Below are 55,941 nucleotides of genomic sequence, written 5' to 3'. Positions count from 1 at the left end.
GCTACCTCGCCGAGGCCCGGCGGATCACCGCCGAGCACGGCGCCCTGCTGGTGCTCGACGAGGTGCAGACCGGGATCGGCCGCACCGGGCACTGGTTCGCCCACCAGGCCGAGGGCATCGAACCGGACGTGGTGACGCTCGCCAAGGGGCTCGGCGGCGGCCTGCCGCTCGGCGCGTGCATCGCCTTCGGCCCCACGGCCGACCTGCTGCGCCCCGGCTCCCACGGCACCACCTTCGGGGGGAACCCGATCAGCTGCGCCGCCGGGTTGGCGGTGCTGTCCACGATCGCCGGCACCGGGCTACTCGACCACGTCGAGCGGGTCGGGGATCAGCTCCGCCGGGGCGTCCAGGCGCTCAACCATCCCCTGGTCGCCGAGGTACGGGGCGCCGGCCTGCTGCTCGGGATCGTGCTGACCGCGCCGGTCGCGGCGGTCGCCGTCGAGGCGCTGCGGGAGGCGGGCTTCCTGGCCAACGCGGTGCAGCCGGGTGTCATCCGGCTCGCCCCACCGCTGATTCTCACCGCCGACCAGGCCGATGCCTTCCTGGCCGCCCTGCCGGCGGCCCTCGACGCTGCCAGCTCGACCCCGGCCGGCCTCGACGCGACCCGCGCCGCCGCCGACTCGACCCCGGCCGCCGGGGGTCGGTCAACGGGACCGGGCAACCCCAGCCCGCCGGCCCAACCGGCCAGAATTCCGACCCCGACCACCCCAAGCACGACGGAGGCCAGGACATGATCCGGCACTTCCTGCGGGACGACGACCTCACTCCCGCCGAACAGGCGACGGTGCTCGACCTGGCCGCCGGCATGAAGGCGGACCGCTTCGGGTATCGCCCCCTGGCCGGCCCGCGAGCGGTGGCGGTGCTCTTCGACAAGCCGAGCCTGCGGACCCGGATGTCCTTCGACGTCGGCATCGCCGAGCTGGGCGGACATCCGCTGGTGGTGGACAGCCAGGTGACCCACCTCGGCCGGGGCGAGACCCTCGCCGACGCCGGACGGGTGCTCTCCCGCTACGTGGCGGCGATCGTGCTGCGGACCCACGGGGACGAGCGGATCGCCGAGATCGCCGCGCACGCGACCGTGCCGGTGGTCAACGCCCTCACCGACACGTACCACCCGTGCCAGCTCCTGGCCGACCTGCTCACCATCCGCGAGCACCTCGGCGGCACCGCCGGGCGGACGCTGACGTACCTGGGCGACACGGCGAACAACATGTGCCACTCGTACCTGCTGTCCGGCGCCGCCGCCGGCATGCACGTCCGGATCGCCGGGCCCGCCGGGTTCAGTCCGGACCCGGCCGTGCTGGCCCGGGCGGAGAAGATCGCCGCCGGCACCGGCGGGTCGGTGCGTACCGGCACCGACCCGGTGGCGGCGGTCCGCGACGCCGACGCCGTCGCCACCGACGCCTGGACCTCGATGGGGCAGGAGTCCGACGGGCTGGACCGGGTCACCCCGTTCCGCCCGTACCAGATCAACACGGCGCTGCTCGCACACGCCGCGCCGCACGCGATCGTGCTGCACTGCCTGCCCGCGCACCGCGGCGAGGAGATCACCGACGAGGTGCTCGACGGCCCGCAGAGCGCCGTCTTCGACCAGGCGGAGAACCGGCTGCACGCCCAGAAGGCGCTGCTGACGTTCCTCCTCGGGACCACCCCGGACGCGCCGGTGTCGGGCGGCACCACCGGGCAGCGCGCATGAGCGCCCCGCTGACCCGCGCCGCCCGGCACGCCCGCATCGTCGAACTGATCCGGGACAAGGCGATCCACTCGCAGACCGAGCTGGGCGACCTGCTGGCGGGGGAGGGTATCCAGGCCACCCAGGCGACCCTCTCCCGGGACCTCAAGGAACTCGGCGCGGTCACCGTGCGCGGTGGCGACGGCCGCGGGGTCTACCTGATCCCGGAGGACGGTCAGCGTCCGTTGCGGGAGGCCGAGACCGCGCCGGCGCGTCTGGTGCGCCTGCTGCGCGAGCTGCTCAACGGGGTGGACGCCAGCGGCAACATCGCCGTGCTCCGTACCCCACCGGGTGCGGCCCAGTACCTGGCCAGCGCGTTGGACCGCGCCGGCCTGCCCGAGGTCGTCGGCACGATCGCCGGCGACGACACCATCCTCGTCGTGGCCCGCGCGGCCGACGGCGGAGCCGCGCTCGGCGACCAACTCGCCGGCTGGGCCCGCCGCGAAGACAACGTTGAAAGGAGCATCACATCATGACTGAGCGGGTCGTTCTGGCGTACTCCGGAGGGTTGGACACCTCCGTCGCGATCCCGTACCTGGCCGAGCAGACCGGCGCCGAAGTGATCGCCGTGGCGGTCGACGTCGGGCAGGGCGGTGAGGACCTGGAGGCGATCCGGCAGCGGGCGCTCGACTGCGGGGCCGTGGAATCCGAGCTGGTCGACGCGCGCGACGAGTTCGCCGCCGAGTACTGCCTGCCCGCCGTCCGGGCCAACGCCCTCTACATGGACCGGTACCCGCTGGTCTCCGCCCTGTCCCGGCCGCTGATCGTCAAGCACCTGGTGGCCGCCGCCCGCAAGCACGGCGGCACCATCGTGTCGCACGGCTGCACCGGCAAGGGCAACGACCAGGTTCGCTTCGAGGTCGGCCTGGGGGCGCTCGCCCCGGATCTGCGGATCGTCGCGCCGGCTCGGGACTACGCCTGGACCCGGGACAAGGCGATCGCGTTCGCCGAGGAGAAGGGGCTGCCGATCGACGTGACGGCGAAGTCGCCCTACTCGATCGACCAGAACCTGTGGGGCCGGGCCGTCGAGACCGGCTTCCTGGAGGACATCTGGAACCCGCCGATCGAGGACCTGTACTCCTACACCGCCGACCCGACCCAGCCGCGGGACGCGGACGAGGTCGTCATCACCTTCGACGCCGGCAACCCGGTCGCGATCGACGGGGAGACGGTCACCCCGTACCAGGCGATCGTGGAGCTGAACCGGCGTGCCGGCGCGCAGGGCATCGGCCGGCTGGACATGGTCGAGGACCGGCTCGTCGGGATCAAGAGCCGCGAGGTGTACGAGGCGCCGGGTGCGATCGCGCTGATCACCGCACACCAGGAGTTGGAGGCGGTCACCGTCGAGCGCGACCTGGCCCGGTTCAAGCGGAGCGTGGACCAGCGCTGGGGCGAGCTGGTCTATGACGGCCTGTGGTTCTCCCCGCTGAAGGACGCGCTGGACGCCTTCGTCGATGACTCGCAGCAGCACGTCACCGGCGAGGTACGGCTCACCCTGCACGGTGGCCGGGTGACCGCCACCGGCCGGCGGTCCGAGGCCAGCCTGTACGACTTCGGCATGGCCACCTACGACACCGGTGACACCTTCGACCAGTCCCTGGCCAAGGGGTTTGTGCAGCTGTGGGGCCTGCCCAGCAAGATGTCGGCGGAGCGGGACGCCCGGCTGGGTGGGGCGCGGTGAGCGCTGCCACAATGGGCGGGGTGGACGACGAGAGCCTGACCGAGAACAGCGCAGCCACCAACCGGACCAGTCTGTGGGGAGCCCGCTTCGCCGGCGGCCCGGCCGAGGCACTCGCCCGGCTGTCGGTGAGCGTGCAGTTCGACTGGCGGCTCGCCCCCTACGACCTCGCGGGGTCCCGGGCACACGCCCGGGTCCTGGCCGGCGCCGGTCTGCTGGACGCCGACGAGCTGGGGCAGATCCTGGCGGCCCTGGACGACCTGGAGGCCGCCTGCGCCGCCGGCACGTTCCGGCCCACCGTGGAAGACGAGGACGTGCACACGGCCCTGGAGCGGGGGCTGCTGGAGCGGCTCGGCCGGCTCGGCGGCAAGCTGCGCGCCGGCCGTTCCCGCAACGACCAGGTCGCCACGGACCTGCGGCTCTACCTGCGTGACCACGCCCGGGGCGTGGCCGCTCGCTTGGTCGAGCTGGCTGAGGCGTTGGTCGAGCAGGCCGGGCGGCACGTGGACACCGCGACGCCGGGCATGACCCACCTGCAGCCCGCCCAGCCGGTCACCTTCGGGCACTGGCTACTCGCCCATGTGCAGCCGCTGCTGCGCGACCTACAGCGGCTGCGCGACTGGGACCACCGCACCGCGATCAGTCCGCTCGGCGCCGGTGCGCTCGCCGGCTCCGGCCTGCCGCTGGACCCGGTGGCGGTCGCCCGGGAGCTGGGCTTCCGCACGTCCTTCGCCAACTCGATGGACGCCGTCGCCGACCGGGACTTCGTCGCCGAGTTCCTCTTCACCACCGCGCTGATCGGCGTGCACCTGTCCCGCCTCGGGGAGGAGGTGGTGCTGTGGACGTCGCCGGAGTTCGGTTGGGTGGAGCTGGATGACGCCTTCGCCACCGGATCGTCGATCATGCCGCAGAAGAAGAACGCGGACATTGCCGAGTTGGCCCGAGGCAAGTCCGGCCGGCTCGTCGGGGGCCTGGTGGGTGTGCTCACCATGCTCAAGGGCCTGCCGATGACCTACGACCGGGACATGCAGGAGGACAAGGAGCCCGCCTTCGACGCGGTGGACACGCTGGAGCTGCTCCTGCCGGCCCTCGCGGGGATGGTCTCCACGATGACGGTACGGGCCGACCGGCTGGTCGCCGCCGCGCCGGAGGGCTTCTCGCTCGCCACCGAGGTGGCCGACTGGCTGGTCCGCCGCGGGGTACCGTTCCGCGAGGCGCACGAGATCACCGGCCGGCTGGTGGCGCTCTGCGTGGCCCGGGACTGCGCGCTCGACGAGGTCTCCGACGACGACCTCGCCGCGGTCAGCGAGCACCTTGACCCGTCGGTGCGGGACGTGCTGTCGGTCCGGAGCGCGCTCGCCGCCCGCACCACCCCGGGCTCCACCGGCCCGGGTCCGGTCGCCGAGCAGCTCGCCGCCGCCGCCGACCAGCTCGCCGGCTGGCGGGAGTGGGCCGCCGAGCAGGTCGTTCCCCGCTGACCGGTTCACCTGACCAGTTCATCGACGGGCGGGGCGTCCGCGAAGCGGACCGCCCCGCCCGTCGAGCAGCGTCAGCGCAGCCGGGCCGGACGGCGGGCGGTAGCCCAACGCCAGACGCGGCCGACCAGCGCGGCATACGCGATGCCGAGCGCGAGCGACGCGGTGAGGGCGACCAACGGCAGCTCCCGCAGGTGCGGGTAGACCTGCCAGTGGGTCACGTAGATGTAGAGCGAGCTACCGGCGAGCACCCCGGCCACCTTGTTCAGCACGCCCAGGCTGGGCACGGTCGGCAGCCAGGTCAGTAACGCGAAGCCGGCTACGATCAGGGCCTCGCGGGCCGGCTCCCCGAAGAAGCCCGGCACGGTGGCCACCGCGACGAGCGTGACCAACAGCCGCTGCCGTACCCCGTCGGCTCGGGCCGTCGCCCAGCCGAGCGTGAACAGCCAGCCGGCCACGAGCGCCGCCGGCAGGTCGTGGGCCGCGTCGAGGCCGAAGACGTCGTACCGGCCGAGCAGCGCGACCGCGGTCAGCCCCAGCGGAAGCGCGAACGGGTACCGCCGCTCCCAGCGGTCGACCCGGCGCAGGCCGAGGAGCGCGGCCAGCGCCACCAGGAGGTAGACCACCGCCTCGATAAACCAGAAGTGCCAGCCGTGTGTGGCGTCATCGGGCCGCAGAATGCTGTTGACCAGCAGTAGGGTGCTCAGTCGGTACTGGTCGTCGACCAGCATCACCGCACCGATCCACGCCATCGTGGGCAGCACGATGCGCAGCAGGCTGACGCCGATCTGCCGCAGTCGCTCTCCTCGCCCGGCGGTGGTGAGCTGGAACCGGGCGAAGTTGAAGCCGGCCACCGCGAGCAGGAGGTGTGCCCCACCGGTGATGGTGAACATCGGGATGTGGGAGCCGACGATCAGCACGATCGCCGCCGCCCGCAGCGCCACACTGGTCTCCAGCGAACGCCGCCGGCGTGGCCGGGGAGCGTGTCCGGGAGCTGCGGTGGATCGGCGCAGGTCCGCGATCGGCAGGGTGTGCCAGTTCGCCGGCAGGTCACCCAGTTCCCGCTCCAACCGCACCGACATCTCGACGTATGACAGGGAGTCCCCGCCGAGGTCGACGAAGCTGCGATCCGGCGTGACGTCGGTGCGGTCGAGCACCTCCGCATACAGCGTGCAGAGGTCGCCGGCCGGCGCCGCCAGTGGTGGCGAGCTCTCGGCGGCGAGCCCACGCAGCGTCGCCAGGTCGGGTTTGCCGGAGGCGAGCCGGGGCAACTCGGCCAGGGGGAGCACCCGCACGGCCCGAGGCGGCAGCCCCACCTCCCCGGCGACCAGGCGGCGCACCCGGCGTGGGTCTTCGGCGCCGGCGGTCGCCACGATCAGTTCGTCGTCACCGCCGACGCAGCTGGCGGTGACATCGTGCGCGGACAGCAGCGCCTCGATCTGCTGCGGGTCAACCCGTAGCCCGAGAATCTTGGCGAACTGGCTGCGACGGCCGACGATCTCCCACACTCCGGCTGCGGTACGCCGAGCCAGGTCGCCGGTGTGCAGCTCGTCGACGGTGCGACCCAGCGCCAGATCGGCGGGAGAGTGGGCGTAGCCGAGCATGACGTTCGGGCCGGCGTAGACCAGCTCGCCGACCTCCGGGTCCGGATGGTCGGCGACCGGGGCGAGCCGGAAGTCGCCGCCGGGCACCGGCACCCCGATCGCCGCCGGGTGGTCCAGGGCGAGGTCCGGCGGGAGGTACGCCATCCGCGCGGTCGCCTCGGTCTGCCCGTACATGACGAAGAAGTCCCAGCCCGCGCCCCGACCCAGCTCGGCGTAGTGACGTACCCGCTCCGGTGCGAGTCGACCACCGGCCTGGGTGACGTAACGCAGGTGTGGCAGGTCCATGGCGGCGAAGCCGACCCGGTCCAGCAGGTCGAAGGTGTACGGCACTCCGGCGAGGGTGGTGGCCCGGGCCTCCCGGAACAGCTCCCAGAAGCAGGTGTCGGCGACCGACAGGTCGGTCAACACCAGCGCGGCGCCTCGGGCCAGGTGGCTGTTGACCACCGACAGGCCGTAGCAGTAATGCAGTGGCAGGCTGGTGGCCGCCCGATCGGTGTCGCGGATACCCAGGTACTCGCCGATCGCCTCCGCGTTGGCCTGCAGGTTGGTGTGGGAGAGCCGGACCAGCTTCGGGGAGCCGGTCGACCCGGAGGTGGAGAGCAGCAGGGCCAGGTCGGGGTGCAGATCGTGCCGGGAGTTGGCGCGGCGGTGCTCGATCCGCCAGCCCTCTTCGGCGCCGCCGACCAGCACGTCCGGGTCGTACGCCTCGATCAGGCCGGCGAGCGCCGAGGCCCGGTCCTCGGGCACCAACAGGACGGGGTGCCCGGCGTGCATCGCGGCCAGGTACGCCACCAGCGAGTCGACCGTGTTCGCGCCGACGACCAGCACGAGCCGTCGCCCCACGCCGAGTTGCTCGGCGGTTCGCGCGACCCGGGCGGCGAGGTCGGTGTACGAGATCTCCCCGTCCCGGGTAACGATCGCGGTGCGCTCGCCATGCGTTGCCAGGTCGCGGACGAACGGCACCTGCACGGCCGGGAACAGGGCGGATGCGGAAGTCACGAGCAACGACTCTAAGGTAAGGCTGACCTAATCCATAACTCTGGCGACCCGCATCACCCCGGGATAGGGTCGCAGCCGTGGATGATCTCGCGCGACTAGCCGTCCTGCTCGGCGGACCGGTCGTACCGGCGGCGCGCGGCCTGCTCGGCGCCCGCCTTTCCGCAGGCGGGGTCACCCTCCGCATCACCGAGGTCGAGGCGTACGCGGGCACCGCCCAGGACCCGGCCTCGCACGCCCACCGGGGGCGTACTCCGCGCAACGCGGCGATGTTCGGCCCATCCGGGCACGTCTACGTCTACTTCACGTATGGGATGCACTGGGCCTTGAACGTGGTGACCGGGCCGGAGGGGGAGGCCGCGGCGGTGCTGGTGCGGGCGGGGGAAGTGGTCGCCGGCCACGCCCCGGCCCGGTCCCGCCGTCAGACGGCGCAATCCGACCGCGACCTCGCCCGGGGCCCGGCCCGGCTCTGCGTCGCACTGGACGTCGACCGGTCGGCGTACGGGCAGTACCTGCTCGGCGACGGCCCGATCCGGCTGCGTCCACCCCGCGAACCAGTGCCGGAAGCGGCGGTAGCGGCCGGACCGAGGGTCGGCGTCACCGGGGCGCACGACGTGCCGTGGCGGTTCTGGATCGCCGACAACCCGACCGTCAGCACCTACCGCCGCCACGTACCCCGACGCCGGCCCGCTCGCCCCGGCGCCCGATAGCGCGAAGGCCCGCCTCGCGGGGGAGTCGGGCCTTCGCGCTGAAGGTGGGTCAGTGCTGCTCGGGGAGCTGCGCGACGAACGCCCGCCACGCTGCCGGCCCGAACACCAACGCCGGTCCGGTCGGGTCCTTGCTGTCCCGGACGCCGACGATGCCGGAAAGGTTGTCGGCGACCTCGACACAGGCCCCGCCATTGGAGCTGCTACGGGTGCTCTTGCGCCACTGGGCGCTGCTCAGGTCAGCCATGATCGCGCTTTCAGGAAGTCGATGGTTTGGCTACGCGGAAGCGCAACCGACCTCAGGGTATCCCAGACCGCCCACAGCATCGCAACGTCTTTGGTGATGCGGCCCGCGGCCTGGTCGTCCACGTAGCCGACATCATCACCGTCCGGTGAGGTGGCGATGACAAACGGTCCGGCTTGCCCTGGGTGTAGGCCGGCGTCAAGCGGTAGTACGTGCACCATGACGTTGGGTTGTTGAGCCATCATGATGAGGTGATCAAGCTGAGGCTCCATGATGTCTCGTGTGCCACGGCGGAGTGCGGCCTCGTCGATCACGAAGACGGACAGCGGCCGTCGGGGACGATCGAACACGGCTGCCTGCCGCTGTAGTCGGGTGCCGATGTGATTCTCCACATCGTTGACCAGGGGGCCGCTGCTGAGGACAGCGCGGCCGTACTCCTCGGTTTGTAGCAGCCCAGGCAGTACCGCCGACTCAAACCACCGTAGTCCTACGGCGTCTCGTTCGACTTCGGTCCACGGGCGGAACCAGGCGGGCTCCTTGCGTCTCTGGGCGTCCGGCCAGAGATCGAATACGTCCCGCTTGAGGATCTCGGCTACCTGGGCACGGTGTCGCGTCTGTGGTATCCGTCCCTGGGTCACCCACCGGGCAACGGTCTTCGGGTCAACGCCAACCTGAGCAGCGATGCTGTCGGCGGTTTCGCCCGCCTCGGCCATTGCAATCTGTACGACACGGTTCATTCCAGACCCCATTGTGTTCGTCCCAGATGTTCTGAGCACATACTGCTACGCGGTGTTGCTGCGCCACAACCCTCCGGCATGGTGCTTTGTAGATGGCGTAGGCCGGTGGAGGTGTTTGAGCCCGCCGGAGGCGCTGTCGGACCGTCCCCCGTGCCAGGGATGTGGGGGACGGTCCATCAACATCCGCTCACGTCCAGGAGTCCGCAATGCCCGCCAACGCCGAACGGCTACCACTCGGGAAGACCGGAATCGCGCACACCTACTCGATCAACCACGATGGGCATCGAGCCGCGGTGCCAGGAAGGGATCAAGAGCGCCTGCTGAGAGTGGGAACTGGCGGTCGTGCCATTGGTCGTGCGCGGGTGTACTACACGTCGTACCCGGGCGTCGATGTTCTTGCGGCGGTGCTCACCGGGCTGAGGAGGCTGTGATGGCCGACGACAACCCGCCCGTCGACCGGCGCGCCCACCCCGACCCGTACGGCACGCCGCCGTTGCCCGACGGCGACCGGGTGCGGCCGTGCAGGCCGAGCCCGCCCCCGCCACCCGCCACCACCCGGCACCAACTGGTCGCGGCGCTCATCCTGCTGATCATCGTGGCGGCCATCGTGCTCCGGGTGCTGCGATGACGACCAGGCCGAGACTCCCACACCCGAATCCGGGCGACCCGGCTGCCGACCGGCCGCACCTACCCATGCGTCCCCTGTGGGGTTGCGACACCTGCCGGGCCGAGTGGCCGTGCCCGTCGGCCCGGGCCGCCCTCCTGATCGAATACCGCGACAACACGGTCGCGCTGCGCGTGTACCTGAGCGCACTGATGGCCGAGGCGGATGCACAACTTTCGCAGGTCAACAGAGCATCCGACCTCTATCGCCGCTTCATGTCGTGGGCCTGAAGGGCCAACCAGGGGCGAAACTTGGTCAGCGCCCTCGGCCGTACGCATGGGCCACGAGCACCGGGCAGTGGGCGTGCTGCACCAGGGACTGGCTGACCGAGCCGAGCACCATCCCGGTGAATCCGCCCCGCCCGCGGGTCCCCACGACGATCAGGGCAGCGTCCCGGCTGGCGTCGATCAGTGCCTGGTCCGGCTTCTCCGCCCGTAGCTGGCGGGCGGTCACGGCCAGCCCCGGATGGCTGCCGCGCACCGACGCCACGGCAGTGTCCAGCACCTCCGTGGCGTCGGTCGCACCCGGGGTGTGCACGTGCACCAGCACCAGCTCGGTCTGCTGCCGGGTGGCCTCGTCGGCGGACTGCCCGACCGCCACCTCCGCCGACTCCGACCCGTCCACCGCGACCAGCACCGGTCCGCCCGCCTCAATTGGCCTATCGGTGGGCCGGACCACCAGTACCGGGCTGTGCGCGTGCGCCGCGACCTGCGAACCCACCGCGCCGAGTAGCAGCCCGGCGAAGCCGCCGTGCCCCCGGCTACCCACCACGACCAGCTCCGCCCGGCGGGACTCCTCAATCAGCGTGGCTCCCGGCCCGCCGGCGACCTGCCGCGCGTGGATGGTCAGCCCGGGCCAGCGGTCGGCCAGTTCGGTCGCGGCCCGGTCCAGCATCGACTGCGCTTCGTCGTTCGGGGCCGGAACTCCGAACTCGTACGGGTTGATGGGAACCCCGTACCCGGACGGGTGCAGGTAGCCGTGCACCAGGTGCAGCGGTCGCGACCGCCGCACCGCGGCGCGGGCGGCGTGCTCCGCCGCCACCAGGCTCGACGGTGAGCCATCCACCCCTACCACCACGGCTCGGTTCATCAGCACCCCTTTCAGAGTCGATCGGCACAATTGTCCCCCGGGCCGGCGTGGCTGACCCGGTTACCGGCAACGACGTCAGCGGGAACCACGGCGGCGACCAGGGCGCAGTCCACACCCGTGCGGAGCCGCTCACCGCGCCGGTGCGGCTATCCGGCGGGGTGCCGGACGATGGCCAGTGGGCTGTGCCCGTGGTGCAGGACGGCGTGGCTGACCGAGCCGAGCAGCAGCCCGCCGAGGGCGCCGCGCCCGTGTGCGCCGACGACCACCAGCTGCGCGCTCTTCGACGCCTCCACCAGCACCCGGGCCGGCGAGCCACGGACGACCCGGTGCCGCACCTGCACCTGCGGATACCGTTCGGCGAAGCCGGCGAGCGACTCGGCGAGGGTCCGCTCCTCCTCGCCCTCGACGGCGTCCAGGTCGTAGACCAGGGGCAGGATGTCCCCCGGTCCGACCGGGGTGGGGAAGAGCCAGGCGTGCAGGGCGAGCAGCGGTGCGTCCCGGCGGGCCGCTTCCTCGAAGGCGAAGGCGACCGCCGCGGTGGACAGCGGCGAACCGTCCACACCCACCACGACCGGACCGTCCGCGCGCGGTTCACCTCGGACGACCAGCACCGGGCTCTTCGCGCGGGCGGAGACCTGCACGGTGACCGAGCCGAGTAGCAGCCCGGCGAAGCCGCCCAGACCCCGGTGGCCGAGCACCGTCAGCACCGCTTCCTGCGCCTCCTCGACCAGCACCGGGGTCGGCGCGCCGTCCACCACGACACCGGTGATTCGCAGGTCGGGGGAGATCTTGCGGGCCTGTTCCACCGCTTCCCGCACGTACTCTTCGGCCTGGTTGCGCAGCCCGGCGGTGACCGGGGCGCCGGGAACCGGGGTCAACGGGGCCCCGGTCAACGGCCAGATGAAGGCGTGCACCACCCGGAGCGGGCGCTGCCGGTACTCCGCCTCGCGTACCGCTACCCGGACGGCGTCCAACGCGGCGGCGGAACCGTCCACACCCACCACGACCGGGGCTCCGGCGCTTCTCGTCATGATGTCTGCCCTCCTTCGGCTCGCTTCACCTTCAGCCTGCCGGTCTGGCAACCGCCCAATCAGGGGCGGTCGGCCCAAGCCCGGGGCCATTGGTCCCCTCGCCCCGGCAGCCTCGAACGGAGCTACCATCGCGCGATGCCCACCGATCTGCGCCTGCGTCCCGTACTCGATAGTGATCTTCCGCTTTTCTTCACCCACCAGCAGGATGCCGAGGCCAACTGGATGGCGGCGTTCGGCCCGGCCGACCCCGCCGACCGCACCGCGTTCGACGCGCACTGGGCGCGGATCCGCGCCGACCCGACGGTGGTGCCGCGGACGGTGGTTGTCGGTGATGAGGTGGTAGGCCACGTGGTCGCCTTCCCCGCCGACGGACGCACCGAGGTCAGCTACTGGATCGACCCGGGTCGCTGGGGCCAGGGGTATGCGACCGGTGCGCTCGTCGTCCTCCTGGCTGAGCTGCCCCGCCGGCCCGTGCACGCCCGGGTGGCCAAGGACAACCGCGCCTCCCTCGCCGTGCTACGCAAGTGCGGCTTCGTCGTCACCGGCGAGGACCAGGGGTATGCCCCAGGGCGGGGCGTCGAGGTCCAGGAGTGGATCCTGGAGCTCGCCGACCCCGCCCCCGCACCCGCGCGGAGCTGAGGTACTACCCTCGCCGAGGTGAACTGGCTGGAACTGATCGGCTGGGCCGGCTCCGCGGTGCTGGTCTGGTCGCTACTGCAGACCGCTATTCTCCGGCTGCGTGCCCTGAACCTGGTCGGGTGCGTCGTGTTGATCGGCTACAACGCGGCGATCCCGGTATGGCCGATGGTTGGCCTGAACGTCGTGCTGGCCGTCATCAATGTGTGGTACCTGCGCGGCATGCTGACGACCCGCCACGACGCCGCGACCTACCAGGTGGTCGAGGTGGGCGTTGACGACCAGTTCCTAGCCCACACGCTGCGGGTACACGCCGCCGACATCGCCCGGTTCAACCCCGGTTTCACCTGGCACCGAGGCGGAGAGCGGTTCGCGTTCCTGGTCGTCAGGGCCGATGAGGTGGTCGGGGTGGTGCTGGCACACGCGGAGCCGGGCGGGGTGGCCCAGGTCGACCTCGACTATGTCACCCAGCGCTTCCGGGACTTCACCCCAGGCGAGTTCGTATACCGGCGTAGCCGCCTCTTCACCGACAAGGGGTTCCGGCAGGTCGTCACCCCGCCCGGCATGGTCGCCCCCTACTATCACCGGCTCGGCTTCCACCGGCAGGGCGACGCGTACGTGCTGGACCTCCCCGCCGCCGCCTAGCGCGCGGCCACCGGCTGCGGTTATCCGGTCGTGGACAGGTTCTGGAGTCGGACCTGGCCGCGTGCCACCAGCCGGTCATCGCTGTCGGTGATCTCCACCTGCCACAGCTGCTGACTGCGGCCGCGGTGGACCGGGGTACCCACGGCGGTCAACTCACCCGACCGGACCGCGCGCAGAAAATCGGTCTGGTTCGACACGCCGACGACCTGCCCCCGGTCGCCCAGCCAGGTGGCCCCGCCGACACTCGCCGCCGTCTCGACCACCGAGCAGTAGACGCCGCCGTGCTGGATGCCGTACGGCTGGTGTAGCTCGGGGCGGACCTGCCAGCGGAGGACCACCCGGTCGGCGCTGACCTCCGCGTAGCGCAGCCCCAGCAGGCCCACGAAGCCGCCGGTCAGATCTGGCTCGTCCACGGCATAGCCCTTCGTCATTGCGGGGGCGGCCAGCATAGCGGGCCAGTAATCCCGATCGCCGGGCCGGCTGGCCATGGGGGAGAATCGGAGACTGTGACCGACACCAGCCCCCCGCCGGCAGAGCGGGACACACTCTTCGACGACCTGCGGTGGCGTGGCCTGATCCAGGACTCCACCGGCCTCGACGAGCTGCGCGCGCTGCTCGACGGCCCGGGCTCGGCCTTCTACGTAGGCTTTGACCCGACCGCGTCGAGCCTGCACGTCGGTCACCTCATGCAGGTCATCACCGCCCGGCGGCTCCAACTCGCCGGCCACCGGCCGCTGCTGCTGGTAGGTGGGGCGACCGGGCAGATCGGTGACCCGAAGGAGAGCGCCGAGCGGGTTCTCAACCCGCCCGAGGTGGTGGCCGGATGGGTGGCCCGGATTCGGGACCAGCTGGCCCCCTTCGTGTCGTACCAGGGTGTGAACGCGGCGCAGCTGGTCAACAACCTGGACTGGACCGGCGAGATGTCGGTGGTGGAGTTCCTACGGGATGTCGGCAAACACTTCCCGGTGAACCGGATGCTGGCGCGCGAGGTGGTGCGGGCCCGGCTGGAGAGCGGGGTCAGCTTCACCGAGTTCAGCTACCAGCTGCTCCAGGCCAACGACTTCTTCGAACTGCACCGACGCCACGGGTGTCAGCTGCAGTTCGGCGGCTCCGACCAGTGGGGCAACATCACCGCCGGCGTCGACTTCATCCGTCGCCGGGGCGCGGGTCCGGTGGAGGCGTTCACCACGCCGTTGGTCACCAAGTCAGACGGTACGAAGTTCGGCAAGACCGAGGGTGAGGCGATCTGGCTCGACTCGGAGCTGACCAGTCCGTACGCGTTCTACCAGTTCTGGGTCAATGCGGACGATCGCGACGTCGCCCACTACCTGCGCTACTTCAGCTTCCGGTCCCGGGCCGAGCTGGAGGCCCTGGAGAAGGAGGCAGCGGAGCGACCGGCCGCACGCGTCGCCCAGCGGGCGCTCGCCGAGGAGCTGACCACCCTGGTACACGGCGAGCGGGAGATGGCCCAGGTGGTCGCCGCGAGTCAGGCGTTGTTTGGGCGGGGGTCGCTGGCGGAACTCGCACCCGCGACGCTGCGTGCTGCCCTGACCGAGGCGGGCCTGGTCCACCTCGACGAGCTACCCGACGTGGTCGGGCTACTCAGGGAGTCTGGTCTGGTGCCGAGCAACAAGGAGGCCCGTCGCGTGATCGCTGAGGGGGGTGCCTACCTGAACAACAACCGGGTGTCCTCGACGGACGCGGTCGTCACCCCGGCGGACCTGTTACACGGCCGCTACCTGGTCCTGCGTCGGGGGAAGCGTTCCTTTGCCGGTGTTGAGCTGCGAAAATAGCTGGATCCTGATGATGTGACCGGGGACGCGTCCGGCGGATTTGACGGCAACTCCCTCGGACGCGTAACTTTCTCTCTGCCAGCGCGGAACGGACGAAACGGGGCGGTCGCCCCGAGCGGCCGGAGCGCAGGAAGCGACCTCTCGGACTGACCGAGCCCCACGGCCCGGATTGTTCGCTTGGGCGGTGCCCCAGACTCGCCGAAAGGCGGATTTGGTGAGGCGAAACCGACCGGGTAAGGTTGGCCGCCGGCAGGAGCCGGGCGCGCTAGCGGGAAACTGCAAGCGGCCGGTCTGCCGAAATCACGACGAAGGCGACGGACAGTCGGTGACGTTGTGGTGCCCAAAAGTGGATGAAGTCGACAGATCGCAGCAAAGCGGTTTGACACGGCAGAAACCACCGGGTAAAGTAGTAAAAGTGCCTGGCGCGAGAGTGGCGGGCTGGAGCGGTTGCCTCTTGAGGGGCCCTGGTTTGGGGTTCTGATGGTGTGTGGTTGTTCTTTGAGAACTCAACAGGGTGTTTGGAAAGCCAGTGCCGTTTTGGTCTGGGTTGGCCTGCTGTTTGGTGGGTTGGCTTGGGCTTGAATTTGGCAGCAGATTGTTTTTTGTTGCTGGGGTTTTCTTCAAGTTTTTGTTGGAGAGTTTGATCCTGGCTCAGGACGAACGCTGGCGGCGTGCTTAACACATGCAAGTCGAGCGGAAAGGCCCTTCGGGGTACTCGAGCGGCGAACGGGTGAGTAACACGTGAGTAACCTGCCCTAGGCTTTGGGATAACCCCGGGAAACCGGGGCTAATACCGGATATGACTGGCTGCCGCATGGTGGTTGGTGGAAAGATTTTTCGGCTTGGGATGGACTCGCGGCCTATCAGCTTGTTGGTGGGGTAATGGCCTACCAAGGCGGCGACGGGTAGCCGGCCTGAGAGGGCGACCGGCCACACTGGGACTGAGACACGGCCCAGACTCCTACGGGAGGCAGCAGTGGGGAATCTTGCACAATGGGCGGAAGCCTGATGCAGCGACGCCGCGTGAGGGATGACGGCCTTCGGGTTGTAAACCTCTTTCAGCAGGGACGAAGCGTTTGTGACGGTACCTGCAGAAGAAGCGCCGGCCAACTACGTGCCAGCAGCCGCGGTAAGACGTAGGGCGCGAGCGTTGTCCGGATTTATTGGGCGTAAAGAGCTCGTAGGCGGCTTGTCGCGTCGACTGTGAAAACCCGTGGCTCAACTGCGGGCTTGCAGTCGATACGGGCAGGCTAGAGTTCGGTAGGGGAGACTGGAATTCCTGGTGTAGCGGTGAAATGCGCAGATATCAGGAGGAACACCGGTGGCGAAGGCGGGTCTCTGGGCCGATACTGACGCTGAGGAGCGAAAGCGTGGGGAGCGAACAGGATTAGATACCCTGGTAGTCCACGCTGTAAACGTTGGGCGCTAGGTGTGGGGGGCCTCTCCGGTTCTCTGTGCCGCAGCTAACGCATTAAGCGCCCCGCCTGGGGAGTACGGCCGCAAGGCTAAAACTCAAAGGAATTGACGGGGGCCCGCACAAGCGGCGGAGCATGCGGATTAATTCGATGCAACGCGAAGAACCTTACCTGGGTTTGACATCGCCGGAAATCCTTCAGAGATGGGGGGTCCTTCGGGGCCGGTGACAGGTGGTGCATGGCTGTCGTCAGCTCGTGTCGTGAGATGTTGGGTTAAGTCCCGCAACGAGCGCAACCCTTGTTCGATGTTGCCAGCGCGTTATGGCGGGGACTCATCGAAGACTGCCGGGGTCAACTCGGAGGAAGGTGGGGATGACGTCAAGTCATCATGCCCCTTATGTCCAGGGCTTCACGCATGCTACAATGGCCGGTACAATGGGCTGCGATACCGTGAGGTGGAGCGAATCCCAAAAAGCCGGTCTCAGTTCGGATCGGGGTCTGCAACTCGACCCCGTGAAGTCGGAGTCGCTAGTAATCGCAGATCAGCAACGCTGCGGTGAATACGTTCCCGGGCCTTGTACACACCGCCCGTCACGTCACGAAAGTCGGCAACACCCGAAGCCGGTGGCCTAACCCTTGTGGGGGGAGCCGTCGAAGGTGGGGCTGGCGATTGGGACGAAGTCGTAACAAGGTAGCCGTACCGGAAGGTGCGGCTGGATCACCTCCTTTCTAAGGAGCGCCATCCGTCGAAGGGCGGTATGGAGCCTCGGTTGCCTGTGTTGGGTGATGGGGTGCTCATTGGTCGGAGACACTGGCTAGTTGGTTTTGGCAGCGGTTTGATGCTCTTGTACACGCTCTCTTCGGGGGGTGGTTGGAAGGGGTTGATGATGCGGCTGGGGCTGGCGTTGGACACCCTGTTGGGTCCTGAAGGAATGACCGTGTGGTTGTTTCTTGGGCCGTGTGGTCTGTGATGTCGCCGGTTGGTGGTGTTGCGGGTTGGCGGTTTGCCTGGCGTGGCTTGCTTCGTATACCGGATGCTGGCTTTTGCCTCCTGTGAGGGGGTGGGGTTGGTGTTGCTGGTGCGGGGTGGTGGTTGCGGGTTGGTTGTTTGTTGAGAATTACACAGTGGACGCGAGCATCTTTGTGGTCAAGTTGTCAAGGGCGAACGGTGGATGCCTTGGCACCAGGAGCCGATGAAGGACGTGGGAGGCCGCGATAGGCCTGGGGGAGCTGTCAACCGAGCTGTGATCCCAGGGTGTCCGAATGGGGGAACCCGGCATCAGTCATGTGATGTCACCTGCACCTGAACTCATAGGGTGTGTGGAGGGAACGCGGGGAAGTGAAACATCTCAGTACCCGTAGGAAGAGAAAACAATTGTGATTCCGTGAGTAGTGGCGAGCGAAAGCGGATTGAGGCTAAACCGGCTGCGTGTGATACCTGTCAGGGGTTGCGTGGTTGGGGTTGTGGGACCCTGCGGCACGGGCTGACACTCGTGTGGGGAGTTATAAAGCTGGTGGTTAGTTGAACAGTCTGGAATGGCTGACCGTAGACGGTGAAAGTCCGGTAGGTGAAAGCTGCCAGTCTCCTGTGGGTGTTCCCGAGTAGCGGCGGACTCCTGTAATCTGCCGTGAATCTGCCAGGACCATCTGGTAAGCCTAAATACTTCCTGGTGACCGATAGCGGATAGTACCGTGAGGGAATGGTGAAAAGTACCCCGGGAGGGGAGTGAAATAGTACCTGAAACCGTTCGCCTACAATCCGTCGGAGCCTTTAGGGGTGACGGCGTGCCTTTTGAAGAATGAGCCTGCGAGTTAGTGGCATGTGGCGAGGTTAACCCGGGTGGGGGAGCCGTAGCGAAAGCGAGTCTGAATAGGGCGTCAGAGTCGCGTGTCCTAGACCCGAAGCGGAGTGATCTAGCCATGGGCAGGCTGAAGCGTGGGTAAGACTGCGTGGAGGGCCGAACCCACCAACGTTGAAAAGTTGGGGGATGACCTGTGGTTAGGGGTGAAAGGCCAATCAAACTCCGTGATAGCTGGTTCTCCCCGAAATGCATTTAGGTGCAGCGTCGTGTGTTTCTTGCCGGAGGTAGAGCACTGGATGGTCTAGGGGGCCTACAAGCTTACCGAAATCAGCCAAACTCCGAATGCCGGTAAGTGAGAGCGCGGCAGTGAGACTGCGGGGGATAAGCTTCGTAGTCGAGAGGGAAACAGCCCAGATCACCAGCTAAGGCCCCTAAGCGTGTGCTAAGTGGAAAAGGATGTGGGGTCGCATAGACAACCAGGAGGTTGGCTTAGAAGCAGCCATCCTTGAAAGAGTGCGTAATAGCTCACTGGTCAAGTGGTTCCGCGCCGACAATGTAGCGGGGCTCAAGCACACCGCCGAAGCTGTGGCATTCACGCGTGTACTTCGCATGGCCTTTGGGTTGTGTGTAGGTGTGTGGATGGGTAGGGGAGCGTCGTGCCGGGGGTGAAGCAGCCGAGTGATCGAGTTGTGGACGCGGTGCGAGTGAGAATGCAGGCATGAGTAGCGAATGAAGGGTGAGAAACCCTTCCGCCGGATGACCAAGGGTTCCAGGGCCAGGTTAATCCGCCCTGGGTGAGTCGGGGCCTAAGGCGAGGCCGAGAGGCGTAGTCGATGGATAACGGGTTGATATTCCCGTACCCGCGAAGGAGCGTCCCTGATGAACTTCGTTGTGCTAACCATCCGATCTTGGTGTGGTCTTTGGACTGTGCTGGGGGAGCGTGGGAACCTGGCGGGTAGTAGTCAAGCGATGGGGTGACGCAGGAAGGTAGCTGAGCCCGGCCGGTGGTTGTGCCGGGGTAAGCGTGTAGGCTGTGTCGTAGGTAAATCCGCGGCGCGTGTGGCTGAGACGTGATGCCGAGCCGATTCAGGTGAAGTCAGTGATCCTATGCTGTCGAGAAAAGCCTCTAGCGAGTTCCGAGCGGCCCGTACCCTAAACCGACACAGGTGGTCAGGTAGAGAATACCAAGGCGATCGGGTGAACTGTGGTTAAGGAACTCGGCAAATTGCCCCCGTAACTTTGGGAGAAGGGGGGCCGGAGACGTGAAGGCACGTGCTGCTGGAGCGTTGTATGGCCGCAGAGAGCAGGGGGAAGCGACTGTTTACTAAAAACACAGGTCCATGCGAAGAAGTAATTCGATGTATATGGACTGACGCCTGCCCGGTGCTGGAACGTTAAGGGGACCTGTTAGTCTTTCGGGGCGAAGCGGAGAACTTAAGCGCCAGTAAACGGCGGTGGTAACTATAACCATCCTAAGGTAGCGAAATTCCTTGTCGGGTAAGTTCCGACCTGCACGAATGGCGTAACGACTTCCCCACTGTCTCAACCACAGGCCCGGCGAAATTGCATTACGAGTAAAGATGCTCGTTACGCGCGGCAGGACGGAAAGACCCCGGGACCTTTACTATAGCTTGACATTGGTATCTGAATTAGCTTGTGTAGGATAGGTGGGAGCCGGTGAAGTGTGCACGCCAGTGCATGTGGAGGCAATCTTGAAATACCACTCTGGTTGGTTTGGGTATCTAACTTCGGACCGTTATCCGGTTCAGGGACAGTGTCTGGTGGGTAGTTTAACTGGGGCGGTTGCCTCCTAAAGGGTAACGGAGGCGCCCAAAGGTTCCCTCAGCCTGGTTGGCAATCAGGTGTTGAGTGTAAGTGCACAAGGGAGCTTGACTGTGAGACTGACGGGTCGAGCAGGGACGAAAGTCGGGACTAGTGATCCGGCACTGGCGAATGGAAGCGGTGTCGCTCAACGGATAAAAGGTACCCCGGGGATAACAGGCTGATCTTCCCCAAGAGTCCATATCGACGGGATGGTTTGGCACCTCGATGTCGGCTCGTCGCATCCTGGGGCTGTAGCAGGTCCCAAGGGTTGGGCTGTTCGCCCATTAAAGCGGTACGCGAGCTGGGTTTAGAACGTCGTGAGACAGTTCGGTCCCTATCCGCCGTGCGCGTAGGATACTTGAGAAGGGCTGTCCCTAGTACGAGAGGACCGGGACGGACGAACCTCTGGTGTGCCAGTTGTCCCGCCAGGGGCACGGCTGGTTGGCTACGTTCGGAAGGGATAACCGCTGAAAGCATCTAAGCGGGAAGCCTGCTTCAAGATGAGGTATCCCATCCACCTTTGGTGGGGTAAGGCCCCCAGCTAGACGACTGGGTTGATAGGCCGGAAATGTAAGCTCGGTAACGGGTTCAGTTGACCGGTACTAATAGGCCGAGGACTTGACTACTAAGTTGCTACGCGTCCACTGTGTATCTCTTGGCAAGCAAACATTGCCTGTGGTGTTGGGTGTGTTTGATATGTCGATAAGTGTTACGGCGGTCATGGCGGAGGGGAAACGCCCGGTTACATTCCGAACCCGGAAGCTAAGCCCTCCAGCGCCGATGGTACTGCACTCGGGAGGGTGTGGGAGAGTAGGACACCGCCGGGCAAAACTTTTGTTGAGGGCCGACCCTACCCGGGTCGGCCCTCACTGCGTGCCGCCACCACCGGCCTAATCAGGAAGGATGAACCTGTGAACTCAGGACCGCACGGCGGCGACCGCACCCGTCGACACGAAGACCGACCAGCTGGTCGTGACGGCGCGTCACGTCGTGACGGCCGTCCCTCCTACCGGGATGACCGAACCGCTGAAGGTAGCGGTGAACGTGGCGGCTACCGCGGTGGTGACCGTCGTGAGGGCAGCTACCGCGATGGTGAGCGCCGCGGTGGTGACCGCCGTGAGGGCGGTTACCGCGGTGGTGACCGTGATGGCTTCCGCGGTGGTGACCGTCGTGAGGGCGGTTACCGGGGTGGTGACCGTGATGGCTTCCGTGGTGGTGAGCGTCGCGAGGGTGGCTTCCGCGGTGGTGACCGTCGTGAGGGTGGTTACCGCGGTGGTGACCGTGATGGTGAGCGCCGCGGTGGTGAGCGTCGTGAGGGCGGCTTCCGCGGTGGTGACCGTGATGGCTTCCGTGGCGGTGACCGTCGTGAGGGCGGTTACCGGGGTGGTGACCGTGATGGCTTCCGTGGCGGTGAGCGCCGTGAGGGCGGCTTCCGTGGCGGTGAGCGTCGTGAGGGCGGTTACCGGGGTGGTGACCGTGATGGTGAGCGCCGCGGCGGTGAGCGTCGCGAGGGCGGCTTCCGTGGCGGTGAGCGTCGTGAGGGCGGTTACCGGGGTGGTGACCGTGATGGCTTCCGCGGTGGTGAGCGTCGTGAGGGCGGTTACCGGGGTGGTGACCGTGATGGTGAGCGCCGCGGCGGTGACCGTCGCGACGGCGGTTACCGCGGCGGTGACCGTGATGGCTTCCGTGGCGGTGACCGCCGTGAGGGCGGTTACCGCGGCGGTGACCGTGATGGCTTCCGCGGTGGTGAGCGTCGTGAGGGCGGTTACCGGGGTGGTGACCGTGATGGCTTCCGCGGTGGTGACCGTCGTGAGGGCGGTTACCGTGATGGTGAGCGCCGTGGTGGTGACCGTGATGGCTTCCGCGGCGGTGAGCGTCGTGAGGGTGACTACCGGGGCCGCGACCGCCGTGCGGAGCGTGGGCCTGAGCCTGACGCCCCGGTAGGACCTGAGCTCCCTGAGGAGATCGTCGCCACGGACCTGGACAAAGACGTCCGTGCCGAACTGCTCGCCCTAGCAAAGCCGACCGCCGAGAAGGTGGCCCGACACCTGGTTGCGGTCGGTCAGCTGATCGACGAGGACCCAGCTGAGGCACTGGCGCATGCCCTTGCAGCCCGGCGGCTCGCCGCCCGTATCGCTGCTGTCCGTGAGGCGGTTGGCCTGGCCGCGTACCACGCCGGTGAATGGCAGACGGCGGTCGCCGAACTGCGGACGTACCACCGGATGACCGGCCTGCAGAGTCACCTTGCGGTGCTCGCTGATTGTGAGCGGGCGCTCGGCCGCCCGGAGCGGGCGGTCGACCTGTACCGGGGGGCAGACCGGAAGGAGTTGGACCGCGCGGTCGCTGGGGAACTGCTGATCGTTGCTGCTGGCGCACGGGGCGACCTGGGCCAGAAGGACGCGGCGGTGGCGATGCTCCAGGTGCCGGAACTGACCGGGGAGGCGGCGGAGCCGTGGACGGTGCGGCTGCGGTACGCCTACGCGGATGCGCTGCTCGCGGTTGGCCGGCGTGAGGAGGCCCGAGAGTGGTTCTCCCGTGCTGCGGAGGTCGACACTGACGGAGCGACCGACGCGGCTGAGCGCCTGTTGGAGCTCGACGGGGTGATGATCGAAGGCGACGAGGAGGACGACGTCGAGGACGTCGCCGCTGGCCCGGGTGCCCTCGGCGCGGAGTCGGAACAGCCAGATGCTGAATCCGTTGACGGGGACGCGCCCGATGCTGAGTCCACCGGGGCCCGTGACGGTGCTGACGACGCCTCGGAAGAGGGTGCTGACGACACCCCGGAGTCCGGTACAGGTGACCCGAGCGGTCTCAGTACGCAACGGCCCGGTGGCGACTCGGAAAGCCCGGTTGACGGAGATGAGGCGGGTACCGGGAAGTGACGCGGACCGGCGGAAGGCGGCTGGTTGACGGGTACGCCCTGGTCATCTTCGACCTGGACGGGGTGATCTACCTGGTCGACCAGCCGATCCCCGGGGCGATCGAGGCGGTGCGTAAGCTGCATGCCGAAGACCGAGCGGTCGCGTACGCCACGAACAACGCCTCTCGCCGGTCCAGTGAGGTGGCCGACCTGCTTACCGGTATGGGCATCGCCGCCCGCCCGGAGGAGGTGCTGACCTCCGCGGCGGCCACCGCTCAGTTGCTCCGAGAACGGCATCCGGCGGGGACGCGGATCCTGGTTGTGGGGGCGGAGGCGTTGCGTGCCGAGATCCGCGCTGCCGGGCTTACCCCGGTCGCGCGGGCCGAGGATGATCCGGCCGCGGTGGTTCAGGGGTACGGCCCGCAGGTCGGCTGGGCTGACCTGGCTGAGGCAACGGCGGCGATTCGGGGCGGGGCGACCTGGGTTGCTACCAACACCGACCGCACGCTGCCCAGCAAGCGGGGCCCACTACCTGGCAACGGTGCCTTGGTCGCCGCGGTGCGGATCGCGCTCGGTCGAGACCCAGACCTGGTCGTGGGTAAGCCAGCGCCGGAGCTTTTCGTCGCCGCCTCCCGGCGGGCCGGCGGGGGGCGTGCCCTGGTCGTCGGCGACCGCCTGGACACCGACATCGAGGGCGCGGTCCGAGCGGGGCTGGACAGCTTGTTTGTGCTGACTGGGGTTAGCGACGTGGCCGAGTTGCTGGCGACCGGACCAGAGCATCGACCGACCTTTGTGTCAGCGGACCTGGCGGGGCTTTTCGAGCCGGCCGCGGTGGTGCGGGTGCCGGGTCCGGCGGAGACCGATGGGTGGTCCGCGGTGGTTCGTGACGGCCAGCTGGAGCTGTCTGGTGCGGGACGCCCGCTGGATGCGCTACCGGCGCTCTGCGCGGCGGCGTGGTCCACCGGGCGGTCATCCCCGGTGCGGGCGGCCTCCTCGGCGGCTGAGCGGGTGCTGGCGACGTTCGACCTCTCGTCCGGCTGAACAGCTCCAGTACCGAGGCGCGGTGAAGTGGGCCGGTTTCAGCTCGTTCCAAGCAGTTTGCGAAGTTTTATCAGGTCGAACGGGCTGGCCTTGACCGATACCCGTCTGGATGCCACCGCGCGGGTGATGTCCAGCTCCCCGCGGACCAGGGCGAGGAGGTCCTCGCTGGTGGTGCTCAGGGCGATCTTGGCCTTCGGGTCGTCACCGTCGGCGAGGTCGATCAGCTGGCCGTCGGTGAGGCGGCCGTGGAATGCGGTGTCCAGGTCGGTTATGCGGCAGGCCAGCGTCCGGTCCAAGCCGACGTGCTCGCGCACCGTCTCGGCGTTGCCGTTCAGCCGTGCGGTGAGGTCCCGCAACGCCTGCCGGCACTCGTCAACGCTAGCCACATCGCCTCCACGACTCGCCACACCCATTCTCCGGCACCGTACCGCACGGGTGGCCTGGCCACGCCGGTAGCGTGAGGACCGCACATCCCCTCTCGCGGAAGGACTCAGGCATGCAGGACGCGTGGCGTTCCTACCTTGCGTTGGCCATGGGCCTGACGGAGGCGCCTCGGCAGAAGGCCCAGGAGACGGCGCGGCGGCTGGTCGGCGCTGGCGGCGCTACCGCGGTCCAGCTTCAGGCGTTTGCCGAGGAACTGGTCTCCACCAGCGCGGCCAACCGGGAAGCGCTGGCCAAGCTGGTCCGGTTCGAGTTCGAACGGGGGCTCGGCGCTGTCGGCCTCGCCACCGCCGACGAGGTGACCGAGCTGACCCGGCGGGTGCGCGAGCTGGAGCGGCAGCTCCGGGAGGCATCAACCGGATCGGCGACGACGCTCCCCGCCAGCGACACCGTGGCGGACGTGAACGCAGATCACCCGACGGACCTGGATGCAGCTCATCCGATCGCGTCGGGTGGTGCTGCGGAACCGGCGGTGTCGCCGCTGACTGCTCCGGCTGGCGCGGCAGCGGACCCTTCGTCCGGACGCACCATGACCGCCGCCAGCCCGGCGAAGAAGACAGTCGCGAAGAAAGCGGTCGTGAAGAAAACGGGCGCGAAGCAGACAGTCGCCAAGCAGACGGTCGCGAAGCGGGCAGTGGCGCAGAAGGCGCCGGGTAAGCAGCAGCCGGGCGGCCCGGAGTGAGCGCCGTCCACCGCTGGTCGCGCTCCGCTGCAGGGCGGCCGTGACCGCCCTGCCCCGCCCCGGTCCGGCGCCGGGCGTTTCGCCAGGTGCGGGACCGGGGGCACCGCGACCAGCGCCCCCGGCCGAGCTCACCGCCGAGGAAGCCGAGAGCCAGGCGGTGGCGCCGAACCAGGCGGTTGACGCCGCCGTGCAGGCGATGGTCAACGCCGCCGGACTACCCCTGGCGGAGCAGATCGCGCAGTACGAGGCGGCATACGAAACGCTGCGGGAAACCCTCGCCAGCATTGACCAGTCCTAAGAGCCGGAGAAACAGGTATGGCACGTCGTACCCGGTTGGACGCCGAACTCGTCCGCCGCGGCCTGGCCCGCTCGCGTGAGCAGGCCGCCGCCCTGGTGGAGGCTGGCCGCGTTCAGCTACGCGGGGTCCCCGCCCGTAAGGTTGCCGCGCTGGTCAACCCCGCCGATCCGCTGCTGGTCACCGGAGCGGATCCGGTTTCGGAGTACGTCTCGCGGGGCGGGCACAAGTTGGCCGGCGCCCTGGCCTCCTTCGGCCCGGGTGGGATGACCGCCGCCGGGCGGCGCTGCCTCGACGCCGGTGCTTCCACGGGTGGGTTCACCGACGTGCTGCTGCGCGCCGGCGCGGCCGAGGTGGTGGCGGTTGATGTCGGGTACGGGCAACTTGCCTGGCCACTGCGCAACGACGAGCGGGTACGCGTCTTCGAGCGGACCAACGTGCGCACCCTCACGCCAACGGCCATCGATGGGCCGGTCGACCTCACCGTCGCCGACCTGTCGTTCATCTCCCTGCGGCTGGTGTTGCCGGCCCTAGCAGCCTGTACCCGACCGGACGGTGATCTGGCGTTGATGGTGAAACCGCAGTTCGAGGTGGGGCGCGATCGGGTCGGCGCCGGGGGCGTGGTGCGTGATCCAGCGTTGCGGGCCGAGGCGGTGCTGGAAGTGGCGGTTGCGGCGGCCCAGCTCGGGTGGGGTCTCGCCGATGTTTGTGCCAGTCCGTTGCCGGGGCCCAGCGGGAACGTCGAGTTCTTCGTATGGTTACGCCGGGACGCGCCTGCGGCTGATCCGGAGCGGGTGCGGGCGGTGGTGACGGCCGGGGCCACCGGCGGTCGGTCCGGCACGGCGACGGAGGAGGTAGCGGGGTGAGCGGTCGGGTGAGCCGGGTGGCGTGCGGGGCCGACAACGGGCCTCGGACGGTATGGCGGGCGTGGTGAGCCGGACCGCGCTGCTGGTGACGCACACCGGGCGGCGGCGCAGCACCGAACACGCACGGGCGGTGGCCGGGGATTTGATCGCGGCCGGCTTCGTTATTCGCGTTCTCGCCGAGGAGGCCGAGGATCTTGACCTTCCCGGGGCGGTTCCGGTGACTGGTCCGGAAGCCGCGGAGGGTGCTGAGATCGTCTTCGCGTTGGGTGGGGACGGTACGTTTCTGCGGGCCGCCGAGCTGGCCCGGCCGGCGAAGGTGCCACTACTCGGGATCAACCTCGGTAAGGTCGGCTTTCTCGCCGAGGCTGAGATCGACCACCTGGACTCGGTGGTCCGGGACGTGGTGCGTCGTAGCTACACGGTGGATGAACGGCTCACCCTGGACGTGACCGCCGAGTTCGAAGGTGGACCGACGATCGAGTCCTGGGCGTTGAACGAGATCAGTGTCGAGAAGGGGGAGCGGGCCCAGATGCTCGAGCTCCTCGTTGACGTGGACGGGCGGCCGCTGTCCCGCTATGGCTGCGACGGAGTCGTCTGCGCCACGCCCACCGGCTCCACGGCCTACGCGTTCTCCGGCGGTGGCCCGGTCGTGTGGCCCGAGGTGGAGGCGCTGTTGTTGGTGCCGATCAGCGCGCACGCGCTCTTCAGCCGGCCGTTGGTCACCGCGCCCACGTCCACCCTCGTCATCACCGTAGACCCCTTTACCAGCCTCGCGGTGCTCTGCTGTGACGGACGGCGGGTGTACGACCTTCCGCCGGGCGCACGGGTGACGGTGCGGCGCGGGGCCCTGCCGGTGCGGATCGTGCAGCTGACGGCCCGGCCGTTCACCGACCGGCTGGTGGCCAAGTTCGATCTGCCGGTGCAGGGCTGGCGGGGCAGCCGACACTGAGCTGGCCACGGCCGGTGCCCGCGGCTGTCGACTGGTCAAGCGTCGGGCACCGCGTCTACTGTCGGGTGCTGTGCTGGAAGAGCTACGCATCACCGGACTGGGTGTCATCGAGGACACGACGCTGCCGTTGACCGGCGGAATGAACGTGATCACTGGTGAGACCGGTGCGGGTAAGACCATGGTGGTGACCGGTCTCGGTCTGCTCTTTGGCGGGCGTGCCGACGCCGGGCGGGTGCGGGCCGAGCCGGGCCGCGCGGTGGTCGAGGGTCGACTGCGGCTGGCCGGAAGGGTGGCCGAGACGGTATCTGCTCGGATCATTGACGCGGGCGGTGACCCGGATGAGGACGGTTCGGTGTTGCTCAGCCGCACTGTCACCACAGAGGGCCGTTCTCGTGCCCATCTCGGCGGCCGGAGCATGCCGGTGTCGATGCTCGCCGAGGTGGGTGAACAGGCGCTCGCGGTGCACGGTCAGTCCGACCAACTGCGGTTGTTGCGCCCGGCCGAGCAGCGCGCCGCGCTCGATCGGTTCGCCGGTCCGGAGCACGAGAAGCTGCTCGACGCGCTGCGCGAGGTGTATACCCGGTGGCGGTCGGTGGTGGACGACCTGGCCAGCCGGCGTCGAAACGCGCGGGAGCGGAATCGGGAGGCCGACCTGCTGCGCCTCGGTCTCGACGAGATCACCCGGGTTGATCCGCAGCCGGGGGAGGACGACGAGCTCAAGGCGGAGGCGCAGCGGTTGGAGCACGCCGAGGGGCTGCGGACGGCGGCGCGGCTGGCCCAGCAGTGCGTGGCCGGGGGGATGGAGGCCGCCGAGGACACCCCGGATGTCACGACGCTCCTCGGCACCGCCCGCCGTACCTTGGACGGGCAGTCCGGCACCGACCCCGCGCTGGGGGAACTGGCGACGCGCTTGGAGGAGGCGGCGACCCTGATCGCGGATGTCTCCGCGGAGTTGTCGACGTACCTTGCGGGGCTCGACGCTGATCCGGCGCGGCTGCAGGCGGTCTACGAGCGGCGGGTCGCGTTGCGGGCGCTGACCCGCAAGTACGCCGACGACACCGACGGGGTGATCGCCTGGGCTGAGCGGGCGCGGGCCCAACTGTCCGATCTGGATTCCTCGGACGAGCTGCTCGACGAGTTGGACCGGGAGGTGTCCCGGCTGGCTGGCGAGGTGGCCGAGTTGGCGGGTCGGGTGTCGGTGGCGCGACAGGAGGCAGCGACCCGGTTTGCAGCGCAGGTCACCACAGAGCTGGCGGGGTTGGCCATGCCGCACTCTCGGGTCGAGGTGGGGGTGCTGCCCCGCCCGGTGGGGAAGTCCGAACCAGGCCTTTCGGTCAACGGTGCCGAGGTCGGGATCGGGCCAGACGGCGGCGATGAGGTGGAGCTGCGCCTGTTGGCCCATCCGGGCGCGCCAGCCCTGCCGCTGCAGCGGGGCGCCTCCGGTGGTGAGCTGTCCCGGGTGATGCTCGCCATCGAGGTGGTCTTCGCCGGTTCGGGCGGTCCGCCCACGCTGGTCTTCGACGAGGTTGACGCCGGGGTTGGTGGCCAGGCCGCGGTGGAGATCGGCCGTCGGCTGGCCCGGCTGGCTCGCAGCCACCAGGTGCTCGTCGTCACCCATCTGCCCCAGGTCGCTGCGTTCGCCGACCGGCATCTGGTGGTGGCGAAGGACACCGGCGGTGCGGTGACGACCAGCGGGGTGCGGGTGGTTGAGGACACGGAACGGGCGCGGGAACTCGCCCGTATGCTTGCTGGGTTGCCGGATTCGGATCTGGGAATCGCGCACGCTGAGGAGTTGCTGGCTGTTGCCGCGCGGGAGCGGCGGGCGTAACCGCGGGTCGGTAGCACCACCGGCACGCCGCTCCACGCCGTAGTGTGCTTGTCTGGACTGGCGGCCCGCGCAGGCATGTCGCGTGAAGGTCGCCCGCCTCACATGCCAGGATGGTCACGATGCGTCTACCCATGTTGCGCTGGACCCGACCCGCTGAGCCGGGCCGGGCCAGCGGTACTGCCCGCCTGGACCGTCGGACCAAGCGGCTGGTTGGCCGGCTTCGTCCCGGTGACGTCGCGGTGATCGATCACGTTGACCTGGACCGCGTCGCCGCCGATTCGCTGGTCGCGGTTGGCGTCGGTGCGGTCCTCAACGCCAAGCCGTCGGTTTCGGGCCGCTATCCCAATCTCGGCCCGGAAGTGCTGATCGAGGCCGGTATTCCGCTCCTGGACGACCTGGGCGAGGGCGTCTTTGAACGGATCCAGGAGGGCGACACCGTCCGCATCGATGGCAATACGGTCTATCTGGGCGAAGAGCCGGTGGCCCACGGTGATCTGCAGGATGCGGAGACCATCGGGAAGGCGATGGCCGATGCTCGGGAAGGGCTTTCGGTCCAGCTGGAGGCGTTCGCGGCGAACACCATGGTCTACCTGAAGCAGGAGCGGGATCTGCTGCTGTACGGGGTGGGCGTTCCGGACATCCGCACCGAAATTCAGGGCCGGCACTGCCTGATCGTGGTGCGCGGCTACGACTACAAGGCCGACCTGGATGTGCTGCGCCCGTATATCCGGGAGTTCAAGCCGGTGCTCATCGGCGTGGACGGCGGGGCGGACGCCCTGGTCGAGGCCGGCTATCCACCCGATTTGATCATTGGTGACATGGATTCGGTGACCGATGACGTGCTGCGGTGCGGCGCTGAGGTCGTGGTGCACGCCTACCCGGACGGGCGGGCGCCCGGGCTGGCCCGGGTCAATGGCCTCGGCGTCCCGGCGGTCACCTTTCCCGCCGCAGCCACCAGCGAGGACCTGGCGATGCTGCTCGCCGACGAGAAGGGCGCCTCACTCCTGGTGGCGGTCGGCACGCACGCCACGCTCGTCGAGTTCCTGGACAAGGGGCGGGGCGGGATGGCGTCGACCTTCCTCACCCGGCTCAAGGTTGGTGGCAAGCTGGTTGACGCCAAAGGCGTGAGTCGGCTCTACCGGCAGAGCATCTCCGGGTCCTCGCTGCTGCTGCTGGTGCTGTCCGCGATTGCCGCGATGGCCTCGGCCGTGGCGGTCTCCACCGTCGGTAAGGCGTACCTGGGTGTGGTCTCCGAGTGGTGGAACAATTTTGTGTTCCAGCTGGAACGGCTTTTCTGACGCCGGTCCACCCGACAAAGAGGCTGCAGGTGTGATCAACTTCCGGTACCACGTGGTGTCCCTGACCGCGGTTTTCCTGGCGCTGGCGATCGGCCTGGTGGTTGGTACCACCGCGCTCAACGGGCCGGTGGCGGACGCTCTCAATGACAACGTCAATGAGCTGCGGAAAGACAACCAGGTGTGGCGTCAGGCGGTCAACAACCTCGAGGAGGAGTTGACCCGTGAGGATGACTTCGCCGCCGAGTTGGCCGGGGTGGTCCTGCCAGGCCGGCTCACCGGCAAGCGGGTGCTGGTGCTCAGTCTGCCGACGGGGCGTAAGCACACCGACGGCGTGGTCAACATGCTTCAGCTCGGCAACGCCGACGTGGTCGGCCGGGTTGACCTGCAGGACAAGTTCATCAATCCGGAGAACAACAACGACCTGCTGGAACTGGCTGTCACCGCCGCCCGCCCTACCAACGCGCCGACCACCAACCTGCCCGGCAATGGGCATGGTGTGGAGACCTCCAGCGCACTGCTGGCCACGGTGCTGCTGGACGGGGTGCCGGAGGCGACGCCGATCAGTGAGGCCGACCGGCGGGCCGTGCTGGCGGCGTACACCAACGCCAACTACCTCACCACCTCCGAGCGGCTCACCCAGTCGGCAGAGGCGGTCGTGGTGGTCAGTGGCCCGCCGTACACGGACAAGGACTCCTCGAAGAAGGACGAGTCGGTAGTCAAGATCACTGAGCAGTTTGATCGGACCGGCACGACCGTGGTCGGCGGCACCGGCTCGGAAGGCGGGAACCTGGTGGCCTTCGTCCGGGGCGACGCGGTGCTGGCCGGGAAGATCTCCACAGTCGACAACGCCAACACGGTCCAGGGGCAACTGGTCACCGCGCTCGCCCTGGCGCAGCAGGTCAACGAGGACAGGGCGGGTCACTACGGTGTCGGTGACAACGCCGGGTCGTTGGTTCCCACCCTGCCCCAGGGATCGTGACGATCAACATCGGGTTCTGCCCCGCCAAACTGGAAGGAGTCGGCGTGAGTGAGCGTGCCGAGCAACACGTCGCGGGCAACAGCCAAGCGGATCGTCCGCTCGCCGCGGGGCACGAGGTGACGGCGTGAGGTGGTTCGGTCGTCTCGTCGTCGCCGGCGCCGGCGCCGCCGTCGCCCGCTACGCGTTGCGTGCGGTACGGACCTCACCGGCGGGACCAGCGTTGGAACGGACGAACTTTCGGGGCCGGCCGGTGACCCTGGCAGCCGGCCCCGCGCTCGCTACCAGTGCCGCGGTCGCCGGCGCCGCCGGCGCACCGGGTCCCGCTGCCAGCGGAGCCGCCCTGGTCGCCGGCCTCGGCGCCGGGGCGGTGGGGCTCTACGACGACGTGGTCGGCGCGCGGCCGGAGCAGAGGTCCGCCAAGGGCTTCACCGGGCACCTCGCTGGGCTGCGCGAGGGTCGGATCACCGCCGGCCTGGTCAAGGTCGTCGGCGTGGGCGCGGCGGGGCTCGCCGCCGCCGCGCTGCTCGCCGGTGACCCGGCTGTCGCCCGACACCCGCGCCGGCAGCGGCAGGGCGCGGTCGGCCGGGGCATGGACGTTCTCCTCGGTGCGGGCGTGATCGCCGGCACGGCCAACCTGGTCAACCTGCTCGACCTGCGGCCCGGCCGGGCGGTGAAATCCGGGCTGCTGCTCGGCGCGCCGTTGGCAGCAGGCCCGCACGGCGGGATCGTCGCCGGTGCTGCCGGCGCCGCCGTTGGGCTGCTCCCCGCTGACCTCGACGAGGAGGTGATGCTCGGCGACAGTGGCGCCAACGCGCTCGGTGCGCTGCTCGGCGTCACGCTTGCGGCGCGCACCGGCCCGGCCGGCCGGGCCGGTCTGCTCGCTGTCCTGGCCGGGCTCACCGCCGCCAGCGAGCGGATCAGCTTCACCCAGGTCATCCAGCAGACCCCGGGGCTGCGCGAGCTGGACGCGCTGGGCCGCCGCGCCGACTGACTGACGTGACGAACCCGGCTCCGTACGCCGCCGCCGGCCGAGTAGCCGGGGCCGCCGCGCTGATCGCCGTACTCACCGTGGTCAGTCGGCTCGCCGGCCTCGGTCGTACTGCCGTGTTCGCCTGGACGCTCGCGCCCACCGATCTTGGTGGCACGTATGTGGTGGCGAACGCCGCCCCGAACGTGATCTTCGAGATGGTCGCCGGTGGTGCCCTCGCCAGCCTGGTGGTGCCACTGCTGGCCGCTCCGGTAGCGGCGGCGGACCGGGAGGCGGTTGCCCGGACCACGGGAGCGCTGCTCACCTGGGTTCTCACCCTGCTGGTGCCACTCGCGTTGGCGGTGGCGCTGCTGGCCGGCCCGATCGTGGGGCTGCTGGGCGGTGGACTCGACCCGGCCCAGCAGGCCAGCGGTGAGCGGATGCTGCGGGTGTTCGCCCCGCAACTGCCGCTGTACGGGGTCGGCATCGTGCTCACCGGGGTGCTCCAGGCGCACCGCCGGTTCGCCTGGCCGGTGATCGCCCCACTGCTGTCCAGCCTTACCGTCATCGCGGTCTACCTGGGCTTCACCGCCGCCGAGGGGCGGTTGGCCAGCGTGGCGGGGGTCAGTCGTGGCGGGGAACTGCTGCTGTCGTTGGGCACGACCGCCGGAGTGGCGGTGCTGTCCCTGTCGCTGCTGATCCCGTTCCGCCGGCTGGGATACGCCCCGGTGCTGGGCTTCCGTTTCCCCACCGACGCCCGTACCCGGGTCGGTGGACTCGCGGTGGCTGGTGCGGTGACGGTGACCGCGCAGCAGGTGGCGCTCGTGGTGAGCCTGAACCAGGTCTCCTACGGTGCGGTCAGCAACCTCGGTGCGTTCCAACTCGCCCAGACGGTCTACCTGCTGCCGTGGGCGGTGCTGGCGGTGCCGCTGGCGGTGGCCGCCTATCCGAGCCTGGCCGCCGCCGGGTCCGTCGGCGACGAGGCGGCCTACCGGGCGACGCTGGCCCCGACCGCCCGCGGAGTGCTGCTGTTGAGCTGCCTCGGTGCGGCCGTCCTGGTCGGTACGGCCGTGCCGGTTGGGTACTTCTTCTTCGTCGGTGAGGCGGCCGCGACCGCCGCTGCCGGGATCGCCGGCTTCGCGCCCGGCCTGATTGGCTACGGGCTCTTTGCCGTGCTGAGCCGTGCCCTCTACGCGCGGGGGCAGACGCGGGCGGCCGCCAGCGCGATCGCCGTTGGTTTTCTCGTGGTGCCCGGCGCGGCGCTACTACTCAGTGCCGTGCTGCCGCTGCGGGACCGGGTTCCGGCGGTCACCCTGGCAAATTCGGTGGGGATGGCCGTGCTCGGTGCCCTGCTGGTGCTCGCCGTCCGACTCACCGCCGGCGCCACCGCGCTCGCCGGAATCCGCCGCGCCGGGGCAGCCGGCCTGGTCGGCGGAGGGCTGGCGGCGTTGGTGGGTTGGGCGGTGGCGCGGTGGCTGCTGGCGGCCACCGACGGCACCCCGAACGCGCCGGTGGCCCTCGTACAGGGCATGCTGTCCGGTGTCGCGGTCGGTGTCGTGTTCCTCGCGGTGGTCTGGGTACTGGACCGGCCGGACGTACGACCACTGCTCGCCGGAGCGCTGCGAAAACTCGGGCTGACCCGCGGGAGGCGGTCGGCCACCCCGGCCGGCGGGCAGCGGAAGGATGGTGTCCCCCCGGAGCGGGGCGACGGGAAGGAGACGGTGTCCCGGTGACGGAACCGACCCCGCGGACCGGCCGGGGCGGCACGGTCGCCCTGCTGCTCGCCTCCAGCACCGGCGGTGTGGGACAGCACGTCCGGTCGTTGACCACCGGGCTGGTCAGCGCGGGCATCGCGGTGCTGGTCTGTGGCCCGGCCGCGACCGAAGAGCAGTTCAATTTCACCGACGCCGGTGCCCGCTTCCGGGCGGTGGAGATCCCAGCCAGCCCGACCCCCACCGACCTGCGGGCGGTGACCGCGTTTCGCCGGGCCCTGGCCGCCGAACCGGTCGCGGTGGTGCACGCGCACGGGCTGCGTGCCGGACTGGTCGCCGTCGTCGCCCGCCCGACTGTCCCGCTGGTGGTCACCTGGCACAACGCCGTGCTCAGCGGCGGCCTGCGCGGCCGCGTGTCACGTCTGGTCGAGCGGCTTGTTGCCCGTGGCGCTCAGGTGACCCTCGGTGCGTCCGCCGACCTGGTCGCACGAGCCACCGCGTTGGGTGCGCCGGACGCCCGGTTCGCCCCGGTGGCCGCGCCGCCGCTGCCCGCGCCGCACCGCCGCCGCGACGCGGTCCGCGCCGAGTTCGGCGTCGGTGGCGACCAGCCGCTGATCCTGTCGGTTGGCCGACTGCATCCCCAGAAACGGTACGACGTACTGGTTGACGCCGCTGCCCGGTGGCGGACCCGCGATCCCGTGCCGGCGGTGGTGATCGCCGGCAGCGGACCCGCGTACCTGCAACTGGCCGCCCGGATCTCTGCTGCTCGCGCGCCGGTGACCCTGCTCGGTCACCGTACTGATGTGGCCGACCTGCTAGCCGGCGCCGACATCGCCGTGGTCACCAGTGACTGGGAGGCCCGGCAGCTGTTCGCGCAGGAGGCGATGCGGGTCGGCGTGCCGCTGGTGGCGACCGCGGTCGGCGGGTTGCCGGAGTTGGTCGATGACGCGGCCATTCTGGTGCCGCCGGGTGATGTCGACGCGGTTGACACCGCCGTCGGTGCTCTCCTGGGTGACCCGGCCCGCCGGGCCGAACTGGGCCAGCGGGCCCGCGGGCAGGCGGACACCTGGCCGACCGAGGCGGAGACCCGCGCCCAACTCGGCGCCCTCTACGCCGAACTGTCCCCGGGCATAGCCGGCCCCACCCGCCCGGACCCCGACGCACCGCCGACAGGACAGCGGTAATGCTGCGCCGACTCACCCCCGCCCTGCTGACGCTACTCGTCGTGGCGCTCGGTGTCGCCGCGCTGGCCGCCCGGCCGGCGGCCCGTCCCCCGGAGCGGACCGCCGATTTCGTGGTCCTGGCCGGGGTCGCCGGGCTGCGGTGGGAAGACGTGGACGCGCAGACGACACCGACGCTGTGGCGGTTGGCGCAGGAGGGCTCGATCGGGTCGTTGGCGGTGCGCTCCGCCCAGCGGCCCACCTGCCCGGTGGACGGCTGGCTCACCCTTGGGGCGGGCAGCTTCGCCGCCTGGCCCGGCGAGCGGCCGGAGGGAACCTGCCCGCCCACCGACGTCGTCGTGGAGCGACCGGACGGAATCGGTGCGAACCTGCCAGACCAGGAGGGTGCCGTCCTACCGAACCAGGAACGGCTCTCCTGGGGGGCCGTGCCGGGCTCGCTGTCGGAGTCGGTGCGTTGTTCGGTTGCGGTGGGCCCGGGTGCGGCGGTGGCCGCTGCCCGGCCGTTTGGCCGGGTGGACCGGTACGCGCCGGAACTGCCGGCGGACCCGACCGACCTCCTGCGCTCGTGCGTGCTCAGTATCGTCGATCTTGGTGCCGTCGATGGTACGGATCCGGCGGACCGGGCCGCTGCGGCCCGCGCGGCCGACGCGCGGCTGGCCCGGGTGCTGGCTGCCCGCCCGCCCCGCTCCCTGGTCATCGTCGCCGGAGTGGCGGACACCGAGGAGCCGTCCCGACTGCACGTCGCCGTCGCCGATGGCGACGGCTGGGAACGCGGCTGGCTGACCTCCCCGACCACGGACCGCCCGGGCTACCTGCAACTGGTTGACCTCGCACCGACCGCGCTGACCGCCCTGGGTCGCCCCCTGCCAGAGCATTCGTTTCTGGGGCGGCCCGCCGAATCCGTCGCTGGTCGGCCCGCCGACCTCGCCACCGCGATCGCCGAGCCGGTGGACGCCGACCGGGAGGCAGCAGCCCAGCGCCGTGTCGCCGGCTGGTTCTTCGGGCTACTCGCCGCCGTGCAGGTGCTCCTCGGGGTGGCCGTGCTACCGCTGCTGCGCCGGGCCCGACGACACGCCGGCCCCTACGGTCCCCAGCCGGTGTCCCGGCGGATCGTCGCCGTGATGGAGTTGCTGCTCGTCGCGGCTGCGCTTGCCCTGCCGGCCGCACTCCTGACAGACCTGGTCCCGTGGTGGCGGGTCGGGCACCCCGGGTGGTGCTTCGCCGGGGTCACCGTCGCGCTGATCGTCGCCGCGACGGCGCTTGTCCGGTTCCTGCCCGGCTATGGGAGCACCCTCGGGCCGCTGGGCGCAGTGGCGTTTCTGGCTACGCTGACGGTCGGCGCCGACGTGTTGACCGGCGCTCACCTGCAGCTCAACGGTGTCGTGGGCTACTCCGCGGTGGATGGGGGCCGCTTCGTCGGCCTGGGCACGGTGGGACTTGGGGTGCTGCTGGCCGGGGTGCTGCTCCTGGCCGGCTGGCTCGCCCAGCGAGTTCGTCGCTCCCGGCGACCGGTGGTGATCGTGGTCGTCGGTGGGGCCGCCGTCGTGCTGGTCGGCAGCCCCTACCTCGGTGCCGACTCCACCGGCGCGGTCGCGTTGACCGCCGGGGTGAGCCTCGCCGCGGCGATCAGCGCCAGTGGTTGGTTGACGCTTACCCGCCTGGCCTGGGCGACGATGGCCGGGCTGGCGGTGACGGTGGGCTTCGCCCTGGTCGACCTCGACCGCCCGACCGGCGAGCGAGGCGATCTGGGTCGGTTCCTGGCCGCGGTCGGCGACGGGACCGGGGGGCTGGTTGTGCACCGGGTCAGCTCCGCCAACCTGAAGATGTTCTTTGACAGCCCGTTGACGGTGCTGACCCTGGCCGGTGCGCTCCTGGTGTGGTTCGCCCTGCTGCAGCCGTGGGGCGGCCTGAGGCGGCTGTTCGGCATCTACCCGGCGGTTCGGGGAGCGATGACCGGCACCGCGGTCGCGGCGGTGCTCGGCGGACTGCTGGGCGGGGTGGCGCTGGACGTCGCCGGCGCGGCGGTCGCGGTGGTGGTGCCGATGGCGGCCCTCGCCGCGCTGCGGGTACTGGACCACTCCACCGACCGGACCAGTCCGACGGCCGGCGGGGACGGCGGCCCCGCGGGCGCGATCGGCGCCGGCGGTGGGCCAGCTGGAGGCCGGCGCTCTGATGACATCGGTGCCGAAGCCGGCCCGGCTGGCTCGCCACCGAATGACGTCGCTTCGGCCGACCATCCGGGACCGTCGGCGGACGGCGACGCCGGTGCGGCGGCGGTGGACCGAAGGGCGGCCGGCCCGACCGCCGGCAAGATCCCGACGGCTCGTGCATCAGACGAGGTCACGTCGGTCTGATCCGGTACCGGTAGGCGATGCCACCGGCGGGTGCGCCGGGCGGCGGGACCAGGTGGGGTGTTAGCGTGGAATCCCGTGGATCGCGTGATCACTCTGCTGATCGGCACGGCGGTCTGCACGACCGCGACAGACGACACGGGAGCAGGCCTTGGCCCCTTCAGTACAGACGACCAGGCACATTTTCGTCACCGGGGGCGTGGCCTCCTCGTTGGGCAAGGGCCTGACCGCCTCCAGCCTCGGCAGCCTGCTCACCGCGCGTGGCATGCGTGTGGTGATGCAGAAGCTCGACCCCTACCTCAACGTGGATCCGGGGACGATGAATCCGTTCCAGCACGGTGAGGTCTTCATCACCGAGGACGGCGCCGAGACCGATCTCGATGTTGGGCACTACGAGCGGTTCCTCGACCGGGACCTGTCCGGGAAGGCCAACGTCACCACCGGGCAGATTTACTCGGACGTGATCGCCAAGGAGCGGCGCGGCGAGTACCTGGGGGACACCGTCCAGGTCATCCCGCACATCACCAACGAGATCAAGTCACGGGTGCTCGGGATGGCCGAACCAGACGGCGAGGGCCAGGTGCCAGACGTCGTCATCACCGAGGTCGGCGGAACCGTCGGCGACATCGAGTCGCTGCCGTTCCTGGAGGCGATCCGGCAGATCCGCCACGATCTGGGCCGGGACAACTGTTTCTACCTGCACGTCTCGCTGGTGCCCTACCTGGCGCCGTCGGGCGAGCTGAAGACCAAGCCCACCCAGCACTCGGTCGCGCAGCTGCGCAGCATCGGCATCCAGCCGGACGCACTGGTACTGCGCTGCGACCGGGAGATCCCGGACAAGGTCAAGCAGAAGCTGGCCCTCTACTGCGACGTTGACCTGGAGGCGGTCACCGCCGCCGCGGACGCACCCAGCATCTACGACATCCCGAAGGTGCTGCACCGGGAGGGCCTTGACGCGTACGTGGTGCGTCGGCTCGGCCTCTCCTTCCGGGACGTGGCCTGGGCGCGCTGGGACGACCTGCTGGAGCGGGTGCACCAGCCCCGGCACACGATCACCGTCGCGCTCGTGGGCAAGTACGTTGACCTGCCCGACGCGTACCTGTCGGTGAGTGAGGCGATCCGTGCCGCCGGCTTCGGGCACCGGGCCCGGGTACGGCTGAAGTGGGTGCCCAGCGACGAGTGTGTCACCTCGGCCGGTGCCGCGGCCGCCCTGGCCGGCGTTGACGGCGTCGTCATCCCGGGCGGGTTCGGCGTCCGCGGTATCGAGGGCAAGGTCGGTGCCGCCCGGCACGCCCGGGAGAACGGCGTTCCGCTGCTCGGCCTCTGCCTCGGCCTCCAGTGCATGACCATTGAGGTGGCCCGCCACCTCGCCGGGCTGGACGGTGCGAACTCGCTGGAGTTCGACGGGGAAGCCACCCACCCGGTCATCGCCACCATGGCCGACCAGGAGGACATCGTCGCGGGCCGGGGCGACCTCGGTGGCACCATGCGGCTCGGGGCCTGGCCAGCGGTGCTCACCGAGGGGTCGATCGTCGCCGAGGCGTACGGCAGCACCGAGGTCAGCGAGCGGCACCGGCACCGGTACGAGGTGAACAACGCCTACCGTGACCTGCTCACCAAGGCGGGCCTGCACATCTCGGGGACCTCGCCGGACGGCCGGCTGGTCGAGTTCGTCGAACTCGCCCGCGAACTGCACCCGTTCTTCGTGGCCACCCAGGCACACCCGGAACTGAAGAGCCGTCCGACCCGCCCGCACCCGCTGTTCGCCTCCTTCGTGGCGGCGGCGCTCGCGTACTCGCAGGCTGATCAGCTCCCGGTCGACCTGGACGGTACGGCGACGACGGCAGCCAGCAACGGCGGGGCCTCCACGGCGCGGGCGACTTCGACCCCGTGAGCACGGTAGGTCACCGTTACCAGGTGCGTTCGCGCGTCGAGCGGTACCGGGGTCGGATCTTCGACGTGGTCACCGACGAGGTGACCATGCCCGGTGGCGGCACCGCCCAGCGGGACTGTGCCCGACACCCCGGCGCGGTATCGGTGGTGGCCCTGGACGAGGCCGGTCGGGTGGTGCTGATCCGGCAGTATCGGCACCCGGTCGGCCGGCATCTGTGGGAGCTGCCGGCCGGCCTGCTGGACATCGCGGGCGAGGACCCGGCCGCCGCCGCCGGCCGGGAACTGGCCGAGGAGGCTGACCTGAACGCCGGTCGGCTCGACGTCCTGGTCGATGTGCACAGCTCACCCGGGTTCACCAATGAACTGGTCCGGGTGTTCCTGGCCCGCGACCTCACCGAGGTGCCGGTCGGCCGGCGACACGGCCGGTCCGAGGAAGAAGCCGATCTTCAGATCGTCCGGGTCGCCCTGGACGAGGCGGTGGAGAAGGTTTTGGCTGGGGGGATCACCAACGCCGCGACGGTGGCCGGGCTGCTCGCCGCCGCCCGCGCCCGGGACGCGGGCTGGACGACGCTGCGCCCGGCCGGGACACCGCTGCCGAGCTGAACACCATTCAGGTGAAGGGGGGCCGCTCACGGCCCCCCTTCACATACGGTGAAACCGGGTCAGTCGCGCAGCGGTCGGCCCTGGCCGTCAACGCCACCCTTGACCAGGATCAGGACGCCGTCAACGATGCCCCAGATGCCGCCCAGGCCGCACGTCACCAGGGTGACGACGAGCTGGAGTACGCCGATCTTGGTGTGGCCCATGTAGAACCGGCCGATGCCGAGGCCTGCGAGCAGGATCTGCAGAATGCCCGCGACGATCTTACTTTTGTCGGACACCCCCATCGGGTGGCCGGGCTGGTTAAGAGGAGTAGTCATGAGGCGACACAGTAGTGATCCACAGTCAGCCGTCTGAACGGGGGATCAACAAGTCTGGCGAGAAAGCGGCGAATCTGGTCTCAACGGCGGAGTAGGCCGCCGAGCGCCGGGCGGGGACGACCAAGACCCGCTTGACACATCGTCAGCGGGAGTGCTGACCACATGTCACAGTGCTGGCTCCCGGACGGTCGACTCCGGCCTAGACTGCCGCCGGCGGGGCCTGAGCACTGCGGCAACGGAGCCGCTGTGGCGCCGAGTAGCCGGGGCGAGCAGCCCCGGAGAAGGGGGTCTGCATCGTGAAGGTCGGCATCCCACGTGAGGTCAAGAATCACGAGTACCGAGTGGCGATCACACCCGCGGGCGTCAACGAGTTCGTCCGCGCCGGCCATCAGGTCCTCGTCGAGTCCGGCGCCGGCGTCGGCTCCAGCACCAGCGACGAGGACTTCGCCGCCGCCGGCGCCACGATCCTCCCCACCGCGGACGCGGTGTGGGAGACCGCCGAGCTGGTACTGAAGGTCAAGGAGCCGGTCGCGGAGGAGTACCACCGGATGCAGCCGGGCCAGGTCCTCTTCACCTACCTGCACCTGGCCGCCTCCAAGGAGTGCACCGACGCGCTGCTGGACCGCGGAGTCACCGCCATCGCGTACGAGACCGTCGAACTCCCCGACCAGTCGCTGCCCCTGCTCGCCCCGATGTCCGAGGTAGCCGGGCGGCTCGCCCCGCAGGTCGGCGCCTACCACCTACAGGCCCAGGGCGGTGGACGTGGCGTACTGATGGGCGGCGTCTCCGGTGTGTACGCGGCGAAGACCGTGGTGATCGGTGCCGGCGTCTCCGGGATGAACGCCGCCGCCATCGCGCTCGGCCTCCAGGCCGAGGTGCTGCTGCTGGACAAGAACGTGGCCCGGCTGCGTCAGGCCGACGCGATCTACCGAGGGCACCTGCAGACGGTCGCCTCCAACGCGTACGAGATCGAACGGGCGGTGGTGGACGCGGACCTGGTCATCGGCGCGGTGCTGGTGCCCGGCGCCAAGGCACCGACCCTGATCCCCAACGAGCTGATCGCCCGGATGAAACCGGGCAGCCTCCTGGTCGACATCTCCATCGATCAGGGGGGCTGCTTCGAGGACTCGCATCCCACCACCCACGCCGAACCGACGTACCCGGTGCACAACTCCGTCTTCTACTGCGTGGCGAACATGCCCGGGGCGGTGCCACACACCAGCACCTACGCGCTGACCAACGTGACCCTGCCGTACGCCCTGGAACTGGCCAACTTCGGTTGGCGGGAGGCACTGCGTCGGGATCCCGCCCTCGCGCTGGGCCTGAACACCCACGATGGTCAGGTTGTCTACGGCCCGGTCGCCGACGCGCACGGTATGGCCACCCTGCCGTTGGTCGAGGTGCTGGCCTGACCGGCGGCGAGGCAACCATGGCGGCCGAGGCCGGACCAACTCCCGCGCCGGCCCTACGCCGCGCCGTCCGCGGCTACCTGGACCACCTCGCCGTTGAGCGGGGACTCGCGGCGAACACCCTCGCCTCATACCGGCGGGACCTGGCCCGCTACCTCGACACCCTCGCGTCGAGCGGGGTGACCGACCTGGCGTCGGTCGCCCCGGGCCAGGTGGAAGCCCACCTGGCCCGGCTGCGCGTCGGGGACGAGGAACGCCCGCCCCTCGCGGCGTCCTCCGCGGCCCGGGCCGTCAGCGCCGTACGCGGTCTGCACCGCTTCGCGCTGCGCGAGGGCCTGACCGGGGCCGACCCGAGCCGTGCGGTCCGCCCACCCGCACCGCCCCGCCGGTTGCCCCGGGCGCTGCCGGTTGACGACGTGATCCGGCTGCTGGACGCCGCCGCCGGTCCGGTCTCCGCCGCCGGTCCAGAGGCGCCTCTCGGGCTGCGTGACCGGGCACTGCTGGAGTTCCTGTACGGCACCGGCGCGCGGATCTCCGAGGCGGTCGGCGCCGCCGTTGACGACCTCGACACCGACACCGGCGCGGTACTGCTGCGGGGCAAGGGCGGGCGGAACCGACTGGTCCCGATCGGCGGGTACGCCGTGGCCGCGCTAAACGCCTACCTGGTGCGCGCCCGCCCCGGCCTCGCCGCCGCCGGCCGAGGCACCCCGGCGGTCTTCCTCAACTCCCGCGGCGGCCCGTTGTCCCGGCAGGGCGCCTGGGCCATCCTGCGCGGTGCCGCCCGGCGCGCCGGCCTGCCGGACATCGGGCCGCAGGCGGTCTCCCCGCACACACTGCGGCACTCCTACGCCACCCACCTGCTCGACGGTGGCGCCGACGTGCGCGTGGTGCAGGAACTTCTCGGCCACGCCTCGGTCACCACCACCCAGGTCTACACGCTGGTTACCGTCGAACGACTACGGGAGGTGTACGCGACCGCCCACCCGCGGGCGCTCGGTTGACGGGTGTGACACGCCGGACCGGTGCTGAGCGGCCTGCTCGCCGGTGGCGTACAGTCGGGTTCGGCGCGGACCTGGCGGAAGTGACGCGGCCAGGATTCGCGACGGCGTCGCGAAGGACGTCGGTCGGCTCCGACGCCGGTGTGGTCGTCGGGAGGGGGCAACGAAGACATGGTTGGCGACGGTGGCCGTGCCGAGACCTGGACGTCGGAGCTCCGCGAGCAGCAGTCCACACTCGGCAATGACCTGGGCCCGGCAGATCCGGCCGCGTACACCACGCGGAAGCCGATCCCCGAACCGATGCCGACCGATCGGCACGGCCCCGCCCGCATCATCGCGATGGCGAACCAGAAGGGCGGTGTCGGCAAGACCACCACGACCATCAACCTGGGCGCCGCGCTGGCCGAGTACGGCCGCCGGGTGCTGCTGGTCGACTTCGACCCGCAGGGCGCCCTCTCGGTCGGTCTGGGAGTCAACCCGCACAACCTCGACCTGTCGGTCTACAACCTCCTCATGCAGGACGACGTTACCTGCGACGATGTGCTGATCAAGACCGACGTGGCGGGCCTGCACCTGCTTCCGGCCAATATTGACCTCTCCGCTGCCGAGATCCAACTGGTCAACGAGGTCGCCCGGGAGATGGCGCTGGCGCGGGTGCTGAAGAGCATCCGCAAGGAATACGACTTCATCCTGATTGACTGCCAGCCCTCCCTGGGGCTACTGGCGATCAACGCGCTGACCGTTTCCCACGGCGTGCTCATCCCGTTGGAGTGCGAGTTCTTCAGCCTCCGCGGCGTGGCCCTGCTGCTGGACACAATCGACAAGGTGCGCGAGCGACTCAACTTCGACCTGGAGCTCGAAGGCATCCTCGCCACCATGTACGACAGCCGCACCACCCACTGTCGCCAGGTGCTGCAGCGGGTGGTCGAGGCCTTCGGCGACAAGGTCTACCAGACGGTGATCACCAAGACCGTGAAGTTCCCCGAATCCACCGTCGCCGGGGCACCGATCACCACCCTCGACCCGGCCTCCTCCGGCGCGCGTAACTATCGGCAACTCGCCCGTGAGGTGATCGCCGCCCAGGCGGAGCGGTAGACCGGGAGTGGGGCGCCCAGGTGGTGGACTACGGTTTGCCGGTGACCGCACCGCCCCTCGACCAGCCCACAACCCCCTCCGGGGCCAGCACCACCGCCAGCGGCGGGGAGGAGACCAGCGGCTTCACCGTCCGGCTCGCCAACTTCACCGGCCCGTTCGACCTGCTGCTGCAACTGATCAGCAAACACAAGCTGGACGTCACCGAGGTGGCGTTACACCAGGTCACCGACGAGTTCATCGCCTACCTGCGGGCAATGGGTGAGCACTGGGACCTGGATGAGACCAGCGAGTTCCTACTCGTCGCCGCCACCCTGCTCGACCTCAAAGCGGCCCGGTTGCTACCCGCTGCCGAGGTCGAGGACGAGGCGGACCTGGCCCTGCTGGAAGCCCGAGATCTGCTCTTCGCGCGGCTGCTGCAGTACAAGGCGTACAAGGAGGCGGCGGCGCACATCGCGGCGCTCGAGGAGATCGGCGGACGGCGGTACCCACGGGCGGTGACGCTGGAGCCACGGTATGCGCATGCCCTGCCCGACCTGGTGTTCGGCATCGGCCCGAAGCGGCTACGGGACCTGGCTGTCCGGGTGTTCACCCCGAAACCGCCACCCGAGGTGTCCATCGCGCACGTGCACCAGGTCCGGGTCAGCGTCCGGGAGCACGCCGAGATCATCGCCGAGCGGTTACGACGGGCCGGTACGGCCACGTTCACCGGGCTCTGTGCGGACTGCGAGGCACTCCTGGAGGTGGTGGCCCGCTTCCTCGCCCTGCTGGAACTCTACCGGGAAGGGCTGGTCGCCTTCGCCCAGGAAGAGGCCCTGGAAGAGCTGACCGTACGCTGGACCGGCCCCGTCGACGGCGGAGGTGACCTGGATATCGACGAGTATGCGGGGACGCTCCCCACCGCCGGGTCCGACGGGGCTGGGCGGGCCGACTCCACGCTGGTCGATTCGGGACCGGCCGACTCCGGGCCGGTCGATTCGGGGGCAGCCAACTCCGGGCCGGTCGACTCCGGGCCCGGGGAGGCAACGCCACACCCGGCGACCAGGTCGTACCCGACAGGGTCGGTGCCACCCGGCGGAAGGCCGGCTATGACAGAGGACGAGCGAGATGGGTGACGAGGAACACGGGGACTCCCTGGCCGACCAGGCCGCCGCGTGGATCCCGCCATGGGAACGCCACCGCGAGACACCGGCCAAACCGGTCGAGGAGGCACAAGCCGCCACCGCGTCGAGCGGGGGAGAACCCAACGCCGAACCACTCGGTGTCGCCGAGAGTGGCCACACCCTCGCCGTACCCGGAGAATCGGCTGGTGCTGGTGCTGGTGCTGGTGCTGGTGCTGGTGCTGGTGCTGGTGCTGGTGCTGGTGCTGGTGCTGGTGCTGGTGCTGGTGCTGGCCGGGAATCTGCACCCGACCGGGAACGGTCCCATCAACGGGAGCCGGCGCCACCCCCCGCGTCGGCGCTCGACGACGCCGAGCTACACGGCGCCCTGGAAGCGATCCTCCTGGTCGTGGACGAGCCGGTCGCCGAGACGACCCTCGCCGACGTGCTGGAGCAGCCACTCGAACGGATCCGGACGATGCTGCACGCCATCTCCACCGACTACACCACCCGCGGGCACGGCTTCGAACTGCGCCGAGCGGCCGGCGGGTGGCGGCTGTACACCCGGCCGGAGTACGCCGGGTACGTGGAGCGCTTCGTCCTCGACGGCCAGACCGTACGGCTGACCCAGGCCGCGCTGGAGACCCTGGCCGTGGTCTCCTACAAACAGCCGGTGACCCGATCCCGGATCTCCGCCATCCGCGGTGTGAACTGCGACGGGGTGATCCGTACCCTGGTCTCCCGCGGGCTGGTGGAGGAGTGCGGCACCGAACCGGAAACCGGTGCCCACCTCTACCGGACCACCTCCCTGTTCCTGGAGAAGCTCGGCTTGGACAGCATCACCGACCTGCCGCCGCTCGCTCCGTTCCTCCCCGACGATGTGGAAGACCTCGCCGATGCCTCGCGATAACCGCGCCCCGAAGCCCGACGCGCCCGTCTACACCGGCCCGGAACGCCTCCAAAAGGTGCTCGCCGCCGCCGGTGTCGGATCTCGACGTGCCTGCGAAGACCTGATCTTCCGCCGGCGGGTGACCGTGAACGGCCGAGTCGCCCAACTCGGTGACCGGGCGGATCCGACCTCCGACACCATCCACGTAGACGGTGAGCGCCTCCAGGCCGACACCCGTCTGGTCTACCTCGCCATGAACAAGCCCCGGGGGGTCGTCTCCACCATGGCGGACGAGAAGGGCCGTACCGCCATCGCCGACTTCCTCGGCAACCGGGTGGAACAGCGGGTCTACCACGTCGGACGGCTCGATGCGGACAGCGAGGGCCTGCTGCTGCTCACCAACGACGGCACACTCGCGCATCGGCTCATGCACCCCTCCTACGGGGTGCCCAAGACCTACCTGTGTGAGGTGTCCGGCCCGATTCCGCGGTCGCTGGGCCGGCGCCTCGCCGCCGGAGTCGAGCTGACCGACGGTCCGGCGACGGTGGACGCGTTCCGCCTCGTGGACACCCTGGGTAAAACCGCCCAGATAGAGGTCACCCTGCACGAAGGACGCAAACACATCGTGCGGCGCCTGCTCGATGCCGTCGGCCACCCGGTATCCCGGCTGGTGCGGACCTCGATCGGGCCGATCCGGCTCGGGGACCTCCGCGCCGGGCGCACCCGTCGGCTCACCAACGCGGAGGTCGCCGCGTTGTTCAAGGCGGTCGGCGACTGACGCCGGCGGTGGCGGGTACCGCAGCCGGTAAGCTCCGTGCGGCCCGCCGCGCGGGGGGCGGTCGCTGCCGGAGGTCCGGCACGAGGGGACCGCACCGTGCCAGGCATCATTGTCGGCGGGCAAACCGCTCGCGGGTATCGCGAGGTACGGACTGAGGAGGATTGCGGTGGAGGAAAACGTACGGACCGGGCGCTGCGTGGTCGCTGTGGATGGGCCGTCCGGTTCGGGTAAGTCCACCGTTTCCCGGCGACTCGCGATCGCCCTGGGGGCCCGATACCTCGATACCGGCGCGATGTACCGGGCGGTCACCTGGGCGGTACTGCGCTCCGGAGTTGACCTGGCTGACCCGTCGGCCGTGGCCAAGGTCGCCGGAGAAACCGAGCTCGGCATCGGCACCGATCCCGAGGGATACGGTGTGACCGCTGACGGCGTACCCGTCGAGGAGGAGATCCGCGGACCCGAGGTGACCGGAGCGGTCTCGGCCGTGGCCGCCGTACCGGCGGTCCGCTCGTTGCTTGTCGCCCGACAGCGGGACCTCGCCGCCGCCGCCGGTCGGATCGTGATGGAGGGGCGCGATATCGGCGCGGTAGTAGCCCCCGACGCTGATCTGAAGGTCTACCTGACCGCGTCCGCGGCGGCCCGGGCAGCCCGACGCAGCGCCGAGGACGCCACCGATGCGGGTCGCACCGCCGCCGACCTGGCCCGCCGGGACCAGTTGGACTCAACTCGCAAGGCCGACCCGATGACGCAAGCCCCGGACGCCGTGGTGCTGGACACCACGGAACTCGGCATTGACGAGGTCGTCGCGCGCCTGCAGGAGATGCTGGCCGAGCGGGGCGTGGACCGATGAACGAGCCAACCGGTTGGGTGGGGTGGGACGGCCCTGAACCCGATGCCGAGGAGGCCACCGCCCCGCAGCCGGTGGTGGCCGTGGTTGGCCGGCCCAACGTGGGAAAATCGACGTTGGTAAACCGATTGATCGGGCGTCGGCAGGCGGTCGTCGAGGACGTACCCGGGGTGACCCGGGACCGGGTTCCATACGACGCGCAGTGGAACGGCCGACAGTTCGCTGTCGTCGACACCGGCGGCTGGGAGCCTGATGCGAAGGACCGTGCCGCCGCCATCGCCGCCCAAGCGGAGTCGGCCATCACCACCGCCGACGTGGTGCTGTTCGTGGTCGACGCGGTGGTGGGCGCCACCGACGTGGACGAGGCGGCAGTGAAGATGCTGCGCCGCAGCGCCAAGCCCGTGATCCTGGTGGCGAACAAGGCCGACAACAGCTCCATCGAGATGGAGGCATCCGCGCTCTGGTCGCTCGGACTGGGGGAGCCGTATCCGGTTTCGGCCCTGCACGGCCGGGGCGCCGGCGAGCTGCTCGACCTCATCCTGGACCGGCTACCGGAAGCACCCAAGATCGTCGAGGACCGCCCGCGGGGCCCCCGTCGAGTCGCCCTCGTCGGCCGGCCCAACGTCGGCAAATCCAGCCTCCTCAACCGCTTCTCCGGGGAGATCCGGGCAGTCGTTGACGCGGTCGCCGGCACCACCGTCGACCCGGTGGACAGCCTGGTGGAGATCGGCGGCGAGGCCTGGCAGCTGGTCGACACCGCCGGCCTGCGCAAGCGGGTCGGCCAGGCCAGCGGCACCGAATACTACGCGAGCCTGCGTACCGCCTCGGCGATCGAGGCCGCCGAGGTCGCGGTGGTCCTGCTCGACGCCAGCGAGGTCATCAGTGAACAGGACCAGAGAATCCTGTCGATGGTTACCGATGCCGGCCGGGCCCTGGTGATCGCCTTCAACAAGTGGGACCTGGTGGACGCCGACCGTCGGTACTACCTGGACCGGGAGATCGAACGGGAACTACGCCGTATTCCCTGGGCGATCCGGCTGAACCTCTCCGCCCGGACCGGACGCGCGGTGGACAAGCTCGCCCCAGCGCTCCGGCGGGCACTGGCCAGCTGGGAGACGCGGGTACCGACAGCACAGCTCAACGCGTGGCTCACCGCGCTGGTGCAGGCGACCCCGCACCCGGTGCGTGGGGGGCGGGCACCGAAGATCCTCTTCGCGACCCAGGCAGGAGCGGCGCCGCCACGGTTCGTACTGTTCACCACGGGCCCACTGGACGCGGGCTACCAGCGGTTCGTGGAGCGCAAACTCCGGGAGGAGTTCGGCTTCGAGGGTAGCCCGATCGAGATTTCGGTACGCCCCCGCAAGAAGGTCGGTCCCGGCGGTCGCGGCAAGGCCCACGGCTAGCCTCAGCCCACCCCACCCTCCCGGCCCGCCCGGGAGGGTGGGCGTTGACACCGAGGGGTGGATACGGGCAACGGAAAGATCGTGCGGTAGGCTGTACCGGCTGTCGCGGGGAAGCCGGCGGGAGCATCGGGACGTGGCGCAGCTTGGTAGCGCACTTGACTGGGGGTCAAGGGGTCGTCGGTTCGAATCCGGCCGTCCCGACAGAATTGAAGCCCTGACCAGCGAAGATGCTGGTCAGGGCTTCGACTTTCTTCGATGAGATTGTGAACCGTCCCCCGGAAACCCCCCGATTACTGGGGGCGGCAACCAGGTTTGTCATCCATGTTCATCGTCGTGCGTCGTGCGTCGTGCGTCGTGCGTCGTGCGTCGTGCGGTGTGGGGACGTCCGCCCGTGGTCAGCGCCGAGCCGCTCTAGGACGTCGGAGACGTCCGGTGCTTGGAGGGGTTTGGCGATGTAGTACGTGTCGGTGACGTCTTCGCTGGAGTGCCCAAGCTGTGCTGTGGCGCTTTTGGTGTCTGCTTCTTCCTTGATGAGGGTGGCCACGGTCTTGCGGAAGGTGTGGGGGGTGACCCAGGCGAGGTCGGTGTCTGCGCGGGCTTGGCGCCATTGCCGGCGAACGTTGTTGGGTGATAGCCAGGTGCCGCGTCGAGAGGCGAAGATCGCGTTGTGAGGGTTGTCAGCGGCGATGACCTTGCGGGCTAGGAGCATGCCGACGGCGAATCGGGGCAGGGTGATCATTCGGTAGCCGGCGTCGCTTTTGGTCCAGGGCTGTCGGAAGAAGCCTTTGCCTTTGACGAAGACCAGTGTGCCGCAGATCGTCAGTGTGGGACGTTCGGCGGCCAGGTTCAGGTCTTCCCAGCGTAGGGCGAGTATCTCCCCGATGCGGGCCCCGGTGGCGAGCATGAGGTCGACGATGTCGGCTAGGTCGCCGCTGTGCCGCGGTCCGGGTTTGCCGGGTACTGGTTGCTGCCATTGGCGAATTGCTGCCCGGACGGTTTGGAGGTTTTGGTCGGTGAGGGTGACGACCTTACGGCGAGGCTTGCGTATCCGGCTGGTGTCGCGGACGGGGTTGGTTGGGATTGCGCCGTGATGTACGGCCAGAGCGAACATCTGGCCTAGGGCAACCTTGACGCCTTTGGCTGCTGAGGGACGGTCTCTTGCGATGTCGCGCAGGAACCGATCGAGACGCCCGACGCTGGCTTCACGGATGCGGAGGTCGCCGAGGGCGGGCAGGATGGCTGTTCGTGTGCTGGTTTCGTATCGCTGGACGGTCTGTGGTGCAATCCGTTCCTCACTGGTGATTTCTTCGATCCAAAGTTCGACAAGTCTGCTGATGCGAGTCTCCCGGGTGATTTCGTCGTCGTTGGGTGCGATGCGGTCACGTAGCTTGGCCTGCAATGCTCGGGTGGCGGCGGGGCCGGTGGCACCGGTGGCCTCGACGTCGCGGGTGCTGCCGTCGTAGTCGCGGAATCGGGCTCGGGCGCAGTACCGGTTGGGGCCGAGTTTCTCGGTGCGGATGTTGCCCCAGGTGCCGATGGGTAGCGGTGGTCGGGCCATGGCTCAGCGCTCCGGGTCGGTGTGGGCGTCGAGCCAGTGTTCGATTTCGGTGCGTCGGTAGCGCAGGGTGTTGCCGACGCGGATGGCGCGTGGTCCATTGCCTCGGCTGTGCCAGGCGTAGAGGGTGTTTTTGGGTTTGCCGAGCCAGGCCGCGACGTCGTCGATGGTCAGCAGTGGGTCGGGCTGCCACCGGGCGGTGGTCGAGGCGTTCATCGCCGGCCTGCCGTGTCGGGCCCATCGGTCGGTGGGCGTGGGCGGTCGTGGGCGGTGGGTTGCCGGTCGGTGGTGGTGTCGGGCTGTTCGCTGCCCGGTGTGGGGTGTGCGTAGGGCGGGCACGGGTGGGGTGTCCTTTCGGTGTCCCGGCCCGGGTGGGGCCGGGTGTGGGTGGCGCTGCCGTCGCCGGTGTTGGCGGTGGCGGGGTGCGCCGGGTGTGCCCGTCGATCCATCCGGGCTGGGGTGGAGGGATCAAGCCTGTGATCGGGGTGGATGGTGGTGGGGGCGTGCCTGCTGTGTGTGGAGTCGCGCCGGGTGTTCCGTGGCAGTCCGACATCACTTGGGTTCCGGTAGCGGTCCGATTGCGCAGCCTTCTGGGTAAGCGTGATCTGGGTGATTTTGGTCGTGGCGGGTGTGATGACGTCACTGGGCCGAAGCACAGCAACCTGATCTTTCGTAATCCGACCGCCCGGGTCAGAGGGCCACGCGCCGAGGACGCCATCTGGCAGCCACTGCGTCCCGACGAGCTGAACCAGGCCGTCACAGCCGCGACAACCCCGCAGCCCTGGCTCTTCCTCGTACTGGCCGCGGTCCACGCGGCGCGCCCCGGCCAGATCCGCGCGATGCACCTTGACGACGTCGACCTGCCCGGCCGGCGCATCACCATCGCCGGCCACGACCGCCCACTCGACGAGCTGACCCACCGCGCACTGCTCGACTGGCTCGACTACCGGCACCGCCGCTGGCCGAACATCGCCAACCCGCACCTGCTCGTCAGCACCGAAAGCGCGCTGCGGCACGCCCCGGTCAGCCACACCTGGATCCTGAACATGCGCGGACTGGCCGCCACTATCGAACGGCTGCGCATAGACCGCCAGCTTGAGGAGGCCCTCGCCGCCGGCGGCGACCCGCTGCACCTGGCCGCGGTCTTCGGTGTCAGCGAGGACACGGCCATTCGGTACGCCACCAACGCCCGGATCCTCCTGCAGACCCCACCCCGGCCGCCGCACTGAGCAGCCCGTGAGGGCAGAACAACCTTCCCGGCACGGTTGGACTACGGTGCGCCGGTGACCAGATATCGCCGCACCTACCGCAACGTGGACGGCCAACGGATCGAAGGCACCTGGCGGCACATCTTCACCCAAAACATGGATACGTACTTCCTGACCGACCTGGTCATCTACGCCGACGGCGCGATCGACTGCGGCACCGGCGGGCTCACCGACCTCGATGGGCTGGCCGAACAACTCCGCCGTGGCCGAGTCACGACCACCCTCGAAGACGGCGCGCAAGCATCGGCGCACCACCTGGCGCGGTGGCGGTTCACCGAGCCCCGCCCCGCCATTAACGCCGAGATGCTTCTCGGCGAGGTCGCCGACGAAATCGACCGGCTCAACGACCGGCCCGACTCCACCGGTCGATGCCTGCAAGCAGTCACGACTTACCTGGCCGACTCCACCGAAGACAACCGACGCACGGTTCGCGAGCGCTACCTGGCAATCCCCGAACACCTGCGCGTCTACGCCCTCGGCGATATGGACCGCAAAGACGCTCCCCTGCGGATCCTGATCACAGAGCTGAATGAACCACTGCACGGCTGGCCAAACGGCCCGGTCGTCACCGAGCAAAAGCGGGCCGAGGCAGTCGCATACTTCCGCGAGATCGCGATCGAGACATGGGACGCGCGGGTCCCGGCCGATGGCCCCGAACACCCGACGCAGCCCACGCTGACGATCCCGAAAGCGGTCTACCCACGCGGCTGGCCGGATTCCCCCGGCGTCGAAGTCCTGCAGAACGACTACCCGGCAGCCATCACCGTCGGCGCCAACAGCTACCCCAGCGTCACACACGCCTATTGGGCGCTGTCGACTCCCGATCCGCACTGGCACGACCAGATCGCTGCGGCACCGCGCGGATACGATGCCGGCAAACTCGCCGAGCAGGCACCCCGCCGCGCCGACTGGGCCTCGGCACGTCTGGCCGTCATGACCATCCTGCTGCGTGCCAAGTACACCCAGCACCCGCAGATGGCACAGACACTGCTCGGCAGCGGCGACGCCCGCGTCATCTACGTCGACTTCGACTCCGCCTACTGGTCCGTCGGTAGCGAACGAGCCACCAACTGGATCGGCCGTCTGCTGGAAGTGATCCGCTCCGAACTCGCAGCCGCCGAGGCTGGGATCCCCCTTCCGGCGATTCATGGCAACGCCTCCTCAGCTTCGCCAGGAACACAAGGGCCGACATGCGAGGATGGGGCACCAGGGCCCTCCGGTTCCCCGTGAGAACACTTGGGTTCGCGGGAACTTCCGGAACTCTGGCCGACCCGAAAGATGATCACGTCTTCGTGCTGTACGAGCCACTGTGGGTCGCCGTGGGGCTGTCTCGCCAGCGGCCCTGTCTCACTTTTGGTGGTGACGGAGGGTGGCGGGTGTCGTTGTTCCTATGTGGCGGATGTCAACAGGCTCATACAGTCGGTGTTCTCGGGGCTGTCCCCGCTGGTCATCGAGGATGTGGCCGACGAGGGTGAGCGGATTGTGGTGCTGGCCCGCACGCCGCGGGACGCTGCGGTCTGCCCGAGGTGCGGGGCCTCGTCGGGACGGGTGCACGGCTATCACTGGCGGACAGTGTGGCCGACGTTCCGGGCGACGGGCGACGGGCGACGGGCGGCGGGTGGTGGTCCGGGTGCGGGTGAGACGTCTGGTGTGTCCCACGCGCGGCTGCCGTCACACCTTCCGGGAACAGGTTCCCGGGGTGCTGGAGCGATACCAGCGCCGCACGGCTCGTTTGGACAGGCAGGTCAAAGCCGTCGTCAAGGAGTTGGCGGGCCGGGCAGGGTCGCGTCTGCTGGCGATCTTGGCCATGGGCTTGTCCCGTCACACGGCCCTGCGCGCCGTGCTGTGCATCCCGTTGCCCACCGGGCGGACGCCTCGGGTGATCGGCGTTGACGATTTCGCTCTGCGCCGGCGGCACCGCTATGCCACCGTGGTGATCGACGCCGAGACCCATGAGCGGATCGAGGTGCTACCCGACCGCACCGCCGACACGCTGCAAGCGTGGTTGCGCGCGCATCCCGGCGTCGAGGTCGTATGCCGCGACGGCTCGGTGACCTACGCCGAGGCCATCCGGCGCACCCTGCCCGACGCGGTGCAGGTCGCGGACAGGTGGCACCTGTGGCACAACCTGTGCGAAGCCGCTCTGAGCGAGGTGAAGGCGCACAGCGCCTGCTGGGCAGGTGTGCTGGACGCACCCATCTACGACGGCCCCCGCGCGCAGACGACCCAGCAACGCTGGCACCAGGTCCATGACCTGCTCGACCAAGGCGCGGGCCTGCTGGAATGCGCCCGCCGCCTGCAGCTATCCCTGAACACCGTCAACGCTACGCGCGAGCCGACCGGCCCGAACGGATGCTCCGCGTACCTAAATACCGTGCCAGCCTCGTCGACCCCTACCGCGAACACCCAATACTCCATGGCCGTGCGGTTGACATCACCGCTGAGTTCGTAGGTCGGATGGGTCACCATGAGGTAGCTGCCTGACGGCAGAGCCCCCATCCCCCGGCGCACAATCCGCTGTGCCTAGGCATCGTCGAGGACGAAGTTCAGAATGCCGAGCATCAGGACCCCGACCGGCCTATGGAAGTCGAGCGTAGCCGCGGCGGCGTGCAGAATTCGGTCCGGGTCCCGAATGTCGGCCTCGACGTAGCCGACCGGCTCCCCGGGGCCCGCCGGTCAGCAGCGCACGGGCGTGCACGAGGACGAGCGGGTCGTTGTCCACGTACACGACCCGGGACTCGGGTACGCGCTCCTGCGCCACGCTGTGGGTGTTGTTCGCGGTCGGGAGACCGGTGCCGATGTTAAGGAACTGGTGGACGCCGGCGTCAACGAGGAACCGCGCCACCCGGGCGAGGAACTCCCGGTCCGCCCGGGCTACCGCGACGATGCCTGGGAACATGTCCCGCACCCGCGTTCCCACGACACAGTCAGCCTCGAAGTTGTCCTTGCCGCCGAGCCACCGCAGCCCTCATGCCTCCGTGCTGCTTGATTTGTTGGACGACCTCGCTGGGGCCCTCAAATTCGGCTGGATCCCTGTACCTCCGTGTCAGTACCCCGACGTCCGAGCACCCACGGAGCACTCCCCGAGATCATCGGCTTGGCCGAATCGTGGGGCTGTGACGGTGTGTCGGCTCCGAGTTGTCGTGTTAGGCCGCGGACGTCGATTGGCGGCTTGTTGTCTACGGCGGTGCCCTGAGCGCCTTCCACCACCCACCGATGGGGGCTGACCAGACTGTGCTTCCCGGCGTCGGGTACCACCAGCGGTACGCGCAGCGGGCCTGGCTCGACATCGTGGCCCGGCTGGCGGAGTGCCTTCACGCACCGGAGGACGTCGACCTGCGTCACTAGCGCTACCAGGGCCTGTGTCGAAGTCGGCGGTGGTGCCTTAGCGGACGTCGTGGCGGTTGCCGCCGGTCAGGGCCGGCTGGACCGACCGTCGCCGTGTCATTTCGGCGGTGTGCCGGCATCGCCGATGTCCACCAGGCCGTCCACTAGGCCGAAGTCCACGGCCAGATATGCGGCGCCGTTTCGCGCCAGCAGGAATCCGGCGATACCGACCAGTGTCAGCCATGATCTGCGGGAATTCGACAGCTTGTCGAGCCAGCGTTGAAAACGCTCACGTTGCCGTTCGTGGAGGATGATCGCGACGAAGACGATCGCGACTGTGGGCAGGACGGCGACAATGTTGTAGGCGATCAGCAGGGATAGCCACTGCGGCGTCGTGAAGTCACCACCCGCGAGGATGCTGACGGCACCGAAGTAGGGCAGGGTGGTGAGGAACTCGGCCAGGGTCACACTGAGCGCGAGTCCGATGACGGTCGGAATGCGCTGGGAGGTGGGGCGTCGCACCGGCTCTGCCGGCTTCTTACGCCATCCTCCGGTGATGCTGTAGGTGAGCAGTGAGACGCCGACGACGACCTGCAGTATGTGAACGATCGTTCGCCCAATGTCGTTGGTCATGATGTCCGCCAGGGCGCCGAATCCGAGCATCAGGGCGATGCCGAGCCCAAGGTAGACCGTCAGTACCGTCGCCACGTAGATGGCCACCCGGGAGACGTAGCGCTCGGTCTTCAGCACGAAATACAGGCTGACGGCGAGCATCGATGGACTCAGACTGTCCACAAGTGCCAGGCCGAAAATCGTTGCCAGAGTAGTAGCCATCCATCAACCCTCCCGTCGATTTATCGGGGTTGCTCAACGTACCAACTCGAGAGTCCGGGTCAGGTCCCCGAGATTCTGGTGTGCGGTCTGCCGGGCGGCCACGTCC

Annotated in this window: 53 protein-coding genes, 1 tRNA gene, 3 rRNA genes and 3 pseudogenes (2 of these 60 running past the window's edge); 45 read left to right on the top strand and 15 right to left on the bottom strand. The window is 69.3% G+C overall.

Features of this window, described 5'->3' with window-relative positions; all coding sequences use genetic code 11:
• The 5 genes in view from SALPAC3_RS0104830 to argH are tightly spaced (at most 11 nt apart) and all read left to right on the top strand, a layout consistent with a single transcriptional unit that may run on beyond the window.
• Window positions 1-734: the 3' portion of an acetylornithine transaminase gene (locus SALPAC3_RS0104830; protein WP_026185237.1), read on the top strand. 586 nt of this gene lie to the left of the window's left edge; 734 of the gene's 1,320 nt are visible here — the last part of the coding sequence; its start codon lies off the left edge, out of view; the stop codon is at window positions 732-734.
• A complete protein-coding gene (argF, locus tag SALPAC3_RS0104825; RefSeq protein ID WP_018220138.1) occupies window positions 731-1,696 on the top strand; it encodes an ornithine carbamoyltransferase in 966 nt (321 codons plus the stop codon). Before SALPAC3_RS0104830 ends, argF begins: the two co-directional genes overlap by 4 nt.
• The gene (locus tag SALPAC3_RS0104820; protein ID WP_018215018.1) at window positions 1,693-2,208 is read left to right on the top strand and encodes an arginine repressor; all 516 of its coding nucleotides are present in this window, start codon (window positions 1,693-1,695) and stop codon (window positions 2,206-2,208) included. Before argF ends, SALPAC3_RS0104820 begins: the two co-directional genes overlap by 4 nt.
• The gene (locus tag SALPAC3_RS0104815; RefSeq protein WP_018220137.1) at window positions 2,205-3,413 is read left to right on the top strand and encodes an argininosuccinate synthase; all 1,209 of its coding nucleotides are present in this window, start codon (window positions 2,205-2,207) and stop codon (window positions 3,411-3,413) included. Before SALPAC3_RS0104820 ends, SALPAC3_RS0104815 begins: the two co-directional genes overlap by 4 nt.
• 11 nt (window positions 3,414-3,424) lie before the next feature.
• A complete protein-coding gene (gene argH / locus SALPAC3_RS0104810) occupies window positions 3,425-4,888 on the top strand; it encodes an argininosuccinate lyase (RefSeq protein ID WP_018220136.1) in 1,464 nt (487 codons plus the stop codon).
• Window positions 4,889-4,959: 71 nt separating this feature from the next.
• On the opposite strand, the gene SALPAC3_RS0104805 is transcribed toward argH, so the two are convergent.
• Window positions 4,960-7,488: an AMP-binding protein gene (locus tag SALPAC3_RS0104805; RefSeq protein ID WP_018220135.1), complete on the bottom strand. Its 2,529-nt coding sequence runs from the start codon at window positions 7,486-7,488 to the stop codon at window positions 4,960-4,962.
• 77 nt (window positions 7,489-7,565) lie between these two features.
• On the opposite strand from SALPAC3_RS0104805, the gene SALPAC3_RS0104800 reads away from it, so the two are divergent.
• Window positions 7,566-8,195 carry a DNA-3-methyladenine glycosylase gene (locus SALPAC3_RS0104800; RefSeq protein WP_018220134.1) on the top strand — a complete coding sequence of 210 codons (630 nt, stop codon included), beginning with the start codon at window positions 7,566-7,568 and terminating at the stop codon, window positions 8,193-8,195.
• 49 nt (window positions 8,196-8,244) lie between these two features.
• Here SALPAC3_RS0104800 and SALPAC3_RS0104795 read toward each other — a convergent pair whose 3' ends face one another.
• Both SALPAC3_RS0104795 and SALPAC3_RS0104790 read right to left on the bottom strand, forming a co-directional pair.
• A complete protein-coding gene (locus tag SALPAC3_RS0104795) occupies window positions 8,245-8,439 on the bottom strand; it encodes a DUF397 domain-containing protein (RefSeq protein WP_018220133.1) in 195 nt (64 codons plus the stop codon).
• Window positions 8,427-9,173 (bottom strand): Scr1 family TA system antitoxin-like transcriptional regulator, encoded by a 747-nt coding sequence (locus SALPAC3_RS0104790; protein ID WP_018220132.1) that lies wholly within the window; start codon window positions 9,171-9,173, stop codon window positions 8,427-8,429. Before SALPAC3_RS0104790 ends, SALPAC3_RS0104795 begins: the two co-directional genes overlap by 13 nt.
• Window positions 9,174-9,379: 206 nt before the next feature.
• Between SALPAC3_RS0104790 and SALPAC3_RS28600 the strand changes: the two genes are divergently transcribed.
• The 3 genes from SALPAC3_RS28600 to SALPAC3_RS25360 are packed head-to-tail and all read left to right on the top strand — an operon-like array spanning window position 9,380 to window position 10,067.
• A complete protein-coding gene (locus SALPAC3_RS28600) occupies window positions 9,380-9,604 on the top strand; it encodes a hypothetical protein (protein ID WP_080635120.1) in 225 nt (74 codons plus the stop codon).
• Complete coding sequence (locus tag SALPAC3_RS0104785) at window positions 9,604-9,801, top strand: hypothetical protein (RefSeq protein WP_018220131.1); 198 nt, start codon at window positions 9,604-9,606, stop codon at window positions 9,799-9,801. The genes SALPAC3_RS28600 and SALPAC3_RS0104785 overlap by 1 nt, the downstream gene beginning before the upstream one ends.
• A complete protein-coding gene (locus tag SALPAC3_RS25360; protein WP_033668705.1) occupies window positions 9,798-10,067 on the top strand; it encodes a hypothetical protein in 270 nt (89 codons plus the stop codon). The genes SALPAC3_RS0104785 and SALPAC3_RS25360 overlap by 4 nt, the downstream gene beginning before the upstream one ends.
• A 25-nt stretch (window positions 10,068-10,092) precedes the next feature.
• On the opposite strand, the gene SALPAC3_RS0104775 is transcribed toward SALPAC3_RS25360, so the two are convergent.
• Together SALPAC3_RS0104775 and SALPAC3_RS0104770 are read right to left on the bottom strand one after the other, a co-directional pair.
• Window positions 10,093-10,932 (bottom strand): universal stress protein, encoded by an 840-nt coding sequence (locus SALPAC3_RS0104775; protein ID WP_018220129.1) that lies wholly within the window; start codon window positions 10,930-10,932, stop codon window positions 10,093-10,095.
• Window positions 10,933-11,072: 140 nt separating this feature from the next.
• Window positions 11,073-11,957 (bottom strand): universal stress protein, encoded by an 885-nt coding sequence (locus SALPAC3_RS0104770; RefSeq protein WP_018220128.1) that lies wholly within the window; start codon window positions 11,955-11,957, stop codon window positions 11,073-11,075.
• 135 nt (window positions 11,958-12,092) lie between these two features.
• Here SALPAC3_RS0104770 and SALPAC3_RS0104765 point away from each other — a divergent pair, with 135 nt between their 5' ends.
• Window positions 12,093-12,596 (top strand): GNAT family N-acetyltransferase, encoded by a 504-nt coding sequence (locus tag SALPAC3_RS0104765; protein WP_018220127.1) that lies wholly within the window; start codon window positions 12,093-12,095, stop codon window positions 12,594-12,596.
• An 18-nt stretch (window positions 12,597-12,614) separates the two neighbouring features.
• Window positions 12,615-13,238: a hypothetical protein gene (locus SALPAC3_RS0104760; protein ID WP_018220126.1), complete on the top strand. Its 624-nt coding sequence runs from the start codon at window positions 12,615-12,617 to the stop codon at window positions 13,236-13,238.
• A 20-nt stretch (window positions 13,239-13,258) separates the two neighbouring features.
• Here the strand turns inward: SALPAC3_RS0104760 and SALPAC3_RS0104755 are convergent, their stop codons facing one another.
• The gene (locus SALPAC3_RS0104755; protein WP_026185235.1) at window positions 13,259-13,669 is read right to left on the bottom strand and encodes a PaaI family thioesterase; all 411 of its coding nucleotides are present in this window, start codon (window positions 13,667-13,669) and stop codon (window positions 13,259-13,261) included.
• A gap of 75 nt (window positions 13,670-13,744) precedes the next feature.
• Between SALPAC3_RS0104755 and tyrS the strand changes: the two genes are divergently transcribed.
• The 7 genes from tyrS (at window position 13,745) to SALPAC3_RS0104720 (ending at window position 23,973) form a co-directional block, all read left to right on the top strand.
• The gene (gene tyrS / locus SALPAC3_RS0104750) at window positions 13,745-15,031 is read left to right on the top strand and encodes a tyrosine--tRNA ligase (protein ID WP_018220124.1); all 1,287 of its coding nucleotides are present in this window, start codon (window positions 13,745-13,747) and stop codon (window positions 15,029-15,031) included.
• Window positions 15,032-15,659: 628 nt separating this feature from the next.
• Window positions 15,660-17,175, top strand: a 16S ribosomal RNA gene (locus SALPAC3_RS0104745).
• 416 nt (window positions 17,176-17,591) lie between these two features.
• Window positions 17,592-20,698, top strand: a 23S ribosomal RNA gene (locus SALPAC3_RS0104740).
• Window positions 20,699-20,782: 84 nt separating this feature from the next.
• Window positions 20,783-20,899: ribosomal RNA gene (rrf, locus tag SALPAC3_RS0104735) — 5S ribosomal RNA — on the top strand.
• The 16S, 23S and 5S rRNA genes sit together here, the layout of an rRNA operon.
• A 187-nt stretch (window positions 20,900-21,086) precedes the next feature.
• Window positions 21,087-22,016, top strand: a complete 930-nt coding sequence (locus SALPAC3_RS26390; RefSeq protein ID WP_080635246.1) for a hypothetical protein — start codon at window positions 21,087-21,089, stop codon at window positions 22,014-22,016.
• Between the two features lie 92 nt (window positions 22,017-22,108).
• Entirely contained in the window at window positions 22,109-22,954 is an 846-nt protein-coding gene (locus tag SALPAC3_RS0104725; RefSeq protein WP_018220122.1) for a Replicase polyprotein 1ab, read from the top strand.
• Window positions 22,951-23,973: an HAD-IIA family hydrolase gene (locus tag SALPAC3_RS0104720; protein WP_018220121.1), complete on the top strand. Its 1,023-nt coding sequence runs from the start codon at window positions 22,951-22,953 to the stop codon at window positions 23,971-23,973. The genes SALPAC3_RS0104725 and SALPAC3_RS0104720 overlap by 4 nt, the downstream gene beginning before the upstream one ends.
• Before the next feature lie 38 nt (window positions 23,974-24,011).
• On the opposite strand, the gene SALPAC3_RS0104715 is transcribed toward SALPAC3_RS0104720, so the two are convergent.
• Window positions 24,012-24,359: an SCP2 sterol-binding domain-containing protein gene (locus SALPAC3_RS0104715; RefSeq protein WP_018220120.1), complete on the bottom strand. Its 348-nt coding sequence runs from the start codon at window positions 24,357-24,359 to the stop codon at window positions 24,012-24,014.
• 110 nt (window positions 24,360-24,469) lie between these two features.
• Between SALPAC3_RS0104715 and SALPAC3_RS0104710 the strand changes: the two genes are divergently transcribed.
• From SALPAC3_RS0104710 to SALPAC3_RS0104645, 14 genes are all read left to right on the top strand, one after another.
• Complete coding sequence (locus SALPAC3_RS0104710) at window positions 24,470-25,096, top strand: phasin family protein (RefSeq protein WP_018220119.1); 627 nt, start codon at window positions 24,470-24,472, stop codon at window positions 25,094-25,096.
• A 40-nt stretch (window positions 25,097-25,136) separates the two neighbouring features.
• Complete coding sequence (locus SALPAC3_RS0104705; RefSeq protein WP_033772800.1) at window positions 25,137-25,394, top strand: hypothetical protein; 258 nt, start codon at window positions 25,137-25,139, stop codon at window positions 25,392-25,394.
• A 17-nt stretch (window positions 25,395-25,411) separates the two neighbouring features.
• A complete protein-coding gene (locus SALPAC3_RS0104700; RefSeq protein ID WP_018220117.1) occupies window positions 25,412-26,257 on the top strand; it encodes a TlyA family RNA methyltransferase in 846 nt (281 codons plus the stop codon).
• Between the two features lie 52 nt (window positions 26,258-26,309).
• A complete protein-coding gene (locus SALPAC3_RS0104695; RefSeq protein WP_018220116.1) occupies window positions 26,310-27,206 on the top strand; it encodes an NAD kinase in 897 nt (298 codons plus the stop codon).
• Window positions 27,207-27,276: 70 nt separating this feature from the next.
• Complete coding sequence (gene recN / locus SALPAC3_RS0104690; RefSeq protein ID WP_018220115.1) at window positions 27,277-29,034, top strand: DNA repair protein RecN; 1,758 nt, start codon at window positions 27,277-27,279, stop codon at window positions 29,032-29,034.
• Between the two features lie 119 nt (window positions 29,035-29,153).
• Entirely contained in the window at window positions 29,154-30,332 is a 1,179-nt protein-coding gene (gene steA / locus SALPAC3_RS0104685) for a putative cytokinetic ring protein SteA (RefSeq protein ID WP_026185232.1), read from the top strand.
• Window positions 30,333-30,363: 31 nt separating this feature from the next.
• Window positions 30,364-31,311 (top strand): copper transporter, encoded by a 948-nt coding sequence (locus SALPAC3_RS0104680; protein WP_018220113.1) that lies wholly within the window; start codon window positions 30,364-30,366, stop codon window positions 31,309-31,311.
• Complete coding sequence (locus SALPAC3_RS29040) at window positions 31,308-31,439, top strand: hypothetical protein (protein ID WP_018220112.1); 132 nt, start codon at window positions 31,308-31,310, stop codon at window positions 31,437-31,439. Before SALPAC3_RS0104680 ends, SALPAC3_RS29040 begins: the two co-directional genes overlap by 4 nt.
• A complete protein-coding gene (locus tag SALPAC3_RS0104670) occupies window positions 31,436-32,302 on the top strand; it encodes a hypothetical protein (RefSeq protein ID WP_018220111.1) in 867 nt (288 codons plus the stop codon). Before SALPAC3_RS29040 ends, SALPAC3_RS0104670 begins: the two co-directional genes overlap by 4 nt.
• A gap of 5 nt (window positions 32,303-32,307) precedes the next feature.
• The gene (murJ, locus tag SALPAC3_RS0104665; RefSeq protein WP_018220110.1) at window positions 32,308-34,011 is read left to right on the top strand and encodes a murein biosynthesis integral membrane protein MurJ; all 1,704 of its coding nucleotides are present in this window, start codon (window positions 32,308-32,310) and stop codon (window positions 34,009-34,011) included.
• A complete protein-coding gene (locus SALPAC3_RS0104660; RefSeq protein WP_018220109.1) occupies window positions 34,008-35,174 on the top strand; it encodes a glycosyltransferase family 4 protein in 1,167 nt (388 codons plus the stop codon). Before murJ ends, SALPAC3_RS0104660 begins: the two co-directional genes overlap by 4 nt.
• Window positions 35,174-37,525, top strand: coding sequence for a hypothetical protein (locus SALPAC3_RS0104655; protein ID WP_018220108.1), 2,352 nt, complete (start codon window positions 35,174-35,176; stop codon window positions 37,523-37,525). Before SALPAC3_RS0104660 ends, SALPAC3_RS0104655 begins: the two co-directional genes overlap by 1 nt.
• 148 nt (window positions 37,526-37,673) lie before the next feature.
• A complete protein-coding gene (locus SALPAC3_RS0104650) occupies window positions 37,674-39,416 on the top strand; it encodes a CTP synthase (RefSeq protein WP_026185231.1) in 1,743 nt (580 codons plus the stop codon).
• On the top strand, window positions 39,413-40,018 hold the full coding sequence (locus SALPAC3_RS0104645) for an NUDIX domain-containing protein (protein ID WP_018812703.1): 606 nt from the start codon (window positions 39,413-39,415) through the stop codon (window positions 40,016-40,018). Before SALPAC3_RS0104650 ends, SALPAC3_RS0104645 begins: the two co-directional genes overlap by 4 nt.
• 59 nt (window positions 40,019-40,077) lie before the next feature.
• Here SALPAC3_RS0104645 and SALPAC3_RS0104640 read toward each other — a convergent pair whose 3' ends face one another.
• Window positions 40,078-40,302: a TM2 domain-containing protein gene (locus SALPAC3_RS0104640; protein WP_018220105.1), complete on the bottom strand. Its 225-nt coding sequence runs from the start codon at window positions 40,300-40,302 to the stop codon at window positions 40,078-40,080.
• A gap of 329 nt (window positions 40,303-40,631) precedes the next feature.
• Between SALPAC3_RS0104640 and ald the strand changes: the two genes are divergently transcribed.
• The 9 genes from ald to SALPAC3_RS0104595 all read left to right on the top strand — a co-directional run bounded on the left by ald (window position 40,632) and on the right by SALPAC3_RS0104595 (window position 49,052).
• Window positions 40,632-41,747 (top strand): alanine dehydrogenase, encoded by a 1,116-nt coding sequence (gene ald / locus SALPAC3_RS0104635; protein ID WP_018220104.1) that lies wholly within the window; start codon window positions 40,632-40,634, stop codon window positions 41,745-41,747.
• Between the two features lie 17 nt (window positions 41,748-41,764).
• Complete coding sequence (locus tag SALPAC3_RS0104630; protein ID WP_018220103.1) at window positions 41,765-42,745, top strand: site-specific tyrosine recombinase XerD; 981 nt, start codon at window positions 41,765-41,767, stop codon at window positions 42,743-42,745.
• Window positions 42,746-42,913: 168 nt separating this feature from the next.
• The gene (locus tag SALPAC3_RS0104625; protein ID WP_018215055.1) at window positions 42,914-43,837 is read left to right on the top strand and encodes a ParA family protein; all 924 of its coding nucleotides are present in this window, start codon (window positions 42,914-42,916) and stop codon (window positions 43,835-43,837) included.
• A gap of 20 nt (window positions 43,838-43,857) precedes the next feature.
• Window positions 43,858-44,949, top strand: a complete 1,092-nt coding sequence (locus SALPAC3_RS0104620; protein ID WP_018220102.1) for a segregation and condensation protein A — start codon at window positions 43,858-43,860, stop codon at window positions 44,947-44,949.
• Complete coding sequence (gene scpB / locus SALPAC3_RS0104615) at window positions 44,942-45,844, top strand: SMC-Scp complex subunit ScpB (RefSeq protein WP_018220101.1); 903 nt, start codon at window positions 44,942-44,944, stop codon at window positions 45,842-45,844. The genes SALPAC3_RS0104620 and scpB overlap by 8 nt, the downstream gene beginning before the upstream one ends.
• The gene (locus tag SALPAC3_RS0104610) at window positions 45,831-46,601 is read left to right on the top strand and encodes a pseudouridine synthase (RefSeq protein WP_018220100.1); all 771 of its coding nucleotides are present in this window, start codon (window positions 45,831-45,833) and stop codon (window positions 46,599-46,601) included. Before scpB ends, SALPAC3_RS0104610 begins: the two co-directional genes overlap by 14 nt.
• A gap of 166 nt (window positions 46,602-46,767) precedes the next feature.
• Window positions 46,768-47,451 carry a (d)CMP kinase gene (gene cmk, locus SALPAC3_RS0104605; protein ID WP_018220099.1) on the top strand — a complete coding sequence of 228 codons (684 nt, stop codon included), beginning with the start codon at window positions 46,768-46,770 and terminating at the stop codon, window positions 47,449-47,451.
• Window positions 47,448-48,851: a ribosome biogenesis GTPase Der gene (gene der, locus SALPAC3_RS0104600; protein WP_018220098.1), complete on the top strand. Its 1,404-nt coding sequence runs from the start codon at window positions 47,448-47,450 to the stop codon at window positions 48,849-48,851. Before cmk ends, der begins: the two co-directional genes overlap by 4 nt.
• Before the next feature lie 127 nt (window positions 48,852-48,978).
• Window positions 48,979-49,052: transfer RNA gene (locus SALPAC3_RS0104595), tRNA-Pro, on the top strand.
• 124 nt (window positions 49,053-49,176) lie between these two features.
• Here SALPAC3_RS0104595 and SALPAC3_RS28595 read toward each other — a convergent pair.
• From SALPAC3_RS28595 to SALPAC3_RS28590, 3 genes and pseudogenes are all read right to left on the bottom strand, one after another.
• Entirely contained in the window at window positions 49,177-50,409 is a 1,233-nt protein-coding gene (locus SALPAC3_RS28595; protein WP_018220097.1) for a tyrosine-type recombinase/integrase, read from the bottom strand.
• A gap of 3 nt (window positions 50,410-50,412) precedes the next feature.
• Window positions 50,413-50,622 (bottom strand): helix-turn-helix transcriptional regulator, encoded by a 210-nt coding sequence (locus tag SALPAC3_RS0104585; RefSeq protein ID WP_018220096.1) that lies wholly within the window; start codon window positions 50,620-50,622, stop codon window positions 50,413-50,415.
• Window positions 50,619-50,957, bottom strand: a pseudogene (locus SALPAC3_RS28590) (site-specific DNA-methyltransferase); the annotation flags it as partial. The pseudogene SALPAC3_RS28590 and the gene SALPAC3_RS0104585, both read right to left, overlap by 4 nt.
• Window positions 50,958-50,984: 27 nt before the next feature.
• Here SALPAC3_RS28590 and SALPAC3_RS25345 point away from each other — a divergent pair.
• From SALPAC3_RS25345 to SALPAC3_RS25340, 3 genes and pseudogenes are all read left to right on the top strand, one after another.
• Complete coding sequence (locus SALPAC3_RS25345; RefSeq protein ID WP_018220095.1) at window positions 50,985-51,635, top strand: site-specific integrase; 651 nt, start codon at window positions 50,985-50,987, stop codon at window positions 51,633-51,635.
• 54 nt (window positions 51,636-51,689) lie between these two features.
• A complete protein-coding gene (locus tag SALPAC3_RS0104575; RefSeq protein ID WP_018220094.1) occupies window positions 51,690-52,904 on the top strand; it encodes an NADAR family protein in 1,215 nt (404 codons plus the stop codon).
• A 162-nt stretch (window positions 52,905-53,066) separates the two neighbouring features.
• A pseudogene (locus tag SALPAC3_RS25340) lies at window positions 53,067-54,080 on the top strand (ISL3 family transposase); the annotation flags it as partial.
• Between the two features lie 117 nt (window positions 54,081-54,197).
• Here SALPAC3_RS25340 and SALPAC3_RS29370 read toward each other — a convergent pair.
• The gene (locus tag SALPAC3_RS29370) at window positions 54,198-54,287 is read right to left on the bottom strand and encodes a hypothetical protein (protein ID WP_272945121.1); all 90 of its coding nucleotides are present in this window, start codon (window positions 54,285-54,287) and stop codon (window positions 54,198-54,200) included.
• Window positions 54,253-54,573 (bottom strand): SAM-dependent methyltransferase, encoded by a 321-nt coding sequence (locus tag SALPAC3_RS29365; RefSeq protein ID WP_050563679.1) that lies wholly within the window; start codon window positions 54,571-54,573, stop codon window positions 54,253-54,255. The genes SALPAC3_RS29370 and SALPAC3_RS29365 overlap by 35 nt, the downstream gene beginning before the upstream one ends.
• A gap of 251 nt (window positions 54,574-54,824) precedes the next feature.
• Here SALPAC3_RS29365 and SALPAC3_RS26675 point away from each other — a divergent pair.
• A pseudogene (locus SALPAC3_RS26675) lies at window positions 54,825-55,022 on the top strand (dienelactone hydrolase family protein); the annotation flags it as partial.
• A gap of 96 nt (window positions 55,023-55,118) precedes the next feature.
• Here the strand turns inward: SALPAC3_RS26675 and SALPAC3_RS0104555 are convergent.
• Together SALPAC3_RS0104555 and SALPAC3_RS28585 are read right to left on the bottom strand one after the other, a co-directional pair.
• A complete protein-coding gene (locus SALPAC3_RS0104555) occupies window positions 55,119-55,835 on the bottom strand; it encodes a GAP family protein (protein WP_080635118.1) in 717 nt (238 codons plus the stop codon).
• A gap of 33 nt (window positions 55,836-55,868) precedes the next feature.
• Window positions 55,869-55,941: the final stretch of a hypothetical protein gene (locus SALPAC3_RS28585; RefSeq protein WP_232430463.1), read on the bottom strand. It continues 167 nt past the right edge of the window; only the last 73 of its 240 coding nucleotides appear in the window; its start codon lies off the right edge, out of view — the gene reads right to left on this strand; the stop codon is at window positions 55,869-55,871.

This window comes from Salinispora pacifica DSM 45544, assembly GCF_000378845.1.
Classification (GTDB): domain Bacteria; phylum Actinomycetota; class Actinomycetes; order Mycobacteriales; family Micromonosporaceae; genus Micromonospora; species Micromonospora pacifica.
This window is presented reverse-complemented; position numbering and strand designations above follow the sequence as displayed.

Excerpts from the sequence above, each read along its gene's own strand:
- SALPAC3_RS0104770 (WP_018220128.1), bottom strand. The coding sequence starts at position 11,957 with ATGACGAGAAGCGCCGGAGCCCCGGTCGTGGTGGGTGTGGACGGTTCC.
- SALPAC3_RS0104695 (WP_018220116.1), top strand. The coding sequence starts at position 26,310 with ATGGCGGGCGTGGTGAGCCGGACCGCGCTGCTGGTGACGCACACCGGG.
- SALPAC3_RS28595 (WP_018220097.1), bottom strand. The coding sequence starts at position 50,409 with ATGGCCCGACCACCGCTACCCATCGGCACCTGGGGCAACATCCGCACC.
- argH (WP_018220136.1), top strand. The coding sequence starts at position 3,425 with ATGGGCGGGGTGGACGACGAGAGCCTGACCGAGAACAGCGCAGCCACC.
- SALPAC3_RS25360 (WP_033668705.1), top strand. The coding sequence starts at position 9,798 with ATGACGACCAGGCCGAGACTCCCACACCCGAATCCGGGCGACCCGGCT.
- SALPAC3_RS0104555 (WP_080635118.1), bottom strand. The coding sequence starts at position 55,835 with ATGGCTACTACTCTGGCAACGATTTTCGGCCTGGCACTTGTGGACAGT.
- SALPAC3_RS0104785 (WP_018220131.1), top strand. The coding sequence starts at position 9,604 with ATGGCCGACGACAACCCGCCCGTCGACCGGCGCGCCCACCCCGACCCG.
- scpB (WP_018220101.1), top strand. The coding sequence starts at position 44,942 with ATGGGTGACGAGGAACACGGGGACTCCCTGGCCGACCAGGCCGCCGCG.
- SALPAC3_RS0104710 (WP_018220119.1), top strand. The coding sequence starts at position 24,470 with ATGCAGGACGCGTGGCGTTCCTACCTTGCGTTGGCCATGGGCCTGACG.
- SALPAC3_RS0104820 (WP_018215018.1), top strand. The coding sequence starts at position 1,693 with ATGAGCGCCCCGCTGACCCGCGCCGCCCGGCACGCCCGCATCGTCGAA.
- SALPAC3_RS0104795 (WP_018220133.1), bottom strand. The coding sequence starts at position 8,439 with ATGGCTGACCTGAGCAGCGCCCAGTGGCGCAAGAGCACCCGTAGCAGC.
- SALPAC3_RS0104655 (WP_018220108.1), top strand. The coding sequence starts at position 35,174 with ATGCTGCGCCGACTCACCCCCGCCCTGCTGACGCTACTCGTCGTGGCG.
- der (WP_018220098.1), top strand. The coding sequence starts at position 47,448 with ATGAACGAGCCAACCGGTTGGGTGGGGTGGGACGGCCCTGAACCCGAT.
- SALPAC3_RS28600 (WP_080635120.1), top strand. The coding sequence starts at position 9,380 with ATGCCCGCCAACGCCGAACGGCTACCACTCGGGAAGACCGGAATCGCG.
- SALPAC3_RS0104630 (WP_018220103.1), top strand. The coding sequence starts at position 41,765 with ATGGCGGCCGAGGCCGGACCAACTCCCGCGCCGGCCCTACGCCGCGCC.
- SALPAC3_RS29365 (WP_050563679.1), bottom strand. The coding sequence starts at position 54,573 with ATGTTCCCAGGCATCGTCGCGGTAGCCCGGGCGGACCGGGAGTTCCTC.
- SALPAC3_RS0104585 (WP_018220096.1), bottom strand. The coding sequence starts at position 50,622 with ATGAACGCCTCGACCACCGCCCGGTGGCAGCCCGACCCACTGCTGACC.
- SALPAC3_RS0104700 (WP_018220117.1), top strand. The coding sequence starts at position 25,412 with ATGGCACGTCGTACCCGGTTGGACGCCGAACTCGTCCGCCGCGGCCTG.
- argF (WP_018220138.1), top strand. The coding sequence starts at position 731 with ATGATCCGGCACTTCCTGCGGGACGACGACCTCACTCCCGCCGAACAG.
- SALPAC3_RS0104790 (WP_018220132.1), bottom strand. The coding sequence starts at position 9,173 with ATGAACCGTGTCGTACAGATTGCAATGGCCGAGGCGGGCGAAACCGCC.
- SALPAC3_RS0104815 (WP_018220137.1), top strand. The coding sequence starts at position 2,205 with ATGACTGAGCGGGTCGTTCTGGCGTACTCCGGAGGGTTGGACACCTCC.
- steA (WP_026185232.1), top strand. The coding sequence starts at position 29,154 with ATGCGTCTACCCATGTTGCGCTGGACCCGACCCGCTGAGCCGGGCCGG.
- SALPAC3_RS0104640 (WP_018220105.1), bottom strand. The coding sequence starts at position 40,302 with ATGGGGGTGTCCGACAAAAGTAAGATCGTCGCGGGCATTCTGCAGATC.
- SALPAC3_RS0104610 (WP_018220100.1), top strand. The coding sequence starts at position 45,831 with ATGCCTCGCGATAACCGCGCCCCGAAGCCCGACGCGCCCGTCTACACC.
- SALPAC3_RS0104625 (WP_018215055.1), top strand. The coding sequence starts at position 42,914 with ATGGTTGGCGACGGTGGCCGTGCCGAGACCTGGACGTCGGAGCTCCGC.
- SALPAC3_RS0104755 (WP_026185235.1), bottom strand. The coding sequence starts at position 13,669 with ATGACGAAGGGCTATGCCGTGGACGAGCCAGATCTGACCGGCGGCTTC.
- SALPAC3_RS0104765 (WP_018220127.1), top strand. The coding sequence starts at position 12,093 with ATGCCCACCGATCTGCGCCTGCGTCCCGTACTCGATAGTGATCTTCCG.
- SALPAC3_RS26390 (WP_080635246.1), top strand. The coding sequence starts at position 21,087 with ATGACCGAACCGCTGAAGGTAGCGGTGAACGTGGCGGCTACCGCGGTG.